Source organism: Serratia sp. JSRIV001 (assembly GCF_019968745.1).
GTDB lineage: Bacteria > Pseudomonadota > Gammaproteobacteria > Enterobacterales > Enterobacteriaceae > Chania > Chania fonticola_B.
This window is the reverse complement of sequence record NZ_CP074147.1, coordinates 864014-921684: the sequence shown is the minus strand read 5'-3', so window position 1 is coordinate 921684 and position 57671 is coordinate 864014. Positions and strand designations below refer to the sequence as shown.

The 57671-nt window shown below is 54.8% G+C and carries 54 protein-coding genes (1 of these 54 cut by a window edge); 9 read left to right on the top strand and 45 right to left on the bottom strand.

The features are described 5' to 3' along the window. Together erpA and clcA are read right to left on the bottom strand one after the other, a co-directional pair. Window positions 1–7: the 5' end (the start) of an iron-sulfur cluster insertion protein ErpA gene (gene erpA / locus KGP17_RS04110; protein ID WP_021179368.1), read on the bottom strand. Its footprint begins 338 nt before the window's first position; only the first 7 of its 345 coding nucleotides appear in the window; its start codon is at window positions 5–7; its stop codon lies off the left edge, out of view. Window positions 8–96: 89 nt separating this feature from the next. Further along, window positions 97–1524: a H(+)/Cl(-) exchange transporter ClcA gene (gene clcA / locus KGP17_RS04105; RefSeq protein ID WP_223498888.1), complete on the bottom strand. Its 1428-nt coding sequence runs from the start codon at window positions 1522–1524 to the stop codon at window positions 97–99. A gap of 177 nt (window positions 1525–1701) precedes the next feature. On the opposite strand from clcA, the gene hemL reads away from it, so the two are divergent. Then, entirely contained in the window at window positions 1702–2991 is a 1290-nt protein-coding gene (gene hemL, locus KGP17_RS04100) for a glutamate-1-semialdehyde 2,1-aminomutase (RefSeq protein WP_223498887.1), read from the top strand. Window positions 2992–3028: 37 nt separating this feature from the next. Here the strand turns inward: hemL and ampE are convergent, their stop codons facing one another. Then, window positions 3029–3883: a beta-lactamase regulator AmpE gene (gene ampE, locus KGP17_RS04095; RefSeq protein ID WP_059199766.1), complete on the bottom strand. Its 855-nt coding sequence runs from the start codon at window positions 3881–3883 to the stop codon at window positions 3029–3031. A gap of 355 nt (window positions 3884–4238) precedes the next feature. Beyond that, entirely contained in the window at window positions 4239–4607 is a 369-nt protein-coding gene (locus KGP17_RS04090; protein ID WP_223498886.1) for a hypothetical protein, read from the bottom strand. 398 nt (window positions 4608–5005) lie between these two features. On the opposite strand from KGP17_RS04090, the gene nadC reads away from it, so the two are divergent. Next, window positions 5006–5896: a carboxylating nicotinate-nucleotide diphosphorylase gene (gene nadC / locus KGP17_RS04085; RefSeq protein ID WP_223498885.1), complete on the top strand. Its 891-nt coding sequence runs from the start codon at window positions 5006–5008 to the stop codon at window positions 5894–5896. 109 nt (window positions 5897–6005) lie between these two features. Here the strand turns inward: nadC and KGP17_RS04080 are convergent, their stop codons facing one another. From KGP17_RS04080 to KGP17_RS03980, 21 genes are all read right to left on the bottom strand, one after another. Next, window positions 6006–6665 carry a helix-turn-helix transcriptional regulator gene (locus KGP17_RS04080; protein ID WP_166734100.1) on the bottom strand — a complete coding sequence of 220 codons (660 nt, stop codon included), beginning with the start codon at window positions 6663–6665 and terminating at the stop codon, window positions 6006–6008. Window positions 6666–6685: 20 nt separating this feature from the next. Continuing rightward, the gene (locus KGP17_RS04075) at window positions 6686–7387 is read right to left on the bottom strand and encodes a response regulator transcription factor (protein WP_059199762.1); all 702 of its coding nucleotides are present in this window, start codon (window positions 7385–7387) and stop codon (window positions 6686–6688) included. A 9-nt stretch (window positions 7388–7396) separates the two neighbouring features. Beyond that, on the bottom strand, window positions 7397–8089 hold the full coding sequence (locus KGP17_RS04070; protein WP_080661042.1) for a response regulator transcription factor: 693 nt from the start codon (window positions 8087–8089) through the stop codon (window positions 7397–7399). A gap of 175 nt (window positions 8090–8264) precedes the next feature. Beyond that, a complete protein-coding gene (locus KGP17_RS04065; protein WP_179252281.1) occupies window positions 8265–8792 on the bottom strand; it encodes a fimbrial protein in 528 nt (175 codons plus the stop codon). 71 nt (window positions 8793–8863) lie between these two features. Continuing rightward, the gene (locus KGP17_RS04060) at window positions 8864–9892 is read right to left on the bottom strand and encodes a fimbrial protein (protein WP_223498884.1); all 1029 of its coding nucleotides are present in this window, start codon (window positions 9890–9892) and stop codon (window positions 8864–8866) included. 6 nt (window positions 9893–9898) lie between these two features. After that, a complete protein-coding gene (locus KGP17_RS04055; RefSeq protein WP_223498883.1) occupies window positions 9899–12466 on the bottom strand; it encodes a fimbria/pilus outer membrane usher protein in 2568 nt (855 codons plus the stop codon). Window positions 12467–12549: 83 nt separating this feature from the next. After that, the gene (locus KGP17_RS04050) at window positions 12550–13227 is read right to left on the bottom strand and encodes a molecular chaperone (protein WP_021179357.1); all 678 of its coding nucleotides are present in this window, start codon (window positions 13225–13227) and stop codon (window positions 12550–12552) included. 93 nt (window positions 13228–13320) lie between these two features. Beyond that, window positions 13321–13854, bottom strand: a complete 534-nt coding sequence (locus KGP17_RS04045) for a fimbrial protein (RefSeq protein WP_059199759.1) — start codon at window positions 13852–13854, stop codon at window positions 13321–13323. A 498-nt stretch (window positions 13855–14352) separates the two neighbouring features. Continuing rightward, a complete protein-coding gene (locus KGP17_RS04040; protein ID WP_115159080.1) occupies window positions 14353–14901 on the bottom strand; it encodes a tyrosine-type DNA invertase in 549 nt (182 codons plus the stop codon). A 464-nt stretch (window positions 14902–15365) separates the two neighbouring features. Beyond that, entirely contained in the window at window positions 15366–15926 is a 561-nt protein-coding gene (locus KGP17_RS04035) for a tyrosine-type DNA invertase (protein ID WP_094982140.1), read from the bottom strand. A 352-nt stretch (window positions 15927–16278) separates the two neighbouring features. Next, on the bottom strand, window positions 16279–17013 hold the full coding sequence (locus tag KGP17_RS04030; protein WP_094982141.1) for an SDR family NAD(P)-dependent oxidoreductase: 735 nt from the start codon (window positions 17011–17013) through the stop codon (window positions 16279–16281). Window positions 17014–17017: 4 nt separating this feature from the next. Continuing rightward, on the bottom strand, window positions 17018–17266 hold the full coding sequence (locus tag KGP17_RS04025) for an acyl carrier protein (RefSeq protein WP_021179352.1): 249 nt from the start codon (window positions 17264–17266) through the stop codon (window positions 17018–17020). Between the two features lie 16 nt (window positions 17267–17282). Next, entirely contained in the window at window positions 17283–18092 is an 810-nt protein-coding gene (locus tag KGP17_RS04020; RefSeq protein ID WP_071926038.1) for a MaoC/PaaZ C-terminal domain-containing protein, read from the bottom strand. Continuing rightward, the gene (locus tag KGP17_RS04015; RefSeq protein ID WP_094982142.1) at window positions 18089–19339 is read right to left on the bottom strand and encodes a beta-ketoacyl-[acyl-carrier-protein] synthase family protein; all 1251 of its coding nucleotides are present in this window, start codon (window positions 19337–19339) and stop codon (window positions 18089–18091) included. The genes KGP17_RS04020 and KGP17_RS04015 overlap by 4 nt, the downstream gene beginning before the upstream one ends. Window positions 19340–19351: 12 nt before the next feature. Beyond that, on the bottom strand, window positions 19352–20647 hold the full coding sequence (locus KGP17_RS04010; RefSeq protein ID WP_371822175.1) for an efflux transporter outer membrane subunit: 1296 nt from the start codon (window positions 20645–20647) through the stop codon (window positions 19352–19354). Between the two features lie 86 nt (window positions 20648–20733). Beyond that, entirely contained in the window at window positions 20734–22689 is a 1956-nt protein-coding gene (locus KGP17_RS04005; protein WP_059199754.1) for an ABC transporter permease, read from the bottom strand. Next, the gene (locus KGP17_RS04000; RefSeq protein ID WP_371822173.1) at window positions 22682–23773 is read right to left on the bottom strand and encodes an efflux RND transporter periplasmic adaptor subunit; all 1092 of its coding nucleotides are present in this window, start codon (window positions 23771–23773) and stop codon (window positions 22682–22684) included. Before KGP17_RS04000 ends, KGP17_RS04005 begins: the two co-directional genes overlap by 8 nt. A 68-nt stretch (window positions 23774–23841) precedes the next feature. After that, window positions 23842–25977: a peptidase domain-containing ABC transporter gene (locus KGP17_RS03995; RefSeq protein WP_115159075.1), complete on the bottom strand. Its 2136-nt coding sequence runs from the start codon at window positions 25975–25977 to the stop codon at window positions 23842–23844. Window positions 25978–26001: 24 nt separating this feature from the next. Beyond that, a complete protein-coding gene (locus KGP17_RS03990) occupies window positions 26002–26949 on the bottom strand; it encodes an ABC transporter (RefSeq protein ID WP_115159074.1) in 948 nt (315 codons plus the stop codon). Continuing rightward, window positions 26949–27623 (bottom strand): DsbA family protein, encoded by a 675-nt coding sequence (locus KGP17_RS03985; protein WP_059199750.1) that lies wholly within the window; start codon window positions 27621–27623, stop codon window positions 26949–26951. The genes KGP17_RS03990 and KGP17_RS03985 overlap by 1 nt, the downstream gene beginning before the upstream one ends. 265 nt (window positions 27624–27888) lie before the next feature. Next, window positions 27889–28077, bottom strand: a complete 189-nt coding sequence (locus KGP17_RS03980) for a DUF4762 family protein (protein WP_071926037.1) — start codon at window positions 28075–28077, stop codon at window positions 27889–27891. A 611-nt stretch (window positions 28078–28688) separates the two neighbouring features. On the opposite strand from KGP17_RS03980, the gene ppdD reads away from it, so the two are divergent. The 3 genes from ppdD to hofC are packed head-to-tail and all read left to right on the top strand — an operon-like array spanning window position 28689 to window position 31774. Beyond that, window positions 28689–29126: a prepilin peptidase-dependent pilin gene (gene ppdD / locus KGP17_RS03975; protein ID WP_059199749.1), complete on the top strand. Its 438-nt coding sequence runs from the start codon at window positions 28689–28691 to the stop codon at window positions 29124–29126. Window positions 29127–29141: 15 nt separating this feature from the next. Next, window positions 29142–30578: a type II secretion system protein GspE gene (gene gspE, locus KGP17_RS03970; RefSeq protein WP_223498882.1), complete on the top strand. Its 1437-nt coding sequence runs from the start codon at window positions 29142–29144 to the stop codon at window positions 30576–30578. Continuing rightward, window positions 30575–31774 carry a protein transport protein HofC gene (hofC, locus tag KGP17_RS03965; RefSeq protein ID WP_059199747.1) on the top strand — a complete coding sequence of 400 codons (1200 nt, stop codon included), beginning with the start codon at window positions 30575–30577 and terminating at the stop codon, window positions 31772–31774. The genes gspE and hofC overlap by 4 nt, the downstream gene beginning before the upstream one ends. A 65-nt stretch (window positions 31775–31839) precedes the next feature. On the opposite strand, the gene KGP17_RS03960 is transcribed toward hofC, so the two are convergent. Further along, window positions 31840–32883: a GMP reductase gene (locus KGP17_RS03960; protein WP_021179338.1), complete on the bottom strand. Its 1044-nt coding sequence runs from the start codon at window positions 32881–32883 to the stop codon at window positions 31840–31842. Window positions 32884–33248: 365 nt separating this feature from the next. Here KGP17_RS03960 and coaE point away from each other — a divergent pair, with 365 nt between their 5' ends. The 3 genes from coaE to yacG are packed head-to-tail and all read left to right on the top strand — an operon-like array spanning window position 33249 to window position 34855. Next, the gene (gene coaE / locus KGP17_RS03955) at window positions 33249–33872 is read left to right on the top strand and encodes a dephospho-CoA kinase (protein WP_071682183.1); all 624 of its coding nucleotides are present in this window, start codon (window positions 33249–33251) and stop codon (window positions 33870–33872) included. Then, window positions 33869–34621, top strand: a complete 753-nt coding sequence (gene zapD, locus KGP17_RS03950) for a cell division protein ZapD (protein WP_059199745.1) — start codon at window positions 33869–33871, stop codon at window positions 34619–34621. The genes coaE and zapD overlap by 4 nt, the downstream gene beginning before the upstream one ends. 30 nt (window positions 34622–34651) lie before the next feature. Continuing rightward, a complete protein-coding gene (yacG, locus tag KGP17_RS03945; RefSeq protein ID WP_223498881.1) occupies window positions 34652–34855 on the top strand; it encodes a DNA gyrase inhibitor YacG in 204 nt (67 codons plus the stop codon). 40 nt (window positions 34856–34895) lie between these two features. Here the strand turns inward: yacG and mutT are convergent, their stop codons facing one another. The 3 genes from mutT to secM form a co-directional block, all read right to left on the bottom strand. Further along, window positions 34896–35297, bottom strand: coding sequence for an 8-oxo-dGTP diphosphatase MutT (gene mutT / locus KGP17_RS03940; RefSeq protein ID WP_059199744.1), 402 nt, complete (start codon window positions 35295–35297; stop codon window positions 34896–34898). A gap of 79 nt (window positions 35298–35376) precedes the next feature. Then, window positions 35377–38088 (bottom strand): preprotein translocase subunit SecA, encoded by a 2712-nt coding sequence (secA, locus tag KGP17_RS03935; protein WP_021179333.1) that lies wholly within the window; start codon window positions 38086–38088, stop codon window positions 35377–35379. 89 nt (window positions 38089–38177) lie between these two features. After that, on the bottom strand, window positions 38178–38711 hold the full coding sequence (gene secM / locus KGP17_RS03930; RefSeq protein ID WP_059199743.1) for a secA translation cis-regulator SecM: 534 nt from the start codon (window positions 38709–38711) through the stop codon (window positions 38178–38180). Between the two features lie 26 nt (window positions 38712–38737). On the opposite strand from secM, the gene KGP17_RS03925 reads away from it, so the two are divergent. Then, window positions 38738–39265 (top strand): DUF721 domain-containing protein, encoded by a 528-nt coding sequence (locus KGP17_RS03925; protein ID WP_059199742.1) that lies wholly within the window; start codon window positions 38738–38740, stop codon window positions 39263–39265. Window positions 39266–39281: 16 nt separating this feature from the next. Here the strand turns inward: KGP17_RS03925 and lpxC are convergent, their stop codons facing one another. From lpxC to mraZ, 16 genes are all read right to left on the bottom strand, one after another. Continuing rightward, window positions 39282–40199 (bottom strand): UDP-3-O-acyl-N-acetylglucosamine deacetylase, encoded by a 918-nt coding sequence (gene lpxC, locus KGP17_RS03920; RefSeq protein ID WP_021179330.1) that lies wholly within the window; start codon window positions 40197–40199, stop codon window positions 39282–39284. Between the two features lie 103 nt (window positions 40200–40302). Beyond that, window positions 40303–41457, bottom strand: coding sequence for a cell division protein FtsZ (ftsZ, locus tag KGP17_RS03915; RefSeq protein ID WP_024483522.1), 1155 nt, complete (start codon window positions 41455–41457; stop codon window positions 40303–40305). A gap of 74 nt (window positions 41458–41531) precedes the next feature. Then, window positions 41532–42788, bottom strand: a complete 1257-nt coding sequence (ftsA, locus tag KGP17_RS03910; RefSeq protein ID WP_004950148.1) for a cell division protein FtsA — start codon at window positions 42786–42788, stop codon at window positions 41532–41534. Further along, window positions 42785–43639, bottom strand: coding sequence for a cell division protein FtsQ (ftsQ, locus tag KGP17_RS03905; protein WP_059199741.1), 855 nt, complete (start codon window positions 43637–43639; stop codon window positions 42785–42787). Before ftsQ ends, ftsA begins: the two co-directional genes overlap by 4 nt. A gap of 1 nt (window position 43640) precedes the next feature. After that, a complete protein-coding gene (locus KGP17_RS03900; RefSeq protein WP_094982150.1) occupies window positions 43641–44561 on the bottom strand; it encodes a D-alanine--D-alanine ligase in 921 nt (306 codons plus the stop codon). Further along, on the bottom strand, window positions 44554–46029 hold the full coding sequence (gene murC / locus KGP17_RS03895; RefSeq protein ID WP_024527168.1) for a UDP-N-acetylmuramate--L-alanine ligase: 1476 nt from the start codon (window positions 46027–46029) through the stop codon (window positions 44554–44556). Before murC ends, KGP17_RS03900 begins: the two co-directional genes overlap by 8 nt. A gap of 54 nt (window positions 46030–46083) precedes the next feature. Beyond that, the gene (murG, locus tag KGP17_RS03890; protein WP_059199739.1) at window positions 46084–47148 is read right to left on the bottom strand and encodes an undecaprenyldiphospho-muramoylpentapeptide beta-N-acetylglucosaminyltransferase; all 1065 of its coding nucleotides are present in this window, start codon (window positions 47146–47148) and stop codon (window positions 46084–46086) included. Window positions 47149–47151: 3 nt separating this feature from the next. Continuing rightward, a complete protein-coding gene (gene ftsW, locus KGP17_RS03885) occupies window positions 47152–48354 on the bottom strand; it encodes a cell division protein FtsW (RefSeq protein WP_021179324.1) in 1203 nt (400 codons plus the stop codon). Continuing rightward, on the bottom strand, window positions 48351–49670 hold the full coding sequence (gene murD, locus KGP17_RS03880; protein ID WP_223498880.1) for a UDP-N-acetylmuramoyl-L-alanine--D-glutamate ligase: 1320 nt from the start codon (window positions 49668–49670) through the stop codon (window positions 48351–48353). Before murD ends, ftsW begins: the two co-directional genes overlap by 4 nt. A 2-nt stretch (window positions 49671–49672) precedes the next feature. Next, on the bottom strand, window positions 49673–50755 hold the full coding sequence (mraY, locus tag KGP17_RS03875; protein WP_021179322.1) for a phospho-N-acetylmuramoyl-pentapeptide-transferase: 1083 nt from the start codon (window positions 50753–50755) through the stop codon (window positions 49673–49675). Further along, window positions 50749–52110, bottom strand: a complete 1362-nt coding sequence (gene murF / locus KGP17_RS03870) for a UDP-N-acetylmuramoyl-tripeptide--D-alanyl-D-alanine ligase (RefSeq protein ID WP_059199737.1) — start codon at window positions 52108–52110, stop codon at window positions 50749–50751. The genes mraY and murF overlap by 7 nt, the downstream gene beginning before the upstream one ends. Beyond that, entirely contained in the window at window positions 52107–53594 is a 1488-nt protein-coding gene (gene murE, locus KGP17_RS03865; protein ID WP_059199736.1) for a UDP-N-acetylmuramoyl-L-alanyl-D-glutamate--2,6-diaminopimelate ligase, read from the bottom strand. Before murE ends, murF begins: the two co-directional genes overlap by 4 nt. Then, window positions 53581–55347, bottom strand: coding sequence for a peptidoglycan glycosyltransferase FtsI (locus tag KGP17_RS03860; RefSeq protein ID WP_059199735.1), 1767 nt, complete (start codon window positions 55345–55347; stop codon window positions 53581–53583). Before KGP17_RS03860 ends, murE begins: the two co-directional genes overlap by 14 nt. Window positions 55348–55389: 42 nt before the next feature. After that, the gene (gene ftsL, locus KGP17_RS03855) at window positions 55390–55710 is read right to left on the bottom strand and encodes a cell division protein FtsL (protein ID WP_021179318.1); all 321 of its coding nucleotides are present in this window, start codon (window positions 55708–55710) and stop codon (window positions 55390–55392) included. Beyond that, complete coding sequence (gene rsmH, locus KGP17_RS03850) at window positions 55707–56648, bottom strand: 16S rRNA (cytosine(1402)-N(4))-methyltransferase RsmH (protein ID WP_021179317.1); 942 nt, start codon at window positions 56646–56648, stop codon at window positions 55707–55709. The genes ftsL and rsmH overlap by 4 nt, the downstream gene beginning before the upstream one ends. 2 nt (window positions 56649–56650) lie before the next feature. Next, the gene (mraZ, locus tag KGP17_RS03845) at window positions 56651–57109 is read right to left on the bottom strand and encodes a division/cell wall cluster transcriptional repressor MraZ (protein ID WP_025120486.1); all 459 of its coding nucleotides are present in this window, start codon (window positions 57107–57109) and stop codon (window positions 56651–56653) included. Window positions 57110–57671: the final 562 nt, after the last annotated feature.

The following is a 57671-nucleotide window of genomic DNA, read 5'->3' as shown; positions in this document are numbered from 1 at the left end:
CACTCATACTCGTTACTCCCAACAGTGTTTCACATCAGGCGACGACGACGGTAACCTGATTAATGGTGCTGATTATCTAATACCTGAGTGTTGCGTTCAAGTATTCACCGCATTTGTTGTATTTTCTTTACCTGTTTTCTCGGCCAATGCCTGCTGCTGCCTTTGTAAGGTGCGGGCTAAAATGGCGGAATACAATGGCTTACCGCCCAGGAACTGCGCCACCAGGGTCGCGCCGAGGCAGGTAATAATCATCGGCAAAATCAGCTGATAGTTATCGGTCATTTCCAATACCAGCACAATACCGGTTAACGGGGCACGCACGGTAGCGGCAAACAGCGCCCCCATGCCCGCAATAGCAAAGGTGCCAGCCTCAAGCCCGTATTCAGGGAACAGGTGATTGCCGAAAAGACCAAAAGCGGTGCCTAGCAACGTTCCCAGGGCGAGCATCGGTGCAAAAATACCGCCCGGTGCGCCTGAACCGAAGCAGAGCACCGTGGTGATCACCCGTGCGATAAAGATAAACAACAGCATGCCGACGCTGTAATTACCCGCCGCCGCGATCGGGATCAAAGCCGAACCGCCACCCGCGGCTGCTGGCTCGATCAGCCCAAGCACGCCACAAGCGCCCCCTAGCAGAGCACCAATCAGCAGGAACTTGCTCATCTTGCCACCATGAAAACGGGCAAACATATCCTGGGTACGAAACACCAGTGCGTTAAACATCACCCCCACCGCACCAAACACCGTCCCCAGCACCAGGTACAACCACAGCGTATTGAGCGGTGCCGAAGCGAGTTTACCCACCTCGATCAGCGGACTTTCACCATTAAAAATGCGAAAGACAATGCTCGACATAATCACGCCGATAAACACCGCCTTGATGGAGATCAGGTTGTAACGAAACTGCGGCCGCATCTCTTCGATCACGAACAAGATCCCCGCCAGAGGCGCGTTGAACGCGGCGGAGAGACCCGCTGCGGCACCGGTGGCCAGCATGGAGTGGCGCGCTTCCGCACTGCGCATACGGAAAATATCCAACACCATTCGCCCGGCATTGGCCCCCATCTGTACCGTCGGCCCTTCACGCCCTAGTACCATGCCTGCACCGAGCGTCCCCATACCACCGATAAATTTCACCGGGATCACCCGCCACCAGCGCACCGGGCGTAACTCTTCCAGTGCCCCTTCGATCTCTGGGATCCCTGATCCCCCGGCCTCTGGCGCAAAACGTTTGACCAGATAAAAGCCAAAAGCGGCCAGCATGGCTGACAATATAAACGCCAGCGGCCACACCAGGAACCAGGAGTTGGCAACAGAGGCCAGGCCCGACAGCCGCTGCTGCTGTACCCATTCCACCGCTTTATCAAAAGCGACGCCCAACAATCCCGCCAACGTCCCTACCACCGCCGCCATGATCAGGATGACAACCGGCGTTTTATCCTGGCGAATAAACTGACGGACCCTATAGTTGCGAGTCAGGCGCGCGCCTGAAGCCGCAGGAGGCTGTTGCTGTAATTCAGTCATAGTGGGTTCATTATTGAATTGAAAAATCAGACTAATAGCGATGTAAGCTATTCTAGCTCAGTCGTTGTCCTACCGCCCCCACAAAATAGGTATCGGTCTATGATCGTTTCATAACTCCGTACTCTCCACTAGAATAGCGCGGTCAAATCATTCAACAGCAAACCCAGGAGCCGGTTTATGAGCTTACACAGTAAGTCCGAAAGTCTGTACGCCCAGGCGCAACAGCTGATCCCAGGCGGAGTCAACTCCCCAGTGCGTGCATTCACCGGTGTAGGCGGTACCCCGCTGTTTATCGAACGTGCCGACGGTGCCTATCTGTTTGATGCCGATGGTAAAGCCTATATCGATTATGTCGGTTCCTGGGGCCCGATGGTGCTGGGCCATAACCATCCGGCGATCCGCAATGCGGTGATCGAGGCGGCACAGCGCGGCCTGAGCTTCGGCGCACCTACCGAGATGGAAGTGAAAATGGCCGAGTTGGTGACCACCCTGGTGCCAACCATGGATATGGTACGTATGGTGAACTCCGGTACCGAAGCCACCATGAGCGCCATTCGTCTGGCTCGGGGTTACACCAACCGCGACAAGATCATCAAGTTTGAAGGCTGCTACCACGGCCACGCCGACTGCCTGCTGGTGAAAGCCGGTTCCGGCGCACTGACGCTGGGCCAGCCTAACTCACCGGGCGTGCCGGCAGACTTCGCCAAGCACACGCTGACCTGTACCTATAACGATCTCGACTCCGTGCGTACCGCATTCGAGCAGTACCCTTCAGAGATCGCCTGCATCATCGTTGAGCCAGTGGCGGGCAACATGAACTGCATTCCACCGCTGCCAGACTTCCTTCCGGGCCTGCGCGCCCTGTGCGACAAGTATGGTGCGCTGTTGATCATCGACGAAGTGATGACCGGTTTCCGCGTCGCGCTGGCCGGTGCTCAGTCTTATTACGATGTGGTACCAGATCTGACCTGCCTGGGCAAAATTATCGGTGGTGGCATGCCAGTGGGGGCCTTCGGTGGCCGCCGTGAAGTGATGGCCGCTCTGGCACCTACCGGGCCGGTGTATCAGGCTGGTACGCTGTCCGGCAACCCGATTGCCATGGCCGCCGGTTTCGCCTGCCTGACCGAGGTTTCCCAGGTTGGCATTCACCAGACCTTGACCGAACTGACCAACAAGCTGGCAGAAGGCCTGTTGGCGGCGGCCAAGGCAGAGAATATTCCGTTTGTCGTCAACCATGTAGGCGGCATGTTCGGGCTGTTCTTTACCGATGCGCCAACGGTCACCTGCTATCAGGACGTGATGGGTTGCGATGTCGAGCGCTTCAAGCGCTTCTTCCATCTGATGTTGGATGAGGGGGTTTATCTGGCCCCGTCGGCGTTCGAGGCTGGCTTTATGTCTGTCGCACACAGCGAGGAAGATATTCAGCGCACCGTCGATGCCGCGCGCCGCTGCTTCGCCAAGCTGTAATCTGCTGGCGGGCGCCACTCTGCGCCCGCCGTTATCTTCAGAGCAAGGTACCGTAAATCGTCAATATCGCCACGACGACCACCACAATCAGGGTCACTTTACGCGCTAACGTTACCGCGGCGCGCGGCGTCTGAACCGGGTCCATATGCGGTTCACGTGCCAGAGAGAACTGCGCCAAACGCGTCAATACCTGATACTGCGAAGTATGACGATCCCCCAGCGAAGCAAACCACGCGGGCAGCGCCCTTTCGCCATGTCCAATCAGCGCATACGCTACCCCTGCCAGACGAACCGGGATCCAGTCCAACACATGCAGCAGGAAGTCGATCCCCGTTTGCGAGCGTTGCAGCGGTGTATGATGCCGTGCCAGCCAGGTTTGGTAGGCCCGCAGAAAAGCATAGCCCGCCAGAGCGAGCGGCCCGTATGGCCCGCACACCGCAAACCAGAACAGCGGTGCCAAATAGTAGCGATAGTTAATCCACAACAGGGCATTTTGCAGTTCACGCAGGCGCTCTGCCTCGCTGCACTGCACCGGTAAACCGTGGATCAGCGCCAGCTCTTCCGCCATCTGATCGCTGGCGTGGGTATCGCCCTGCCGCGCGGCCTGCAAATAGGCCCGATAATGTTTGCGTGTGATCCCGGCCCCAACGCACAGCAGACCCATCACAATCCACAGCAGTAGCGCCACAACGCCGAAGAACAGGCCCTGGGCCAACCACAGAATGCCCCAGACGATAAACATCCAGACCAGGGTCATTGCCAACGTTTGTGCCAAAGAAAACCGATGCAGCCGCTGAAACACCACTTCTAAACGATGGTCCAACTGCCAATGCTCACCCAGTTTAAACAGGCGTTCCCACGCCAAAACCAGTAACAGCGTAAACAGCGTCATTAGCTAATCCTCTCCTTCTGTCTGTTCCCCAGCATAGTGCTTTCGATGGGACGAGTGCCAGCAGCAGAGTAGCATGTTTCCGCGAAGTGAATTTAATGCGTTGATAATAAATGGATTAGTTTCCTGCGCTGCCACATCAAGCACTGTCCCCGGCACTCGCGGCCTGTTGATGTCAGTCAGTACAAAAAATCATCTTGACGGACACTATTTTCAGTTGCCCAAACGTAGTCCTAAAATAACGCGGTGAATGGCCTATATCCAGTATCTTATTAATACTGAATATAGGCCTGATTATCCTATGATGAAAACGTTATAGGTTAAAAAACACGTTCGTCACCATTGGCCTTCAATAATATTAAGGCTGCAACGCTTCCGTATATTCAGCCATGCTCACTCTAGTTGCTGAGTATTGGCAAGTATACACGGTATGAGGGTAATTCGAGCGATCACTGAATGGCTCTTTATACCTTACCACAGAGAAACCGTTGGAATCGGGAACGATCATTTCTGTGGCAGCTTGACTTGCCTGATAGTATTGCCCATCGGATAAATCCTTAAATGCGAACTGGTAGATAGTACTTCTCTGGAGCAACCCTTTATCATCGACATCACGCCGATCGTCGGTCATCCAACCGCCAGTTAGACGAACATAAGTGTTATCAATGGTATCGCCAGCCTCTGCTTTATACAGTCGATAGAGAACATTTAACGGTAGCTTTTTCATAGTAAATCCTCGTAATACACCTGTGGTGTAAGTTATAAGTTATTGCAAAATTCTATTGATGATTTTATTAACCCAGCAGAATACTGTCTGGATAAACAGTATGTCAAATAAGGGAAGGTTGAGATATTCAATGCGGTTGTGCTGTTGGTAGAACAACTTGCAGCATGGCTAATGTGGTACGCCGTAGGGGCGCTACATTGTCGCGCCCGTGTTAAGGTCAGATGTGGGAGTAAAATTGTGGCACATTCAGTCCCCTCTCCCTGTGGGAGAGGGTTAGGGTGAGGGGGATTACAGCATCACTAACCTATTGATATTACGTAGAACTCGCGGCTGGCGCGGGGCTGTAAAACAGAGTAGCATGTGCACTCACCGCTTATAGCCCATTTCCGGAGTTTGCCATGCCGACCCGTCGCTACAGTGCCGACAGCCGCCGTACCGCGCTTCTCGAACGTATTGCCAATGATGTCCCTGCCACCGTCGCCCAGGCGCTGAGCGAAGATCTGGGGGGCACCGTGGATGCCGAGCGCGATATCACCGCACAACTGCTACCCGCAGATAAGCAGGCCAATGCCACGGTGATCACCCGTGAACCCGGCGTTTTCTGTGGCCGCCGCTGGTTGGAAGAGGTGTTTATCCAACTGGGTGGACAGGTGAAGATCGAGTGGTTGGTGGAAGATGGCGATAAGCTGGTGCCCAACCAGCCGCTATGCCGCCTGAGCGGCCCAGCGCGTATCCTGCTGACGGGCGAACGTACCGCGCTGAACTTTGTGCAAACGCTGTCCGGCGTAGCCACGGCGGTAAGCCGCTATGTTGCGTTGCTGCAAGGCACACAAACCCGGCTGCTGGACACCCGCAAGACACTGCCTGGCCTACGCACCGCGCTGAAATATGCCGTGCTGTGCGGCGGTGGCAGCAATCACCGTCTCGGCCTCTCGGATGCTTTCCTGATCAAGGAAAACCACATCATTGCTTCTGGCTCGATCAAAAACGCGGTAGAGAAAGCCTTCTGGCTGCACGCCGACGTGCCGGTAGAGGTGGAAGTAGAATCGCTGGATGAGCTGCAACAGGCGCTGGATGCCGGTGCCGATATTGTGATGCTGGATAATTTCAGCGTCGAGATGATGCGTGATGCCGTTGCCCTGGTCCAGGGACGCACGCAGTTGGAAGTTTCCGGCAACGTCACCGATCAAACCCTGCGCGAGTTTGCCGAAACCGGGGTGGATTATATCTCTGTCGGGGCGCTGACCAAACACATTACCGCGCTCGATCTGTCAATGCGTTTTAACTGAGCCTGTTATTGGCAACGCCTCTTCCTGGGGCGTTGTACCTTATGTGAGAGCCACTCACACTGCATCTCCCTATCTACCAATGCGGATTCAAGCGAACACGTTGATAAGCTCAGCAATAGTACCAAAGGCTTGGGGTCAGTTCCCCGACCATCTGGACTCCGTCATGGGGCAGCCAACTGTCGGTAAAGACGCGTTGTATCGCGATAAGCTGGGCATAGTGGCGGATCCCCAGCTTGTGCATGGCTATGCCCTTCTGTGTGGAGATGGTTTTGATACTGCGCCTCGTCAGCGCGGCAATTTCAGCGGGAGTCATGCCCTGTATCAGGTACTCGACCACCTGCCGCTCTCCCATAGACAACGTTTCCTCATCACACCCCGGTAAAGTGCAGCCAGCCCGGCTATCCTCACCCAACAGAATCTGACGTAAATGCGTATGCCACAAGACTAACGGTTGTCCCAGATCCACGATATGTCTCACCCCCAGACGGCGCAACCGAGTCACCAGATAAGGAATGGGGTCATCCAGAATAGCCATCAGCGCAACGCCGGGAAAAGAGATCCGCACCTGCTGAATAAAACGCAAGGCTGACAATAAGTCTGCCTGTTGCCCAACGTGCAATGACATAACCAGCACATCCACCGGCTGTTCATCCAGATACCATTGCGCTTCAGCGGCTTTCTGGCAGTGCCAGACCCGCGATAGCGAGTGGGTATTGAGCAACGGCCAGATCCCAGCCTGAAAGAAACGGCACGGTGAAACGACTGCCACCCGGTACCGCTTCTGGCTAATCATGTCGCGACATACCAGGGGGAATTCGGCGTGTTGTAGGGCGCATCGGTGACCTGACTGCGTAAATGCTGGAACAGTTCCGCATCATTGCGAACCCCCAACTTGCGCATGCTATTGCACTTATGTGCGCTGATGGTTTTGACACTGCGATGCAGTAAATCAGCCACGTCAGAAACGCTCATTCCTTGCTGCAAGTACTCCAGTACCTTATGTTCCGCCTGCGTCAACACCACCAAGCTGTCCTGCACTTGCGCAGGAGTGGCACTGTGCAGCAGGTACATGGCCATACTGGGGCTACAAACCTTGGCACCGGTCAGCGCCTGTGCCATATCACGGCGAGTCTGCTCCTGCGACTCCTGGCGGGCAAGCAGGCTGATGTGCGGCCGGAGATTCAATCGCGTCAACAACGCAATGTCCCGGCAATAGGTGCACACCACAATACGCAGCGCGGGCGCACGTTCAGAGAGCATCAGCAACTGTTGCGTGTCGCGGGCAATCTCCTGCGGTGAGCCACTGAGCACCACCGCCAACAGGTCAATCTGTGGCGGCGCCCATTGCGCCAGCAATTGCTCCAGCGAAGAGACCATCACCACCAGATGCATAGGGGGATCAAGGTTCTGAATAAAATGTGCCATCCCTGCCTGAAGCAAGGGGATAGGGGCAACAACGGCTAATTTGACAACCGATAAAGGCGTATTCATGAGCGACTCCTAGATCAGTAATCCATTACGCGCCAGATAATCTCCACGGGTATAGAGATCGCTATCACTATGGAAACCGAGCTTAATCATGGCACGGCGTTTATGGGTGCTGATGGTGCGTACATCCCGAGCTAGCACCCGCGCCGTGTCGGTCACGGTTCTGCCAGCAAACAGGCACTCCAGTACGTCCATCTCACGTCCGGTGAGCGATAATGACGGCGCGCCATTGCCAATCAGGTTCACCGCTGACGGGCTAAGACTGGACAACCCCGCCATCGCGCAGAGAACGCCTTGTGTCAGTGATGACAGGGGATCCTGTTTAAGGTAGATACCGCTGACCCTCAACGTTCTCAACTGTGCAAGCAGGTGCGGTTCCTGCAAAGAGGTGGCGACGATAAGCGGCACCCGTGCCCAGTACTGGCGTAAATGGCTAATCATTCGCAGCCCCTCCAATACCGACTCACCTTCGCCACAGAGTTCGGTGATCACCACATCCACCTTGCCTTGCTGCATCGCCACTGGCAGATCGCACACCTTTTCTACGTGCACACAATCCATGATCTGAAACTGTGGTGGCTGGAATGCAGAGCAGATCCCGGCACGCGTTATCGGGCAAGCATCCATGAGCAATACCCGGTCGATGCGGCATGCCGTCTGCATTTTCGGTAGGGGTGTGTTGTTCCATACGGTTGATGTCATCATGATAATAGTTCCGTTATTAATGACTCAGCTTGTCCTGATAGGTGCTGGCACCCAAAATAGACTTGGGTGCCGATGTTAAAGCTTGCTACGCCAATACACACAGCGGCCAGGGAAACCAACGCTGGCCGTCTAAACTTGACCGTGTTTTACCCGCCGCGATAACTGACTTGGCTTATCAGTTATAGGAAAAGTCGACTGACATTACCGAAGCAATATTACCCGGCGTAACCACCCCTTTAGCATAAGCACTGGCTCTCAATGCGAATGTTGCCGTGTTTCCTACCACTGTCGTTTCCATGGTAGACCCCGGATTTTGCAAGGTATACGGGGACACATCTTGCGCCACTTCTACCGCCACGTTATCTGCCATCCCCGTACCGCTAGTCGTCGCGTAACGCCCGCCAGCTGCGGTATCCGCCGTACCGCTAAACGAGGCGGTAACCTTGGTGGTTGCAGTTGGACAGTCCTTCACTATCAGCTTGAATGGCACCGCCGTGGAGGTGTTTCCTGCCGTCGCCAGGTCCTTCGCCTGAATACTGGTCCCCAGATTGACGTTCAAATCTGAGTTGGTGGTATCTACCGTGCAGGGCGAAGCGACCACAACGCCGGTAATATTGACCTGAGTTGGAGCTGCCACTGCCTGATTAACACCGGCTCCCAAAACCAATAAGGCCAGCAGCGTACGTTGAGTTTGTTTTTTCATGAGGTTTCCTTACTGTTCCCGTCTGTATTCAGGCAGGGAATTCCTGCCTGATTTCCTTGAGTTAAAAAAACTTAATTAATTTCTGCATTAATGGTGGCCACGGCATTAAACTGCCCTATTGCCGGGGGATTGCCAGTCACGTTCATCGGTGCCAGGCTCATAGAGCTGGTGCCAGTTTGTGAAGAATAGTCGAAGGTGACAGGCAGATTTCCATTGACCGGCGGCACAATATTACCGTTCGCATCACGTACCCGAACCCCGATATCATTATTGTCCGTCTTCAATGCGGTTGGGTCCCCCCCCGATGGCTCACCACTAAAGGATAAGCTGACGACAACACCGTTAGAAATATTATTACAGGCCAGCGTCATATCAACGACTTTGGGGGTAAACCCATTGGCAATGGCACCGTTGGTTTTGATGTCATTTGACATGATATTGCCAAACTTGACATTAATGACCTGCCCGGCATTAATTTCACAAGATTGTGGTACCGTTACCGATCCGCTCATATAGACAGACGACATCGGCACCCCGCCATAGGATCCAGTGACTTTTGAGCCATAAAGGTCCAGGATCTTAGTACTTGGGATGACGACTTGCCCCACAAATGGCCGGGTAAAGTATAAAGACACATAGCCATTAGCACCGGATATCCAGTTCGTCACGCCCGTACAGGCGCTGGGAAATAGATTGTCCACGTTAGGGAATGGGGTGGCAATCCATTCCCTCTTGTTCCCTCCAACATATAATTCAGTTGCCACTTCCAGATATTTATTTATTGAATAAAAATGTAATCCATCAAAGTCCCGCGTAGCTGTCAGATTGCCCGGTACCACAGCCTTATAGAAGGTGTTGGCCGAGCCGGTACAATCACAGTTGGCAGCGTAATTCGCCGCTAAATTCCACTCGTAGGTTCGATTAAAATACATGCCAGCCTTGTTGTCCGCTGGATTGTCGTACTGTTTGACAAAGGGGAAGTTATATATCTTCGTGCCGGCTACCGTGGTACACCACCCGGTTGCCGCAAAGCTTGATACGGAAGACAGGCACAGCAGGCCGCCCAATGTTAATTTAACTAACCTGATTAACTTCATCATCGTTCCTTACCGGCACTGCGCATTCAGCATCTGAATGCCAGCACTTTCCGTTGTCTGTTTTGTCAGTGAGTAACTCACCTGACACTGTTGGTCTGAAGCGCTGCCCCACTTCACATTCAGGCTGCCGCTGTCTGCCATCCCGGTCAGATAAACCTGGCCACCGTCCCCGACGATAAAGCCCTGTGCCGTTTTCTGTGCCGGATCGCTCACCGTGGCACCGAACGGTACCGGTGCGCCGCCCTGGCGTAACAGCGTCATCAGTATTCGCTGGCCCACGTTGGCCTGGAAGTTGGCTCGAACTACAGCACCACGGGTTGGCACCACGTTCTGAGAGGTCAACTCCACCTCAACGTCATCCGCCAAAGTCTCGGTATTCAACTGCACCTGATTCTTGCGATAAGGGCTGACGTACGGCACGATGGCATAACCACGCCAGTCGGTTTTAACCCCGGTCTGGTTGTTAACCCCCGTGCCACCGGCTCCTGGTGCTTTCACCAGCGCAATGGTTTCCCCCAACGGCTGGCCGAAGGTCACCCCGTCCTGATGCGCTATAATGCCGCCCTGCAGGCCGTAGTTGAGTCGTTGACTGTTGCGATCGTAGGCATAGCCCGCCAACACTTCCCCATAGGTACCGCGATAGTCGGCATTCAGGTTGCCGCCGTTGCCGATGCCCTTGTTGCCATAGCTTTGCTGTACGCCCCAACTCAGGTTGTTGTCCGCTAACGCCGTGCCGTTCAGGCCGACGGCGTTGTTAGTGGAACCCTTCTGGCTGGTGTTCAGGTTGTAGCTGGCATAAGTCCTGCTCAACCAACGATCCAGCGGCATGCTGACGTTAAGCGCAAAGATCTGATCGCGGTCATAAATGGCGCCACTGCTGTTGCCACTGGCCGTCGAGTTTTCGTTATAGCTGTAGCTCAACCCGTAGCTGATACCGTTCCAGCTGTTGTTATAGCCGACACCGATCGAGCGTAAGGTACGATCGCTGTTCCAGTAATCTTCGCTGACCCAGTTTAATGACAGGGTTCCCGCCGCATCTCCCAGGTTCTGGCTGATGGTCAACTCGCTGCGGTTGCGCTTGCGGTCGGTGAGCCGGTAACTACTACCGTCACGGTAGGTGTCCAATACTTCCTGCAAACTGTAGTAGCCCGCCGTTGAGTAACGGTATCCGGCAATCGAGAAGTTGGTACCAGTCTGTACGAGGTTCTTGCTGTAACGAACTCGCCATGATTGGCCATCGGTTTTAGGTTGGTCTTGCATCGTAGACCATGCCTGGGTCACGTCTGCCGATATGGCACCGATGTCACCCATGTTCTTGCCCAGCCCCAAGGCCACAGACTGGTACTTACTGGCAAACTGGCCACCGCCGTAGGCGGTAAAGCCATTGGGTAAACCATAAATCGCTGTACCCTGGCTAAACAGGGTCTTGTCTATGCTGTTGTCATAAGAACGGTACTGCCCGCTGGTGAGCGAGTACTTCAAACGACCTTGACGCTGCAGCACGGGCAGCGAGGCAAACGGCACCACCATCTGCTGTTGGCTACCGTCGGCTTCCTTAATGGTCACCAGCAGGTCACCGCTGCCCCCGGTAGGGAACATATCGTTGATTTCAAACGCACCTGGCGCCACGTAGGTCTGGTAAATCACATAACCGTTCTGGCGGATAGTCACCTGCGCATTGGTTCGTGCAATACCCCGTACCATTGGCGCATAGCCCTTCAGGCTGTCCGGTATCATTTCGTCGTCCGAGGCCAACTGCCCACCACGGAACGGTACGCTGTCGAACACGTCCGAAGGCGAACTGCTATCCCCCAGCGTCATCTGACTTTTCAGCGCGATAATGTCACGCTGGGCATAGGTATAGATGGTGTCCCATTTATCCTGGCCGTCACTGCTTCGGCTCCAGGTCGTGTAGTTACGCAACCGCCACGCCCCGAGGTTGACACCCGGCCGCAGGTTGACGAACTGGCTGTTGCTGTCTTGGTTATTCCCATTACGTGCATAAGTGTTGGCTCCGCTCATGCTGTAGTTGAGCAGCAATGCCGGGATACCTTGATCCCATTGGCTTTCAGGAACGTAACCACGCGCTTTCTGTGAGAGGGCTGCCTGAGGAATACTGATCAGTAATTGCTGTTCGCTGAAACGGAACTTGGCGCTGGCCTGGGGAATGGCACTGATGTTGGCGCATTGTGACTTGGCATCACCGAGCCCTGGGAATAAATCGGTTTTCACCCCCAAGGCATTAAGTTGCTCTACGCTCAGACAAGGTTGCAGATGCTCTTTGCCATCAGCCCCTTTTTGCATACTGAACGTCACATCCCGTGTGTCCTGCTGTTCGTTATTGAGATAGATATCGACCCGATAGGTGCCCGGTGCCTGACCTATGCCTTCTTCAAAAACCGTTAAATCTGTCGCGCCCTGGTTTGGGTTATCCATTTGCAGCAGTGCAGGGTTAAAATAGTCACGCGCCTGTACGCTAAAAGATAGGGTTCCCATCAATGCCAGCTGGGTAGCGATCAAATACGCCAACCGACTGACGCGCGGCGAGTGCCCGGCCTGGCTTTTATAATTATTCATCCGTTTGACTCCATTGCCTACAGGGTGAAACTACCCCTGTGTCCTGTGCCCCACGGCCTGTGGGGATCCCTGCTCTCTGAAGGCTATAACGACGCGAGTTGCTCTTTGCTTACCGCCCCGTAATCATTGATAATTTTCCAACTGAGCGGGCCGCCACTCACTCCGGTTGGCAGTGCAAAGCTTGCTGTACTCATCGGAGCCACATAGGTCACATCGCTCAATTTCTTGCCTGCAACCTTCACCTCATAGAAGTTCATATAAAACGGCGTCGGGTTGTTCACCTGCAAGTGATTACCACTGCGTTGCCAGGTCAGTTTCTCTGTGACTTGCTCCGGCGTGCCTTTGATGCCCTCCGGGCGGTAAATCAGCTTGATGCGCGTCTTCACTGCAATTTGCAGCGTATTGCGGACTTCAGCTTTGCTGGCTGCGGGGATGGACTTGATGTTCATCCAATACAACGATTCTTTATCTGAGGGCAGATTGCCCCCGGCACGCACCACGCGCAGGACGTTTTTCTGGTCGCCATCCAGGCGGAACAGCGGCGGGGTCACCACAAAGGGGGCTTTCTCAGCGCCACCTGCGGTGGTCTCTACCCAGGTCTGGATGAGGTATGGCCCCTTGTCCGGGTTACTGACGCTCAGTGAAGACTCCTTTTTACCGCCTTCATAAATCAGGCGCGTACCGCCCACAACCACACCGGCCTGAGCAGCACAGCTCATCATCAGCAAGCTCGTCAGCACCGTGGCAGGAATAAATTTCATACAAACACCCCGTGAAATGAGACATAAAGGCCAGCTCAACTACCGCCGGCCTGAAATCAGAACAACTAATCTCTACGTCGAATTGGTAAAGTCTTAGTTGTAGTTAAGGGTGAAGCTAGCGGTGGAGTTCGCGACACCAGAAGTGATGGTGGCGGAGGTAGAGATATAGCGTGCAACGAAGTTCAGATCGTTGTTACCCACAACCAGTGGATATGATTTAGATGCGGTAAACAATGGAACCACAGCGTTAGCGTCATCGCTCAGCTGAATACCAACACCCGTTGCGCCACCAGCAGTCAGTGCCAGAACGGTGTTGTCACCAGATACAGCGATACCGTCAAATTTGACTGAAGCTTGAGTTGCCGCAGCCGGGCAACCTGTCAATTTGATGGTGAAATTGGTTGCAGAAGATTTAACACCCGCAGTCGGAACGCCGCCCACGTTGAAGGAAGTGGTAGCGACTTCACCCAGATTCACCTGCAGTGGGCTGCTTGGGTTGTTAGTCACAACACAAGCGTCATCGGTGATTTTACCAACGAAATCGACTTGACCATCAGCAGCGGCAGCAGCGGTAACGGCAAACACAGAGGAGGCCAATACGGCAACAGCAATCAGATTCTTTTTCATACAACACTTTCCTTTAATGTAATGCACCCATGTGCATAGCAAAATTATTTGACATAGCCTTATGTCGTTCCCTGTTTATTTAGCTCCAAGCGAGAACCTCTCCCGTTAAATAACCCATCAAGCCGTTAAGCCTTATCGCACCGACGAGTCATTTTGAACTAAAGTGTACCGTCCAATTATTTATGCTAAATATCACACTTAAACAGCATTAAATTCCAATGGGTGATCAATTAATAAACAATAGTAAAAAATTAAAGCTATGCTTGGTATCGAGGGGGGATTTTATAGAACCATCAGAAGTGGGCTTGAACAGCCACTATTGGGGAAGGTCAATAATGAATAACTGGCTAGAAATAAACACAAATCATTGATATGTATTGTTATTTTAAAATTAAGAATGTACCTACAACAAATTTGTTGACTCGCGAAAAGATAATCCCTAGAGTGCGTGACAGTTTAGTTCAAAGTGTACCGGGTGAATTAAATCATTACATTTGTTTACCAGACTTCTTTAAATCTCCGCGCGTTGCTGGCCGTATAAAGTACGGTGTGCTGAATATTCTTATGCCCAAGAAAATCCTGAATCAACCGAGTATCTATCCCGCGGTCGGCCAGCGCGAATCCACAACCATGTCGCAGCATGTGAGGATGGGCGTTAACCTCCAGACCAGCCAACTCACTGTAATTACGCATTAACCAATAGATACGCTGGCGGGATAGATGATTCCCTTTCTCGGAAAGGAATAACCAGTCGCTGTCGGCGCCTCGATAAGTACGTCTGACATTTAACCAGGCGCGTAACGCTTTATGTTCTTGGGCATATAAAGGATGAATGGTGGAAAAGCCGTTTTTCAGGCGATGGATATAAATGCTTTTACCCTCCAAATCGATATCGGAAAGGCGCCAGCGGTTGATCTCACTGACGCGACATCCGTGGATAAAACACATCCAAATCAAACAGTAATCGCGTTCGGCATGTTTACCATGCTGAGTAGCTCCTAGCAGACGCGCAACTTCGGAAGGAGTCAGATGCTTGCGATTATTCATAGTGCCTCACTGTGACTTTACTAAAAAATGTGCAGGGCTATTCATCCTTTTACATACCTACAAGATTCATAGGATCGCTGATGCAAGGGTTGCTACAGCTTCAACCTATCCCAGAATCAGTATAGCGGAGAGGAAAAAAGACAACAGCCATGGAATTGCTAAGGATATCCGACAAAAAAAAAGAAACGCCATAGAAAAGCCAATGATCTATGATTTAAAGGGTTATTCTTTCTTAAGTGTGAGATAAATCCGAAAAAACTCATTCTCAATGTAATGAAATGCTCTATCAATAATGAGTGCAGAAGCCAACGCTGGATTGATATATTATATCTTCATAACATTCTTATCCATGACTGCATAATAGGTTAGAGGTGGCTATATATACGATAGTAGACTCAACCTAGATTGGATGAGTCTAACTATTATAGATGAATTAAATAAACTGCTTTTCAAACAGATTTGAATTATATTCTGATCGAACGAAAACGCCCCGCGTTACTGGCTGTATAAATTACCGTATTCTGTATATTTTTATGGCCCAGATAATCCTGGATTAAGCGAGTATCGATGCCGCCATCAGCCAGCGCATAGCCACAGGCGTGGCGTAACATATGCGGATGCACGGGGACATTCAGTCCAGCAAGTTCACCATACTCGCGAAACAGGCGATGCATCTGCTGGCGAGAAAGCCGCCCCCCCTGGCGTGAAAGAAACAGAAAATCACTGTCTGCTTCAAGATATTGCGGGCGCAGGGCCAGCCAACTGACCAGAGCGGAGTGCTCACGCGGCTGGATCGGATGTTGGACAGAAAAGCCATTTTTCAGGCGATTAACGTACAATTTTTTGCTAAGTAGATCCAAATCTTGCAGGCGCAGATTACAGAGTTCGGAGACGCGCAATCCATGAATGAAGCAAACCAGCAACATACATTTATCGCGGACGGTATTCTTATGCTCAGGAATTGCATCAAGTAAACGCTGTACTTCATCCATGCTCAAAAACTTACGATTGGTGTTAGCCGACATGCGGTATTTCCCTATACACATTTTTCCAGATATTGGATTTAACGACATAAGAAAATTCTGGTCAAGCTACAACCTGATGCTCATCATAACTTTGTGGAATAAATCGAATTTCAGCGGGTTTAGTGCCATTAATTCATTTCACATCGTAGTAATAACGTGTGGGACAGTCTGTTTTTTCAACAGGCAATTCTAACATCGGTGCTTTATTTAACCACGCAAACCGTAAGCTAGACTCACCATTTGATAGAAGGAGGGGGTGATCGTAGATGCTCTGAAGTAAGGAAATAGGGAGTTATCGAAAACGCTTGGGGTATGCAGAGATACCCCAATAGAAGAGTTAATCAGGCTTACCTTAGACGGTCAAACCCCCGTCAAGGATCAGGCTTTGGCCTGTCATATAACGGCTATCATCTCCGATGAGAAACGCGGTGGTACGCGCTACTTCGCTGGCTTTGCCCAGGCGGCGTAGAGGGATTTGCTTACGCAGCGCCTTCAGCGCCTCCGGCGGAATGGCCTGCGTCATCTCGCTTTCGATAATCCCGGGCAGCAGACAGTTCACCCGGATACCAAAACGGGCCACTTCCAGCGCCAGAGATTTCCCCAGGCCGATCATCGCCGCCTTACTGGCCCCATAGGCCGTTTGCCCGATGTTGCCCTTGATGCCCGTCACCGAAGACATCAGCACCATCGCCCCTTCCCCCTGCGCCATCATGGCGGGCAACAGGTGCCGATTCCAGTAGAAGATGGCGTTGAGGTTGGTGTCGATCACCTGCCGCCAGCGCTCCCCGGTTTGCTGGATATGCAAACCATCCTGCGTGATCCCGGCGTTATGGATCACCGCAAAAGGCGCGCCAAGGCGAGCCAGCAGTTGTGGAGCCACAACATCCACTGCCTGCTCATCGCTGCCGTCACAGACACAGCTCTCCACCAACCCCGGCAAACCCGCGCAAGCTTCTATAACTGCCGACTCCGCCTCAGAGCCACTACGGCAGGTGAACACCACGTTCCACTGCCTGGCCAACTCCTCCACCAACGCCCGACCAATCCCCCGGCTACCGCCAGTCACTAACACCCATTGTTTAGTCATAGGATCACTGTTGCGCGTCGACCAGGCTTTGACACAGTTCACCCAGCGTCATATTCGGCTTGTCGATGAACATTTCGGCAGTCAGCGTGGCCCCAAACTCACGTTTGGCCAACACCATCAACTCCACATAGTCCAGGCTGTCCAGCTTCAACTGATGCAGCGGCATCTCTGGCGACAGATCGCTCATTTCGAGATCTTTGGCATCGCAAATCATTTCAGTGACGGTGTCATAAACCTGTTGATACTTTTCCATGATGAAATCCCTGTAGTTAATTGTCGGCCAATGGCCATGTTTTTAAGGTCACCGAGGTGACGAGCAACGGATACTGCTGCGTTCTGGCCTCGATCACCGCACGTAGCACAAACCCGTTGCTTCTATCCCCAATAATCAGCATCGGCTGGATGTGGTAATACAACCGATCTTCGGATTCAAACAGCGCCGTGGGGGTAAACAAACGGGCGCTGAAGTGAGTTTCATGGTGCGTTTGCACCACCGGGATCTGGGCAAACACGTCGATCAACGTGGCGGCCCGGAGTTCAGGTAATGCGGTGGCTAGCGCCGCCAACGTTTCCGGAGACTTGACCAACAGTTGGAACAGCAGGGCATCGAAAAAACTCCACGCCTGCGTGGCTTCCAATGCCTGCCCCGGGAAGGGCTGGCAAAGCGCCATCACCTCGGCCACGGTCAGCGCATGTTCGTGATTGCAAGCCGCCAGTTCCAACGGGCGGCCCGCAGCCAGCTTGCTGTTGAAGCAGTTTTTCTGCGTCGCGCAATCCAACAACTCGCCGGTGATCTGTTTGCCGTTAGCCCCAATCAGCAAGTCATACGGCGTCTGGCACAGCACCGGCCGACGCATGCGGGTACTGAATACATAAAAGTCATGTTCCGGCGGGCTTGCAAGCAGCGCCGCACTCAACTGACGTTTCATATCCAGCATTGCCCGCATCCCGTGAACGCTCAATTGATCGGCCCCCATTTTGCGGACGTGTTGCAGATCAAAGTGGATCGGGTTGTAGTCACCGGAAAAGGCGGCCCACTCCTCGGCATCGCGCAGGGTGTAGTTGAGGATCATGCTCATGCCTGCCCAATGACCAGCGCCGCGTTGGCACCACCGAAGCCGAAGCTCAGATTCAGGATGTTCTGCAATTTGGCCGGGCGGTGCCCTTCACTGATGTAATCCAGATCGCACTCCGGATCGGCATTTTTCAGGTTACAGGTGGCTGGCATCAACTGATGCTGCAACGCCTGCAGGCAGATAATGGACTCAAAACTGCCCGCCGCCGCAATCAGGTGTCCAGAGTAAGACTTGGTGCTGGAAAGCGGCGTGCGGTAGGCCGCCTCGCCAAAGGCCAGCTTGATTGCCTGGGTCTCATTCAGATCGTTGAGCGGCGTGGACGTGCCATGGGCATTGATATAATCGATATCTTCCGCCGTCACCCCAGCCTGGTACAGCGCGTGCTGGATGGTTTTCACCCGGGCAATCTTGTCTTCTGCTGGCGCGGTAAAATCAAAGGCATCGGAGTAGTTGCCGTAGCCTTTGATCTCCCCAAAGATCGTTGCCCCACGCGCCAGTGCGGCTTCGCGCTCTTCAAGACACAGTACGGCAGCTCCCTCAGACAGCACAAAGCCGTTACGATCGAGGCTAAAGGGGCAGCAGGCCTTGCTAGCATCCTCCTGTTCACTTGCCAGGGCGCGCAGAATATCGATGTTCCACACGGCTGCATCGGTACGCAACGACTCACCGGCACCGGCCAACATCATCGACGCACGGCCGCTGCGGATCACCTCGGCCGCATCACCAATGGCGATCGTTCCGGTGGCGCAGGCGGCAATCGGGCTATTTTGATAACCACGCAGGCCCCAGAACAGGCTGCACGCTGCCGTAGCCGCATTCGGCATGGACAGGAAGCAGCCAAACGGTGAGCCCAACCCCGTACGCAGATAGCCTTCGTAGTTAAGATGGGTTTCATCCTGACCCGCCCAGCCGCTGCCGATGATAGTGCCGCAGTCCAGCAGATCGTAATACGCCGCCGGGCTCTCACCGTGGAAGGCCATCTCCATCGCTTCGCGGGCCGCCCCCAGCGCAAGACGGGCAAAACGTGGCAGACGACGGCGGATCGCCGCCGGGACGCCCTTCAGGCTGGGTTCATCGTCGATCACGCCGAAGAAACGTGACTGGATCCCCTTGGCAGACATATCGACATGGCGATAGCCCAGTTGATAATCCATGATCGCTGCCCAGCTTTGCTCGGCATTCATCCCTAATGGTGTGACCGCACCGAAACCTGTAACCACCACGCGACGTGGCAAAGCATCTTTATTCATGACTTCATCCTGTTATATCACCGTTTTTTCCACACCGCCGCCCAACGCCAGCCACAGTTTCATGGTGGCATTGAGGTAGTTGTACTGTAGATCTGACAAATTGGTTTCGATGGTCAGCAAATCGTCCTCGGCATCCAGCAAGCTCTGGAAAGAGACCGCCCCCGCCTGGTACTGGCTTCTAGCCAATACCAGCCGCTGCTGGCTAAGCTGCAGATTCTGTTGCTGATTGATTTTTTGCTGTTGATAGCTGAGCCGTTGCGACATGGCGTTATCCACGTCGGAAAGCGCGCTATAAACCTTGCTGCGGAAGACGATCGCCGCCTGTTTGACGTCCAGATTGGATTTCTCAATGGTCAATTGCACCGTGTTCCACTGCACAAACGGCAGCGCAGCGTTGGCTCCCAGCGTCCTGACAGGATTGCTGAACCATTGAGAGAAAATGCTGCTGGCAGAGCCGAGTGACGCAGCCAGTGACAGCGATGGATAGAAGCTTAAACGCTCCACATCCGAACCTGCCAGGGCTGCTCGCAAACGCCCTTCCGCCGCCTTCACGTCTGGACGGCGGGCAATGACCTCAACCGGCAGCACTTTGGCAATTGGCACATCCTGATTGATGTCCAGCGAGCTGCGCTCTGCCTGGCGATCGGTGGGCGAACGGTTAAACAGGATCGCCAGCGCATTACGGTTCTCTTCCCGCTGCTGTTGCAACGTGCGATAGGTGTTCTCGCGATTAAGCAACGACTGTTTCGCCTGTAACAGATCGAGCTGTCCGGCAGCACCGGAAGCATAACGTGACTGCACCAGAGCCAGCGTCTGCTGGCTGATTTCCAGGCCCGCTTGCTGCTGTTTTATCTTCTGGTTAAGGTTGGCGATCTGCCAATAATACTGCGCCGTATTGCCGATCAGCGTTAGCGCGGTGTTTTGCCGATCCTGCTCCGTGGCTTCAGCCTGCCACTGCGCCTGTTCTCTGGCACGTGCCAATTTCCCCCACAGATCCAGCTCATAGCTCAGCGACAACGTCGTGCTGTAAGACTCCGTCGGGGTGGTATTGCTACGCAGGTTTTTACTGTTGTTGGCGTTACCCTTAACTGAAACATCAGGCGTTAAGTTGGTATCGGTTAACCCGGCCGCCAATCGGGCCTGCTGGAGCTGTATGCCCGCGATGGCCAGATCGTTGTTGCTGGTCAGCGCGCGTCCGATCAGCATCGAGAGCTGTGGATCCGCGAAGTTATCCCACCAGTGGTCAGTGTGTTGCAGATAGCCAGAACCGGTATCCTGCACTCGCCACTCAGCGGGCACCGACAACATTGGCCGCTGATAGTCGCTTTTCGTCAACGAGCCACAACCGCTCAGCAGCAGGGGCAACAGCATCACCAGAGAAAGTTTGTTGTTCGTCATTCGCGTGCCAGCGCCTCCGTGGGATGAAGACGTGCCGCATTGCGCGCCGGGAAGAAGCCAAAACCCAGGCCGATCAGTGCAGAGAACCCGCAGGCAAGTACCAACGGTGGCCAGGTAAAGATCATGGTGAACTCTTTGGTTACCCACGAGAAGATCATCCCGGCCAACCCGGAGCCAATAATGCCGATCAGCCCGCCAAGCGAGCAGATCACCATTGCCTCAATCAGGAACTGGCGCATAATGTCCGCTGGCCGCGCACCGACCGAAAGACGAATGCCAATCTCGTGGGTACGCTCGGTGACCGACACCAGCATGATGTTCATCACACCAACGCCTCCCACCAGCAGTGAAATCCCGGCAATAGCGGTGATCAACAGATTCATCGAATCCGACGCCTTGCGGATGGCCTGCGTCATCTGATCGTTGGTCTGGGTGTAAAAGTCACGCTGGCCATGAGCCTGTTCTACTAGTTTTTCCACGCGTCCCTGAACCTCATTCGGTGAAAGCCCGTCACGTACACGCAAGGTCATGGACTCGATCGGCATATCACCGGACATACGCTCCAGCAGCGCGGTATAGGGCATCCAGGCGCCCAGCATCATGCCGCTGAATTTGCCGCCTTTACGTTCGGCAACGCCGATCACCCGGTAAGGCGTACCGCCAAGCTGGATGATTTCCCCTTCTGGTGTTTCATCCGTTTCAAACAGCGTATCGCGTAATTCCGGATCAATAATCACCACCGGTTCCCGCTCGTCCAGATCGCGCTGGGTAAAACCGTTACCAGAGATAAAATGCAGGCCCTGCACGCGGAAATAGGCATTGCTGATGCCAGAAATCGCCACCGTAACCTCTTTGCCACCGCGCACCGCGGTAACCGCTGTGCTGACCACTGGCGATACACTGTCGACATAAGGCTGGCGAGCCAACAGTTCTACATCGGAAACCTTCAATGCGCGCGCAAAGTCAGGGCGCACTTTCCCTCTCCCTTCACCAGGGCGGATTTCCAACGTACTGTTGCCCAGTTGGCCGATCTCCCTGAGAATATTTTGCCTTGCACCCTCACCCACCGCCATCGACGACACCACGGAGGAGACGCCGATAATGATGCCCAGCATCGACAGGAAGGCTCTGGCACGGTGCCCCATCAGCGCACGCCAGGCCATCTTGATCGCCTCTTGCACGCTCTGCCAGAACGGGTTACGCCCAGTAGCAGCAACCACCGGCAATACGGGACGGGTTTCCAGTGGTGCAACCGCTTCATTGCGCCTATCGGCAATAATTTCACCGTCGCTGATTTCGATAATACGCTGCGCCTGATTGGCGACATCCCGATCGTGAGTGACGATAATGATGGTGTGCCCCGAGCGATGCAGAGAGTGCAGAATCTCCATTAACTCCTGCCCACTGGCGCGATCGAGCGCCCCCGTCGGTTCATCGGCCAGAATGATTTCGGCCCCGTTCATCAACGCTCGGGCAATACTGACGCGCTGCTGTTGCCCGCCGGAGAGCTGCGCCGGTTTGTAGTTCATCCGCTGTTGCAACCCAAGCCGGGTAAGCAGGTATTCAGCCCTTGTCTGACGCTCCGCCGCTGGCATGGCGGTATACAGGGCAGGAATGGCGACGTTTTCGCTGGCGCTCAGGTACGGCATCAGGTGATAGCGTTGGAAAATAAACCCGATGTACTGGCTGCGTAACTGGGCCAACTGCTCACTGCTGGCGAGTTGGGTGGAGATCCCCTTGATCTGCATCTCCCCCTCGGTTGGCTTATCCAGGCAGCCGATGATATTCATCAGCGTGGATTTCCCCGAGCCGGACGCCCCCACGATCGCCACCATCTCGCCAGGCTGGATGGATAGGGAGACATTTTTCAGCACCGCTACCGTCTGCAACCCGGAGACAAAATGACGTGAGATCCCGCTCAGTGAAATCAGCGCAGGGGTTGGCTTAACCATTGCTAGCGCTCCCCATCAACACCACGCGGTCGCCCTCTTTCAGTCCTTCTTTCACTTCGGCAAACTGGCGGTCGTTCAAGCCGATGCGAACCCATCGTGATTCAAGCTGTTTGCCGTTCATCACCTGCACCTGATAACGATCTTTACCCTGTTGTTCACCAAAGGCGGCCACCGGGACACGCAGGGCGTTCTTCGCCTGCTCGGTAATGATAAATACCTGAGCGGTCATAGAGGTACGCAGCAGACGTTTGCTGTTGGCAATGGCAAATACCCCACTGTAATACACCGCCGAGGCTTGCTGATTAGAGGAACTGGACGGGTTATCTTCCCGCAAAGCGTCGCTTGGCGCTTCCTGGATCGAGCCCATCACGCTTTCGTAACGCTGCTTGGGATCGGCCACCACGTAGAACCACAGCGGTTGCCCCACGCGTACCTTCAGGATATCGGTCTCTGAAATACGGGTGTGTACCGTCATGGTATCCACATCCGCCAGCACCAGAATGGTCGGGACGGTCTGTGACGATACGATGGTCTGCCCTTCCTTGGTGACGATCCCCAGCACTTCACCGTCGATCGGCGCAACGATGCGGGTAAAGCCCAGATTGGCCTTGGCGGTTTCCAGCTCCATCTGCGCCTGGACGATCTGCGCATCGTTGACCTTCAACTGGGCAACCTGGGTTTGGAACTGCGCCTGCGCCTTTTCCAATTCGCTTTTCACCCCAGAACCATCACGATCCAGCTTTTGCTGACGCTTCAGTTCCTGTTGATACTGTTTGAGCGTTGCCTGGGTGACTTGTTTTTGTGCTTCGGCACTTTGCAGGGCTGCCTCAGATTTACGCAGTGCGTTTTGTTGCAAGGTCGGGTCGATTTCCGCCAGCAGTTGCCCGCGGGTGACACGATCGCCCTGCTTCACATACAGCTTTTGCAATTGTCCGTTAACCTGGGCACCAACGCTGACCTGCAGTGCAGGTTTAAGAATGCCAGTGGCAAGCACGGTTTTTTCAATATCGCCACGGGTGATCTCTTCGGTGTCATAGGCATTTTCCTGCGTGGGTACACTGGCGTACCAGACGATCGCCCCCATCGCCACCAAACACAGCAAGGCCATCGGCACCAGCCAGCGTTTGGTTATGCCAACCCGTTTCAGCTTCATCAGCACACCGCCGTAGTCAGTGTCGGTGATGTTTCGACGCTGGCCACATGGCCATTGCTCACGCGGAACACCCGATCAAACATCGGTAATACGCTCTCGCTGTGCGTCACGGTGATCAACGTTTTATGCCGTTCGCGACAATGCGCCAGCAAGGTGGCCATCACCTGATGCGCCGTTTCTTCATCCAGATTGGCCGTAGGTTCATCAAGCACCAGCACCGGGCGATCGCTGTACATGGCCCGAGCCAACAGTAGACGTTGGCGTTGCCCCTGAGACAGCCCAGCATGGCTTTCACGGATCAGGGCATTCAGGCCGCCCGGCAATTTCTCGATCACCGGGGCAAGATTCAGCCCCTCCAGCGAGCGCTCAATCTGCCGATGCTTTTGCTCATTAAAGTTCTCATCAAACAGCGTGATGTTTTCCAACACCGTGGCATTGAACAAGATGTCCTCCTGGCTTTGCAGGAAGAACAGCGCATGCACCTGCTGATAATCGAGCGGCTGACCATCCACCATGACGTCCCCTTGCTGTGGTGGCATCAGGCCGGTCATCACCTTCAGCAAGGTGCTTTTACCCGCGCCAGATTCACCGACAATGGCAATGCTTTGGCCCGGCGTGAGCGACAGCGAAAGATCGTGCAGCACCGGTTGCTGGGCGTCATAGGCAAAGGCGATATGGTGATAACGCAGCAGCGAGGTGAACGACGGGATGGGCGCAGGGACCGCATCATTGCCTGACTCCGGTGCAGAACGTGACGGAAACAGATCCCGCGCGCGGGTATCAATCACGTTCAGCTGATTCTTTTGCAGGATGGAATAGAAAATTTTGGTGATGTAAGAGGTGAAAATTTCACGCACAAAGCTATAGGCAAAGAACTCCCCGAGCGTGATAGTTTCGTTTTTCAACAACGGCAGCGCCAGGAACATAAACAGCACCATCTCCAGGCTGCCGATCAGCTGATACAGGCTGCTTTTGACCTGCTCGTACATTCTCTGTTGCTGGCGGCAGGTAAACAGCGCCAGGGCATATTTGGCAAACAGGCCCTTGCGTTGACTATCGAGCCCAGCAGACTTGATGGTGGCGAACCCTTGAATGCTCTCCAGGATAAAGTCGCTCTGATCGGCCGTTTTGACCTGCATTTGCTGGGTAAAATAGCGGTCACGATAGATGGCCCAGATGCTAACCAGCCCCATCAGGGTGACACTGATACCAGACACCATGGCCAGCAGTGGACTCATGTAGCACATCACCGCTAGCGCGATGGCACCGATGATCCAGTCGGTACGCAGGCCGTTATCCAGCTCGATTTTAATGCCCGAGGCCATCTGCCAACTGGCAAAGCGGCTAAACACGTCACCTGGTGCACGTTTATCAAAGAAGTTCAGCGAGTTACTCAGCAAGCGCGAGAAGCCCGCCACGCTGTTGACCACCACAAAGCGTTTAATAAATCGCTCGGTGATCCAGCGCACGCCGAAGGCCAACGTGGTCGAAACGACAAACGCCAGCAGGAAGTAAAAATAGGGGAAATCTGTTTTTCCCGCAGAGGAAAAGACCTGGTTGATGGCGCTACTGACCATCGTCGGCATGATAAACAGGGTTAACGAGATCAGAAACGCCAGTATCATCAACCGGTAAATGCCGGGGATACGTGCCGTTTCTTTCAGACTCATGGTGTCGAACATGCGAAAGCGTTTACTGCGCTGCACGTTGGCCAGCGCCTGCGGATCGGGCTGGGTTTCATTGTCCAGCACCAGCGCAAAACCGCTGATGTCCAGCTTTAACGCATCGATAGGCAGCAGTTGTTGGCCGATGCCCGGATTCATGACGCAGACATGGTTGCCTTTACGGTAGGCCAGCACCACGTAATGGCTGGCGCCATAATGCAAAATGGCGGGCAGCGGCAGTTCCGCCAGTTCGTCATGCTCAAAAGCCACGGGATAAGCGGGCATCGCCAATTCGCCCATGATATCGCACAGCCTGGCCAGCGAGGTGCCATGCTGCGAGGCCGGATAGCGTTCACGCAGGCTTTCCAGCGAGACATCAATCCCCTGGGTTTCCGCCATCATGGCGATGCAGGCCAGCCCACATTCGTTAGTTTCGCCTTGAAAGACCAGCGTCGGGATTATCTTTTCCATGATCTGACTTCTTCAATTTCCGGTTTATTCATTGATAAAAAATAACGAATGTGCGTGCCATAACAGCCAGTCCTCGGGGTGGCGGACGATCGAACTCTCAACAATTTCCGGCAGCCTGGCCTTCACACTGCGCGCCGGCATCGGCGGGTCAATGTGGATTTTTATCTCTTTGTCGTAATACAGGTAATAAAACACCACCTGCGCCGACAGCGCTCGGGCAATGCGGATCACGCCGCTGTGCAAATTGGCCGGGCGATCAAACAGACGACAACTGAGCTTTGCCGTTTGCGCCTTATTGGTATTGACGGTGTAATCCGGCGAGATATCCGGAAAAATCATGATATTGCGTTGATGATCGGCCGCTTCCATAATCGCTCCCATCAGATTGCCAGCAATTTCCCGGTTATCATCATGGATCGAGCAATAGGACAGGTTAACGCCCCCTAATTCCCGCGCCCTGGCGTGATACACCTCCACGCTCACGGAGACAATGGCCGTCGCCTTTCCCGGAAATACCCCCGCACCGACCATACCGGCCAGCACGTCAGAGAGCATATGCAGCGGTGCCAGCACCACTGGGTGCCCAGCCTGATGCAAAGGCTCGACGACCGCATTAAGTTCTGCCTGGCAGCGAGCCAGTTGGGCTGCGACCTGAGGATTCTGGCCGTAGGTTGCGGCCAGCTCCAGTAAACGGCGGCGCTGACTGGTGCGGGCAAAATTCCCTTGGTAGTCAGCCCCGAGCAGAGATTGCTTGTTCGCCTCGGCCACAAAGGCGCGCCGACGATCGCCCCGGTTACCTAATCGCAGCCAGCGGCCCAGTGCCGCCAGCCCAAGGAACCAACGGTAGCTGCCATGGCGCAGCAGCCAACAAACCGTCTTGCCGTATGCCCTGCGCAAGGGCAACAAACCGCGAGCAATGCCTGTGAGCGCCTCTCTCCACGTCAGATATATCCATACGGCAAATAAACGCATTATTTCTCCAGCGGTTTATCATTCTGCAACAATGACAGCAGATGATCGGCAAACTCAGGGAAATCGCGATCCTGCACGGCCATCCACTTTTTGTTGACGATAAACGTTGGGGTCGCCCTGATTTTGTAATGCCCGGATACTTTGGTCATATAGTCCAGTAGCTCTGCTACCTGCGGTGTCTGGCTTGCCTTGTTATAGGCATCAAGATCGATACCGTTTTTCGTTAACCATTTATCGCGATTGACCGGGTTACTTAAATCAATTTTACCTTTGATAATGGCGTTATAAGCGCTCTCACGGTGCTGTGGTTCAATGCCCATCACCGTCAGCGTGGCAAACAACGGGGCAAAGCTCGCCAGGCCATCATTGTTTTGGTTGGCGATATGCACACGGACCAGTTGAGTCCCAGCGGGCATCCGCGCTTCCATCTTGGCAACATTCTCTTCGTTCAAGGCGCAATAGTGGCAGCCGTAAGAGAAGATCTCGATAATCGTATTATCCGTATTTATCGGGCTGGTTTTAACGTCGCTCTCGCTGACCATGGTCAGAGCCTGTTGTTCAGGACCGGCATTCTGATTCAGCACAAAATAGTGGAAATAAGCCGTGGTGATCAGCGAAGATATAATAATAACCAAAAGGGTATAGGCGAAAAGATAAAAGGGCTTCTTGAACATGAGCGCTACGTCCTAAATTACATATACCCAATATCTTTCAAGGCTGCGTGTGAATAATCACAAACCTTAATGTATAAGGGTAAATCGATTAGCACTTAATAACGGAGGGATATTGATTGTTTTAGTCAGGCAGGCTGCAATAATCCTTGCAGCAGTCACATCCCTGTCCATTAAAAATGCACGAGAATCAAACAGGCTGATGCGATAAACCTCACCGCACCAGCACTGGCATCAGTCCCTGTCAGACAGGGAACCAATGTTTACATTATGGCTGGGCAGGGCAGCTGCTCAGTGGAACTGGCTTGCTGTCAACGCTAACAACCTTGCCATCTTTGTCTACACAAGTGGTAACCGCATTACAAGTAGTTGGGGTAATGTTTACATACTCAACGCTACAGGTTTTGCAAGTGCCGCCAACGATTGTGCTAGCTTCAGAAACGTTTAATTTTTTCACAACATCATCCTTATATAAAAGTGAAATAAATAGCCCTAGTTATGTCTATCATCAACGATAGAACAAATCTACGCTCAATATAAAGGCACGATAACCCATGCCTTTATTAAAGCGCAGAATAGATGATATTTATTAACTTCTCTGTTACGGCGAGGGCAAAGATACCGTGATCTCCAAAGCAGATCAATGGTATTTTTATTGATAAATATTATATAAGAATTATATTACGGAATTATTGATAAAGGAGTATTCTTAGAAAAAAACAGGTGCCACACTCTAAAAAAAAGGGTTAAACCCTATCGTTATCGCATTAATTAAAAAAAGCCAAATACAGGATCATTCTTACCTCATAAGAATAATCATACCTTGTGAGTGGAAAATTTTAGATAAAAAACGGACGCTTTCCAGCTTAGTCAACGGCTCTGGCGGATGAGGTAATACGCAAACAGGCATCATTTCCTCCCGGTTGTGATGCACTACGCATTATTTTTCAACGCCGCGTAACACGGACGTATTGTGGTGGAACAGCCACGCATAATCCGCATTCCTCCCTCGCTACCTGCCGTTGGCCATTTTAACGTTACCTCCTGATGACACGGAGGAAACAACAGATGGAAACACAACGCGGTTTTAGCCTAATCGAATTGATGGTGGTGATTGCCATCGTCGCCATCCTCAGCGCCATTGGCATCCCCGCCTATCAGCGCTATATCCAGAAGGCCGCCATGACCGATATGTTGCAGGCCATGGTGCCGTACAAAATGGCGGTTGAATTGTGCGCATTGGAAGGCGGTGGCCCGTCTGGCTGCGATGCTGGCAGCAAAGGGATCCCTGCAGGAGCGACAACACGTTACGTCAGCAGTATCAAAGTCACCGGGGGAACCATCAGCCTGGTCGGCACACAGAGCCTGCAAGGCCTGACGGTGACCCTGGCTCCCACAATGGACTCCACCGGCCCGATGCGCTGGACGCGCCAATGCAGCAGTAGTAACTCCAGCCTGCAGGAAACCTGCCAGGAAGTTTTCCGTTTTGATGATGCAGCGCAGTAGTAAAGGAGGGACGGCATGGAAATCAGCGATGAAATCCACACGCTGTGCCAACGCTATCAGGCACTGGCACTCAGCGAAGACGAGCAGCGGCTGACTATCGCCCTGCATGGTGAAATCCCTGCGGCACTGGTGAGCGCTTTGCGTTTCGCCACCGGCAAAAGCGTGGGGATTGAGCAATGGCCCGTTGCGCGGCTGGAACAGGCACAGAATCAGCGGCAATCCCTCGCCCTGGTTCCACCGCCGGAAAATACCGAGGAGCTGCCCCCTTCGCTAAACGACGACAGCGACACGCCGGTGGTGCAATTTATTAACCAAACGCTGCGTAGCGCCATTCAACGGCGTGCCTCTGACGTGCATTTTGAACCTTATCAGCAGCGATTCCGCGTCAGACTCAGGATCGACGGTGTGCTACAGGCGATCGCCTCTCCGCCCTTTTCTCTGGCGGCCAGGATCACTGCCAGGCTGAAGATCATGGGGCAACTGGATATCGCCGAGCGCCGCCTGCCACAGGACGGCCAACTCAGCGTGCAGCTGGATAATGCCAGTTTCTCAATGCGGATCTCCACCTTACCCACGCTGTATGGCGAAAAGGTGGTACTGAGGATCCTGCAAACCGATCGCCAGGAGCTGCCGCTCGAGCAGCTTGGTATGAGTCTGGAAGCACTTGGGTGGTATGCCAATGCCCTCTGCAACCCGCAAGGCATGATCCTGGTAACCGGCCCGACTGGCAGCGGTAAAACCGTGACGCTGTACAGCGGGTTACGCCAACTGAACGATGCGCAGAGCAACCTGTGCAGCGTTGAAGATCCCATCGAGATCCCGGTGTTCGGTATTAACCAGACACAGATCAACAGCAAAACCGATCTGGACTTCGCTCGCGTGTTACGGGCCCTGCTGCGCCAGGATCCGGATGTCATCATGATCGGCGAGATCCGCGATAAAGAAACGGCAGAAATTGCCGTCAAGGCGGCACAAACCGGGCATTTGGTGCTATCGACCCTGCACACCAACTCCACCTGCGAAACGTTGACCCGCCTGACCCAAATGGGCATTCCCGGTTACCTGCTGGCGGCCTGCCTGAAACTGGTGATCGCCCAGCGCCTGGTGCGACGTTTGTGCCCCCATTGCCGCTATCCACAAGTTGAGATCCTGAACTTCCCGGCTACCCTTTGGCCGGAACCCCTGATCCCGTGGCGTGCAGCTGGCTGTGAGCATTGCTTTGGCGGTTATTACGGCCGGATCGGCGTTTACGAACTGCTGAAGATCACACCCGAAATCCAAAATGCCCTGATGCAAAATGCCTCGGTGATCCAGTTGGCCGATATCGCACAGCAGCAGGGCCAAACAACGCTGCTACAAGCGGGCCTGGAGCTGGTCGCCCAGGGAATAACCTCGCTGGAGGAACTGTACCGCGTAGTCGGGGTGAACACTCAAGGTGAGAGTACAGCATGAAAACTCGCCGTCTGTTTGTTTGGCAAGCCATCGATAGCCAAGGTGGAATTCGCAGTGGCGAACTGCTGGCGGAGGAGAAAAATCAGGTCTATCAGCATTTGCTGGAGCAAGGATTGCAGCCTTACCAACTGGGGGCGGGGAAACGGGTCTCCGCACGTCAATGGCGTGGCGAGCCGATGATCCAATTCACCCGTCAGTTGGCAACTCTGCTGCAAGCCGGGTTACCGTTGGTCAATAGCCTACAGTTGCTGGCTCAGGAGCATCAGTCGGCGGCCTGGCGCTGTCTGTTGCTGGAAATCAGCAATAGCGTGGCGATGGGGCAACCCTTTTCCGAGGTGATCGCAGACCAACATCGCGTATTCCCGCTAATCTACCGCCAACTGATCGCCATCGGCGAATTGACGGGTAATCTGGATCGCTGCTGCCTACAGTTGGCACAGCAACAGGAAGCTCAGCAAAGGCTACAGAAAAAAGTGCTGAAGGCGCTGCGCTACCCGCTGTTTATCTGCCTGGTGGCCATTTCAGTCACCATACTGATGTTGGTGATGGTGCTGCCAGAGTTTGCCAAGATTTATCAGTCATTTGACGCCCCGTTGCCCTGGTTTACTCAAAGGCTGCTGGCACTGTCCGGCGCATTGATTGCTACCGGGCCTTATCTGTTGCTCACGGTGGCTGGGCTGGCAGGATTTTATTGGCGTAGGTTGCATCCGTTAGCCGATTGGCAACAACGTGAGCAGGCAATGTTGCTACGCATTCCGTTGATTGCCTCGTTGGTCAAGGGCAATTGCCTGAGCCAGGTGTTCCGTATTCTGGCCATGACGCAGCAGGCCGGATTGACGCTGGTGGCAGGGCTAAGCGCCGCGAAACTTTCGGTGAATATTGTGTTTTATTGCCAAGCGCTGACGGCGATCGAACAGCAGCTCTCTCAAGGGTATCCTTTCCATAGCGCACTAGCTCAACAGCCGCTGTTTCCTTCGCTATGCCAGCAATTAGTGCGGGTGGGGGAAGAATCCGGCACGCTCGATGTCCTGTTGGACAAGCTGGCGCTTTGGCACGAACAACAGACCTATGAACTCGCCGATACGCTGGCGCAAACGCTGGAACCTTTGTTGATGATAGTGGTTGGCGGGATTGTGGGTACGTTGGTGATCGCGATGTATTTGCCGATATTCCAACTGGGGAATGTACTGGGGTAATGCTTTCAATTTTTGCCCTGTTTGTTACGGGCGCAGCATTGCTGCGCCCGTACCGGGTCAGGCAATTATTTGCTGCCGAAAACGCGGTTTTCCTGCTCCGCTACGCGGATAAAGGTGGTGCGTTTGGTCAGCTCTTTCAGACGTTCTGCGCCCACATAAGTACAGGCAGAACGCAGGCCACCGAGGATATCACGCACGGTAAACTCGACTTCACCACGCAGCGGCAGCTTGACGGTTTTACCTTCCGCAGCACGGTAGCCAGCTACACCGCCCACATGGCGTTTCATGGCAGACTCTGAGCTCATACCGTAGAACAGCATGAACTTCTCACCGTTTTCTTCCACCACGGTGCCTTCACATTCGTCGTGCCCGGCCAACATCCCGCCCAGCATGACAAAGTCTGCGCCGCCGCCGAAGGCTTTCGCCACGTCACCCGGTACGGAACAACCGCCATCGCTGACAATCTGTCCACCCAGACCGTGTGCAGCATCGGCACATTCGATCACCGCGGAAAGCTGCGGATAGCCCACACCGGTTTTCACACGGGTGGTACAGACCGAACCAGGACCAATCCCGACCTTGACGATGTCGGCACCGGACAGCACCAGCTCTTCCACCATTTCACCGGTAACCACGTTACCCGCGCAGATCACATGGCTAGGGCAAGCTTCACGGGCTTTTTTCAGGAAGGCAACAAAGTGTTCGGAATAACCGTTGGCCACGTCGATGCAGATAAATTTCAACGCTGGGGAAAGGGCCAGGATCTGCTTCATCTTGACGAAGTCGGCTTCAGAAGTGCCGGTAGACACCATCACATGACGCAACACGGAGTCGGAAGAGCGCTGAACAAACTCGGCCCATTGCTCAACGGTGTAGTGTTTATGAACGGCGGTAAGAACGTCGAAGGTTGCCAGGGCCTCGGCCATGCGGAAGGTGCCAACCGTATCCATATTGGCGGCAATAATCGGCACACCGGACCAGTTGTAACCTGAATGTTTGAAGGTAAACTGGCGCTCCAGTTCAACTTCCGAGCGGCTTTTCAGCGTGGAACGCTTTGGGCGGATCAACACATCTTTAAAGCCTAACTTCAAATCTTCTTCAATACGCATGACTTATGATTTCCTGGTTTTTGGCGACGGATCGCAAGGGGATTTCGAACCACTACCCGATGAATTTCAAGTTTCAGCTTGAAAGGCGGCGGGTATTGTTCTTGCCAGTTCCAGTGGTGTTATCATACGCACTAATAATCGCTCGGCAAGACTGCGATTTCGCCTTTATTTACGGTACAATCCCATAAATTTACCTGCGACATCCCAATGTGATTGCCGCCTCATTTTCCCAATGCCGCGGCTCAAATTATCCCCCTCACAAAACACCAAGCGCAGGGCAAGTCACACGCACCCGCTTGCACTTCTGCACGATCGCTTTATGATTCGTTTATTATTTTTGGCGAATATCAGGATCCCCTTTGACCATGGCCTACCTAGTGGCATTAACCGGCGGTATCGGCAGCGGTAAGTCCACCGTTGCCAACGCCTTTGCACGTTTTGGCGTGGCCATTGTGGATGCGGATATCATTGCTCGCCAGGTTGTTGAGCCTGGAACCCCGGCATTGGACGCCATTGCGGCACATTTTGGTAATGAAATGTTGCTGAAGGACGGATCCCTCAACCGTGCGGCTTTGCGTCAGAGGATCTTCAGCGATCCCGACGAAAAGCGCTGGCTAAACCAGTTGCTGCACCCGCAGATACAGCGGGAAACGCAACGCCAACTAGCCAACGCCCAGAGTTGTTACGTACTATGGGTTGTCCCCTTGCTGGTAGAAAACGGCCTGCAGGATCGTGCCGACCGCGTTTTAGTGGTGGATGTCGACAGCGAAACACAATTAGCCAGAACCATGGCCCGCGACGGCATCAGCCGTCAGCAGGCGCTGAATATTCTGTCTGCACAGGCCACGCGCGAACAACGTCTGGCCGTAGCGGATGACGTAATTGACAATAGCGGTAGCGCACAAGGAATTGAATCCCATGTCGCCGCATTGCATCAACACTATATTGAGCTGGCAACCTCAGCGACCCGACAGGATCACACCGAATGAGTGACGCTTCCCCGACTGTTCTCTTTGAACACCCGTTAAATGAAAAAATGCGCACCTGGCTGCGGATCGAGTTTTTATTACAACAACTGCATGGCCAAAGAGCACTGAGCGAAACCGCTATCGCCCTGACCTTTTTCCGTACCGTTGCGGACCTGCTGGACGTATTGGAACGTGGCGAAGTGCGCACCGAACTGCTCAAAGAGCTGGAACGCCAGCAGCAAAAATTACTGCAGTGGGCAGAATTGCCCGGTGTCGATATCTCGGTGGTCAATCAGCTACGCAGCCAGTTGAAAGGCTGTGCATCTGCACTGATGTCTGCTCCGCGTATGGGCCAGGCGCTGCGTGAAGACCGGCTGATTAGCCTGGTTCGCCAACGTCTGAGCATCCCCGGTGGCTGTTGCAGCTTTGATTTGCCTACACTGCATATGTGGATGCATGTGGCACAAAATGAGCGTGATGCCGACGTGGCAGAGTGGTTGCAAACCCTCGAACCCTTGAATCAGGCGCTGACCATCGTGTTGGATCTGGTGCGCCAGGCCGGGCCGTTCCGCAATCAGATCAGCCTCAACGGCTTCTTCCAGGATAACGCCGAAGGGGCCGATCTGTTACGCTTGCGTATTAATCTGGCTTACCAGCTTTACCCGCAGATTTCCGGCCACAAGACGCGCTATGCCATCCGTTTCCTGCCGCTAGACAGCGAAAACGGCACAGTGCCAGAGCGTCTTACCTTTGAGCTGGCCTGTTGTTAATCACCCCTTGGGTTTAAGAGGGAGAAAGGAATGAATATGACCGTAGTAAAATGTCCAACCTGTGGCAAAGGCGTGGTATGGGGTGAAGTGAGCCCATATCGTCCATTCTGCTGCAAGCGCTGCCAGCTGATCGATCTGGGTGAATGGGCCGATGAAGAGAAGCGCATTCCGAGCAACGAAGATCTGAACGAAAGTGAAGATTGGAGTGAAGACAGAGACAGCAACAACCATTAAAACGGTATTATTGGCCTGGCCTTGCCAGGCCGAAAACTAACTACACGGCACTGGCCTGCGCCACCAACAGCTTGATGATACTGACGTTGGCTTCGGGGAACTCTTCCTCACGCAGGTCGGCCTGCTTTACCCAACGCATCGGCTGCCCTTCACGGCCATAGGGTTCGCCCTTCCAATCCTCCACCAGATAGAAATTCAGCGTTACGATCCGATCGGTGAAGCGGTGTTCCAGCACCTCCAGTAACCGTGCCTGATTGGCGCGGATCCCGGTCTCTTCCAACAATTCGCGGCCTAATGCCTGCTCCGGCGTTTCGCCCTGCTCAATCTTGCCGCCAGGGAATTCCCAAAAGCCAGCCATGTGCGAATCCGCAGCGCGGCGTGTGATGAAGATTTCCTGCTGTGGGTTACGGATAATCCCTACGGCGATGTTCAGGTGCTTCATCGCATCCTCCAGAAGTTACTACTTAAAAAAAGGGCTCAGCATGCTGAGCCCTTACCGTTAACCGTTCACTACATCCGGCTTACTTTTGCAGGCGGCCGTGGCACTGCTTGTATTTCTTACCGGAACCGCATGGGCAAGGATCGTTACGCCCTACTTTACGTTCGGCAACAGCAGGAGCGTTCGGATCGGTGACCGCCAGGGCATTTTCTTCCTGGTGGCTCAGCTGTTGCTGGCGTGCCAGACGCTCTGCTTCTTCGCGGCGTTGCAGCTCCAGAGCTTCAACCTCTTCCGGCATGCGTACCTGAACCTTGCTCAACACGCTGATCACTTCATATTTCAGCGATTCCAGCATGGTGGCAAACATGTTGAAGGACTCACGCTTATATTCCTGCTTCGGATCTTTTTGCGCATAGCCACGCAGGTGGATACCCTGACGCAGGTAATCCATTGCCGCCAGGTGCTCTTTCCACAGGGAATCCAGCGTCTGCAGCATCACGCCTTTTTCGAAGTTGCGCATCATTTCGGCGCCAACAACCTCTTCTTTGCGCAGGTAATCTTCCTTCGCCTTCGCCATGATACGTTCACGCAGCGTTTCTTCGTGCAGCTCAGGCTCTTTATCCAACCACTCGGCGATCGGCATATCCAGATCGAAGTCGTTTTTCAGGCGTTCTTCCAGCCCTTTCACGTCCCACATTTCTTCCAGCGACTGCGGCGGAATGTAGCTGTCGATGGTGGTTTTGAACACGTCTTCACGGATACTGTTGATGGTTTCACTCACGTCGGACACGTCGAGCAATTCGTTACGCTGGCTGTAGATCGCACGGCGCTGGTCGTTGGCCACGTCATCATATTCCAGCAGTTGCTTACGAATATCGAAGTTACGGCTTTCAACCTTGCGTTGCGCATTGGCAATGGCTTTGGTGACCCATGGGTGCTCGATGGCTTCGCCATCCTTCATACCCAGTTTACGCATCATGCCAGAAACACGATCCGAGGCGAAAATACGCATCAGCGCATCTTCCATTGACAGGTAGAAGCGGGAAGAACCGGCATCACCCTGACGGCCGGAACGGCCACGCAGCTGGTTGTCGATACGGCGTGATTCGTGACGTTCGGTACCGATAATGTGCAAGCCACCAGCGGCCAATACGGCGTCGTGGCGAATTTTCCAGGCCGCTTTGATTTCGGCAATCTGCTCTTCTGTCGGATCTTCCAGATGGGAGAGTTCGCTCTGCCAGCTGCCGCCCAACACGATATCGGTACCACGGCCGGCCATGTTGGTGGCGATAGTTACCGCAGCAGTCTGACCCGCATTGGCCACAATATCCGCTTCCATGGCGTGGAATTTGGCGTTCAGAACCTTGTGTTCGATCCCTGCTTTGGTCAGCTCACGGGAAACCACTTCGGATTTCTCGATCGAGATAGTCCCCACCAGCACCGGCTGGCCGTTGGCAGTACGCTCACGGATATCTTCAATGATCGCCGCGATCTTCTCTTTTTCGGTCATGTAGACCAGATCCGGCATATCTTTACGGATCATTGGGCGGTTGGTCGGCACCACGATGGTATCGAGCTTGTAGATGGAGCTGAATTCGAAGGCTTCGGTGTCCGCTGTACCGGTCATACCGGCCAGTTTCTCATAGAGACGGAAGTAGTTCTGGAAGGTGATCGAAGCCAGCGTCTGGTTTTCGTTCTGGATTTCTACGCCTTCTTTGGCTTCTACCGCCTGGTGCAGACCATCGGACCAGCGGCGGCCCTGCATGGTACGGCCAGTGTGTTCGTCAACGATAATGACTTCACCGTCTTTAACGATATAGTCAACGTCGCGGGTGAACAGCACGTGGGCACGCAGCGCGGCGGTGACGTGGTGCATCAGCATGATGTTGGTTGGTGAATACAGCGATTCGCCTTCATCCATGATGCCCGCTTCCATCAGCATCTCTTCGATCATGATCAGGCCGCGTTCGGTCAGGTGAACCTGACGCGCTTTTTCATCGACTGAGAAGTGCCCTTCACCCTGGAAGGTGTCGGAGTCTTCTTTTTCCTGGCGGATCAGCTGTGGGATCAGCTTATTAACACGCTTATACATTTCTGAGCTGTCTTCGGCCGGGCCGGAGATGATCAGCGGCGTACGCGCTTCGTCGATCAGGATGGAGTCAACCTCATCCACCAGCGCATAGTGCAGCTTACGCTGTACGCGCTCTTCCGGGCTGAACGCCATGTTGTCACGCAGGTAGTCAAAGCCGTATTCGTTGTTGGTACCGTAAGTGATATCTGCGGCATAGGCTTCACGCTTGGCCGGAGCAGGCATACCAGGCAGGTTGATACCCACGCTCAACCCCAGGAACTCGAACAGCGGACGGTTGTTTTCGGCGTCACGCTGGGCCAGGTAGTCGTTGACGGTAACCACGTGCACACCACGGCCACTCAGGGCGTTCAGATAGGCAGGCAGGGTTGCGGTCAGGGTTTTACCTTCACCGGTACGCATCTCGGCGATACAGCGGTCGTTGAGCACCATCCCGCCCAGCAACTGTACGTCGAAGTGACGCATACCGAAGACTCGCTTACTGGCCTCACGCACTACGGCGAAGGCTTCCGGGATCAGGCTTTCCAGCACTTCGCCCTTTTTCAGACGCGCGCGGAATTCGTCGGTCTTGGCCTGCAGTTCGCTATCAGACAGTTTTTCCATGTCTGGTTCCATACGGTTGATCATCTCAACCGCTTTGCGCATGCGGCGCAGGGTACGATCGTTACTGCTACCAAAAACTTTGGTCAATAGTTTGATTAACATGATTCTTTATATCTCTTACGCGACGACACCATAATGGCCGTCAACAAGCTGTTGTGTTGTTTGTTTTTTTGCTGCCCTGAGGGCAAAGATTAGCCGAGGGCTGCAGGCCCGGCGCGAATACCTTGCACCTGAGCGAGCCACAGCCCGGCCTGATGCTGCGCCAAAGAAGGAACGATGGGGTGATGGGTATCACGAATGATAGTCGGTGGTTTTGGCTCGTGCGTCAGTAGCGCATTGAGCGTGGAGAGCAGGGCAAGCTGAGCCACCTGTAATGGCGGTTCAACCGCAACGGCCTCCGCTTCCTGCACTCGGGCATAGACGGCCTGAGGTGCCAGAGCAAAAGAGAGGTGACGAATGACGGTTCGAAGCGCATGCTGGTGCCAGTAATCAACGTTAAACGTTGGGCGACGATGCACTTCTTGCAGTAACGCCAGGCTGTTAAAGGCGTGACTGACGGAATTTTGCCGGTTAAGGCTGGACGAGGTGCTCGGTAATGCGCTTTGATCGACGGTGCCGGACAGATTTTGCGGTACGCCAAGCGTAGCCGCTACCATCCCCAACAGGAGATGAGGCCAGAAATAACGTCTGCCAAATTGTCGCCAACGATTTAGAATACCGATCACGTGTTTATTATCCGCCGGAGCCCATTATGCGCGATAGCCGTCCACAATTATTAGATATCCTGTTTGACGACGCGTCTGCAACAGAGAAAGGACCGCTGCATAACGTTCAGCAACGCGCTACCGCGCTACTGAAACTCAATCGTGCCGTGAAGGGGTTATTGCCCGCTCAGTTGCACCCTTGGTGCCGTGTCGCCAACTTCAGACAGGGTATTTTAGTGCTGGAAACCGCCAATGCCAGTTGGATGATGCGCTTACGCTATGAACAACCCAGCCTGCTATCCGCACTACGAGCGCAAATTCTACCATCTTTGTCTTCAATCGACATCAGGATTAATCCCTCGTTGATGGCAAAAGGCAGCAGCCAGGTACAAAACCACGGCAAAAGCACGGAAAATGGCCAGCAAGCAGAGGTGCCTATGCGTCATTTGAGCCTGGAAAGTGCGGATGCATTACGGGGATTGGCGGCGCAGAGCCCGGAAAAATTGCGCAAGATATTAGAACGACTGGCCGCGTTGGCAGGAGAGAGAGCCAACGAGACCGGTCGTAATAAGTAATTGACGTCTTGGCCGCTTAGGCCAGTACGGTTGACGGAGCCTTGAATGCCAACGGCATTTCGGCTTCATCCTGGAATGTCACGAATTCCCAAGCTTCCTGTTTCGCCAGCACGGCTTGCAGCAGCTTGTTGTTCAGCGCATGGCCTGATTTGTACGCGGTGAACGCGCCAATGATGTTATGGCCGCACATGAACAGATCGCCGATGGCATCCAGCATTTTGTGGCGCACGAATTCGTCTTCGAAGCGCAGGCCGTCTTCGTTGAGGACACGATAGTCATCCACCACAATCGCGCAATCGAAGCTGCCGCCCAGGGCCAAGCCACGGGACTGCAGATACTCGATATCACGCATGAAACCGAAGGTACGCGCACGGCTGATTTGGCGTACGAACGAATCGGCTGAGAAATCCAGACGATAGCGTTGGGTACTGGCATCAATCGCCGGGTGGTTGAAGTCGATGGTGAAGTCCAGACGGAACCCGTTATGCGGGGACAGCTCTGCCCACTTGTCGCCATCTTCAACACGTACGGTGTCTTTCAGACGCAGGAATTTCTTCGCCGAGTTCAGCTCTTCGATGCCGGCATCCAGCAACAGATAGACAAACGGGCTGGCACTACCGTCCATGATCGGGATTTCGGCAGCGTCAACTTCAATAATGATGTTGTCGATACCCAAGCCCGCCAACGCAGCATTAAGATGCTCAACGGTGGAAATACGCACGTCTGACTCATTCACCAGGCAAGTACAGAGCATGGTATCACGCACGGATTTTGCATCAGCCGGGAAATCAACCGGTGGATTCAAGTCAGTGCGACGATAGATGACCCCGGTATTAGCCGACGCTGGGCGCATTGTCAGCGTGACTTTCTTGCCGGTATGTAAACCGACACCCGTCGCCTGAACAATACGTTTTAATGTCCTTTGTTTGATCATCGTTTTATCTCGCAATGTTATCAATCCAACCAGCCCAGCATACAGCAAGGCCGGCGGGACAGTTTAGCACAAAGAGCGGAGATTCCAAATTATCAGCTTATTCCTAATCTGCCTGCTTGCGCAGGAAGGCCGGAATATCCAGATAATCAGGCTCTTTGTTTGGTTGCGCGCTCTGATCGTTTACCACCTTGGCGGCAGGTTTCACTTCCTGCTGCAGCGGTGACATACCATGCTGCTGGTAACGGTGATCCATCACTGGCTGGCTGGCCTGTTTATTGGTTACCAGGGTGATTTCAGGACGTTTGTCCATACCGATACCGGTCGCAACTACGGTCACGCGCAGTTCGTCGTTCATTTCCGGATCCAGCGAGGTACCGATTACCACGGTCGCATTGTCGGAAGCGAAAGCACGGATGGTGTTACCCACGGTTTCGAACTCATCCAGACGCAGGTCGAAGCCAGCGGTGATGTTGACCAGCACGCCACGGGCGCCGGACAGGTCGATATCTTCCAGCAGTGGGCTGGAGATCGCCATTTCCGCCGCTTCTTCGGCACGGTCTTCGCCACAGGCAACGCCAGAGCCCATCATCGCGTAGCCCATTTCGGACATCACGGTGCGCACGTCAGCAAAGTCGACGTTCATCAGGCCCGGACGGGTGATCAGTTCGGCAATACCCTGCACCGCGCCTTTCAGCACGTCGTTGGCCGCGCCGAACGCGTCCAGCAGAGAGATGCCACGGCCCAGAACTTTCAGCAACTTGTCGTTCGGGATGGTGATCAGCGAGTCCACGTGCTTGGACAGCTCGGCGATACCCTGCTCCGCGAATGCCATGCGCTTCTTGCCTTCAAAGTTGAAAGGCTTGGTCACCACGGCCACGGTCAGAATACCCAGATCTTTTGCGACTTCTGCCACCACTGGCGCAGCACCGGTACCGGTACCGCCACCCATGCCGGCCGCGATGAAGACCATGTCTGCACCTTCCAGGGCGGCGCGCAGGGCTTCACGGTCTTCTTCCGCTGAATTACGACCCACTTCCGGGTTCGCGCCTGCACCCAGACCTTTGGTAATACCGCTACCAATCTGGATGGTTTGGCCAACTGCCGTTTTACGTAGCGCCTGAGCGTCTGTATTAACGGCGAAGAATTCAACACCTTCGATGCGCTCGCGCACCATGTGTTCAACGGCATTGCCACCGCCACCGCCGACGCCGATGACTTTAATCACCGCGTCATTGGTTAGTTCCATTGGTTCAAACATAGTTTCTCTCCGTTTTGTGCCTGTCGCTGCGAGATCATAAAAAGATTACTCAGCATGATCTCTTTGTCTAAACATTAAAACTCTTTTCTCAGCCAGCTATTGATGCGTTTAAACCAATTGCCCACTGAGGCGCGTTTTTCTACTTCTGCCTCACCGCTCAGGTGAGACTCTTTTCCATAGTGCAGTAGCCCGACCGCTGTAGAATAGTAAGGCTCTTGCGCGTAATCCGTCAGACCCGTGATGTTCAAGGGTTGGCCGATGCGTACCTGGGTATGGAATACCCGTTGCGCACAGGCTGCCAGGCCATCAATCTGGGCGGCACCGCCGGTCAGCACAATACCCGCTGCCAGATGATGCTTCACCCCTTGCTGACGCAGTTGCTCCTGCAATTGCAATATTTCATCGTTAACCAGATTCAACAGTTCGGTGTAGCGCGGCTCAATCACTTCAGCCAATGTCTGTCTTTGCAGACTCCGAGGAGGCCTTCCCCCCACGCTAGGAACCTCAACACTTTCATCCTTGCTAACAATCGACCCAAGTGCACAACCGTGTCGAACTTTAATCGCTTCCGCGTCGGTCGGCGGCGTGCCGAAGGCGTAAGCGATATCGCTGGTGACCACGTTCCCGGCGTAAGGGATCACTTTGGTGTGGCGCAGAGCACCGCCGGTATACACCGCCATATCCATGGTGCCCCCGCCGATATCTACCACACAGACGCCGAGTTCGCGCTCATCTTCGGTCAGCACCGCATAGCTGGCAGCCAGACCGGCGAAAATCAGTTGGTCCACTTTCAGACCACAACGTTCCACTGCTTTGACAATGTTCTTGGCCATATCGTTATGGCAGGTGATCAGGTGGACCTTGGCCTGCATACGCACGCCGGATAACCCAACCGGGTTTTTGATGCCTTCCTGATAGTCGATGGCGTATTCCTGAGGGATAACGTGCAGGATGCGGTGTTCGTCGCGCACACGCACCGACTTGGCGGTATGCACTACGTTCTCCACGTCTTCCTGCGTCACTTCCTCTTCGGAGATCGGCACCATCCCGATCTCGTTCTGACAGCTGATATGCTTACCCGACAAGGCCAGGTAAACCGAAGAAATCTGACAATCCGCCATCAGTTCGGCCTGGTCGATAGCGCGCTGTACGCACTTGACTACCGATTCCAGATCGTTAACGCCACCCTTATCCATACCGCGAGACGGGCAACTGCCCACCCCGATAATGTTGACCATGCCATCGGGCAAAACTTCCCCTACCAATGCGGAGACTTTTGCGGTACCGATCTCCAGTCCAACTACCAGTTTTCTGTCCGTCGACTTGATCATTGTTGTTTTGCCTGTGCCTGATTCTGTTGCTGATTACTGTTTGGTCGATCGCCCATGGCTGCCTGCGGGTCGATAAACGCCGGAGCCCAGCCGACTGAGGCACCGGAGTCATAGCGTAAATCGACATAGCTGACGCGCTTGTTTTCCGCCTGCGCCTGCTGCAACAGCACCGGATAAAGCCCGATGAAGCGTTGCAAGCGACCCATGCGATCGTCACGTCCCAGTTCCAGCCGAACATCGTTATCCAAAGCCAACTGCCACGAATGGCGGGCCGTCATGGACGCCATCTTAAGCTGGTACTTGCTGGCTGCCAGCACGCCGTTCATCGCGCGGTAACCTTCCAGAACATCCTGTTCGCTGCCTTCCGGACCATAGAGCAACGGTAATTTCTGATTGCCCAAACGCTGTGCCGGAATGCTGAACGACTTGCCCTCGGCATCAACCATGTGCAAATCATTCCAATGCGCCACCGGGACATACTCCACCAGGTGGATTTTCAGCTCATCCGGCCACTGTTTACGTACGCTGGCCTGCTTGACCCACGGCAGACGCTCGATCTGCTGCTGGATGATGTCCACATCCTGCGTCATAAAGGTGCCCGGTGCTCCCAAAGCCAAGATCGCCTGGCGAACATCGTCGTTAGTGGTGAAATGGCGTTCACCGGTCAATACCAGCCTTGAGAGCGGCAGACGGCTGGCATCTTGCATCCAACCCACCACTACCCAGCCGCACCACAGAATGGTGCCTAGCACCATCAGCAGGAAAATCATCCCTGCCAGTTGGGTGCCATTGCTGCGGCGTGGGCCGTTATCCGCCTCGCGCTCGCGTGCATTCAGAGCCGCTTGCGACATCTCAGTCAGCCAACGCCAGAATGCCCGCAACCAACTGCGAGAAAGTTAATCCGGACTGCCGGGCCGCCATCGGGACCAGACTGTGGCTGGTCATGCCCGGCGAGGTATTCGCCTCCAGCAGGTAGAAGCTGCCATCACTGTCTTGCATGACATCAACACGCCCCCAGCCGCTGCAATCCAGCCCACGGTAAGCCCGCAGTGCCAGCGCAGCCATAGCGGCTTCCTGCTGTGCATCCAGGCCGCTCGGGCAAAAATACTGCGTGTCGTCGGAAATATATTTGGCCTGGTAATCGTAAAACACGCCAGCGGGCTGAATACGGATGGAAGGCAGCACCTGATCGCCCAGGATCGCCACGGTGTATTCCGGGCCGCTGAGCCATTTCTCTACCAGCACATCCTCATCATGACGGAAAGCCTCTTCCAGCGCCCCTTCCAGGGCTGCGCGTTCGGTCACTTTGCTCATGCCAACGCTGGAGCCTTCGCGGCTTGGCTTCACAATCAGTGGCAATCCCAAAGCTTCAATGGCGGCCAGCTGGCTTTGCCGATCGTCGCCCAGATACTGACGGCGGCTCAGCGCCACGTAAGGTGCCACCGGCAGCCCCATCGACTGCCATACCATTTTGCTGCGCCATTTATCCATGGTCAGCGCCGAGGCCATCACGCCGCTGCCGGTATAAGGCAACTGCAAAAACTCCAGCAGACCTTGCAATGTACCATCTTCACCGCCACGCCCGTGCAGCGCAATGAACACTTTGGTGAACCCCTGCGCTTTCAGCTCGGTGACAGGGAAGTCACGGGTATCGATGCCATGAGCATCAATGCCCGCTTCTCGCAACCCGGCCAGCACGGCCGCGCCAGATTGCAGTGAAACTTCACGTTCTGCGGAGGTACCACCCAGCAATACGGCGACTTTATCAGCCATGATGATCCTCCTCTTTGATCTGTGGTTGCAGTTTTAGTTCAGCCAGCCGGCGCGCGATTTTACCGACATTGCCAGCCCCTTGCACCAGCACCAGGTCGTCGCCTTGCAACAGCTGCGCCAACAGCGTTGGCACGGTATCCGCATCGGACACCAGGATCGGATCCAGTTTGCCGCGATTGCGAATGGTGCGGCACAGGCTACGGCTATCAGCGCCAGGGATCGGAGCTTCACCCGCCGGATAGACATCCAGCATCAGCAACACGTCAACCTGCGACAATACGTTGGCGAAATCGTCATACAGATCGCGAGTACGGGTATAGCGGTGCGGCTGGAAGATCATCACCACCCGCTTGGTTGGCCAACCGGCACGCGCGGCCTTGATGGTCGCATCCACTTCCGTTGGGTGGTGGCCATAATCGTCCACCAACATGGCACTACCCTGTTTTTCGTTCACCGCCGCCAATGGGAACTCCCCCAGGAAATCGAAGCGACGCCCCGTCCCCTGGAAACCGGCCAGCGCACGCAGAATGGCTTCGTCGGCAATGCCTTCTTCCGTCGCCACGGCAACCGCCGCCGCCGCGTTCAAGGCGTTATGGCGGCCCGGTGCATTCAGGGTGACCGTCATCAACGGCTTATCCTGACGGCTCAGGGTAAAGTGCCCCTGCGGCCCGATCTGGCTATAGCTCTCGATACGCACATCCGCATCCTCGCTAAAGCCGTAAGTGGTGATATGGCGACCCACGCGCGGCAACAACTCACGCACGACCGGATCGTCAATGCACATTACCGCACGACCATAGAACGGCAGGTTATGCAGGAAGGTGATAAACGTCTGCTTCAAATTCTCGAAGTCGCCATGGTAGGTATCCATATGGTCGGCTTCGATGTTGGTGACAATCGCCACCATCGGTTGCAAATGCAGGAACGACGCGTCGCTCTCATCCGCTTCCGCAATCAGGTAACGGCTAGAGCCCAAACGCGCGTGGGTACCCGCCGCTTTCACCAGCCCACCGTTAACAAACGTTGGGTCAAGACCGGCTTCGGCGTAAATACTGGACACCATCGCCGTGGTAGTGGTTTTACCGTGCGTACCGGCGATGGCAATGCCATGGCGATAGCGCATCAGCTCGGCCAGCATTTCTGCCCGCTGGATCACCGGAATGCGCGCCTCGCGGGCTGCGACGATCTCCGGGTTGTCTGCCGGGATAGCGGTCGAAACCACTACCACGCTGGCATCCAGCACGTTTTCTGGGCGGTGATGGAAGTAAATCGTTGCCCCAAGCTCACTCAACTGCTGGGTGACCGGGTTCGGCGCCAGGTCGGAACCGCTGATCTGATAACCCTCGTTGGCCAACACCTCGGCGATACCACCCATGCCGGCACCACCGATGCCAACAAAGTGAATGTGCCGGACGCGTCGCATCTCGGGCACGAAAGTACGTAGTTTCGCCAATTGTTGTGTATTCATCACTTCTCTATCTATCAGGTTCGATTTAGCTCAACAGGGGTAACCCCGACGGCCTTACAGGGCTGCACGAATAATTTCTGCCGCCACGCGTTCTGTTGCATCCGGGATCGCTACCGCGCGGGCCTTTTCGGCCATCTTCAACAGCGTTGGGCGATCCCAGCTTGCCAGCAGTTCCGCCACGACATCGGCAGTAAACTGCGGTTGTTCGATAATTTTGGCCGCACCGGCCTCTTCCAGAGGGCGCGCGTTCCAGTATTGCTGACGATCTTTGTGCTGGAACGGCACAAAAATGGCCGGTAATCCCGCCGCCGCCACTTCGCTGACGGTCAGCGCGCCAGAACGGCACACCACCACATCCGCCCAGGCGTAGGCCTCTGCCATATCATCAATAAACTCGGTCACCTTGTGCCCGGTCTGCCCTACCCTCTCGTAGTCCTGCAGTACCGTTGGCAATGCGCCCTTACCTACCTGATGCCAGAGGACTATTCTATCGCCCAGCAGCGCGGCGACTTCAGGAACTGTCTGATTCAGCACGCGCGCACCTTGGCTACCGCCGATAATCAGCACACGGATTGGCCCTTCACGCCCGTTCAGACGCTCGGCAGGTAGCGGCAGCGCCAACACATCGGTACGTACCGGGTTACCCACGACGTCCGCATTCGGAAACGCCCCTGGGAACGCCTGTAACACTTTCTTGGCAATCCTTGAGAGCCAGCGGTTAGTCAGGCCCGCAATGCCGTTCTGCTCATGCAGCACTACCGGGATACCACACTGCCAGGCAGCCAAACCGCCAGGGCCGGAAACGTAACCGCCCATCCCCAGCACCACGTCCGGCTGATAACTACGCATGATCGCTTTCGCCTGGCGCACCGCCTGCCAGATACGCACCGGTGCGGTCAACTGAGCCTTTAGGCCTTTGCCACGCAGCCCGGAGATGCGGATAAAATCAATCTCGATCCCGTGCTTTGGCACCAGATCGGCTTCCATTCGGTCTGCGGTGCCGAGCCAGCGAACCTGCCAGCCCTGCGCCATCAGATGATGCGCGACCGCCAGCCCCGGAAACACGTGCCCGCCGGTACCGCCTGCCATCACCATTAAACGCTTAGCTTTACCGCTCATCCGCTACCTCTTCACAAACGCCTGCGCTTTGGTCAGGCGCGTTTCATAATCAATTCGCAGCAACAGCACGATCGCCGTCGACATAATGATCAGGCTCGAGCCGCCGTAACTTATCAGTGGCAAGGTCAAGCCTTTGGTTGGCAACATCCCCGCTGCCGCACCGACGTTCACCAACGCCTGGAAACTGAACCAGACACCGATCGAACATGCCAGAAAACCGGAAAATCGCTGGTCTATCTCCAACGCCCTGCGGCCTATCGACATCGCGCGAAAAGCGACGAAGAATACCATTAACAGGGCCAAAACCACACCGATATAGCCCAGTTCTTCGCCCAAAATGGAGAAGATAAAGTCGGTATGCGCCTCGGGTAAATACTCGAGTTTCTGTACCGAGTTGCCCAGCCCTTGCCCCCAGAACTCGCCGCGGCCAAACGCCATCAGCGACTGGGTTAGCTGGTAACCACTGCCAAACGGATCGGCCCATGGGTTCCAGAACGAAGTCACACGGCGCATACGGTAAGGTTCCGCGATAATCAGCAGCCCCACGGCAAACACGCCCGATCCGATGATCGCCAGGAACTGCCACATCTTTGCCCCGGCCAGAAACAGCATCGCCAGCGTGGTGATAAACAGCACCACCACCGTCCCCAAATCCGGCTGGGCCAGCAGCAGCACCGCTAGCACCACCATCACACCCATTGGCTTACAGAAGCCCCAAAAGTTGCTGCGGACTTCCTCTACCTTGCGCACCAGATAGCTCGCCAGGTAGCAAAACAGCGACAACTTGGATAATTCAGCGGGCTGGATACGCAACGGACCCAGTGAAATCCAGCGTGAAGCCCCGTTTACCGAGCTACCAACCACCAGCACCACCAGCAACAAGACTATCGATAACAGCAGCATGACGTTGCTATAACGCTGCCAAACGGCCATCGGGATACGCAGTGTTACCAACGACAGGCCGAACGCCAGGCCAAGGTAAAGTGCATCACGCTTGGCAAACAGGAACGGATCCTCTGCCAGGCGCTGGCCGATAGGCATCGAGGCCGACGTCACCATCACAAAACCAACAATCGCCAGGCCAAAGGTCAGCCACAGCAGGGTACGGTCATACAGCACCATGCTGCTCGTATCGCTTTCACGCGATCCCATCACCCAGTCTTTCAGCTTGTTGGTCAGGCCGAACGTCGGCACCCGTAGTCTCATCCGCCCAGCTCCTGTGCCAGACGGGCAAACTCGTTGCCACGCACTTCAAAATTACGGAACTGATCCAGGCTGGCACAGGCCGGTGACAACAGCACCATATCGCCTGATGTCACCTGGCGGGCAATGGCCTGCATCGCCTGCTCCATCGTTTCTGTCTGCGTGGCTACTTCCGGACGCAGCTGTGCCAGCTGTGCGCCATCGCGGCCAAAGCAGTACAAGCGCACGTTGTCACCTTGCAGATAGCGCGCCAGCGGCGAGAAGTCCGCAGACTTGCCATCACCGCCCAACAGCAGATGCAGCATGCCCTTAACCTGCAGGCCGTTCAGCGCCGCCTCGGTGCTGCCGACGTTGGTGGCTTTGGAATCGTTAATCCAGCGCACGCCATTGTGTTCCCACACCAGTTGGAAACGGTGCTCCAGGCCGGTAAAGGTCGTCAGCGCTTTCAGGCTGGACGCACGCGGCAGCTTGACGGCATCGGCCAGGGCCAGGGCCGCCAACGCATTGGTAAAGTTATGGCGACCGGTGAGCTTCATCTCGCTGGTATTGAGGACTTTCTCACCATTCACCCGCAGCCAGATTTCGCCCTGCTGGCGGTTGAGGTGGTAGTCCCCTACGTCGGCACCAAAGCTGACACAGCGCTCATCAGCACCGCGCACCGGCATGGTCAGCGCGTCGTCCGCATTCACTACACAGACTTGGGCATTTTCATAGACGCGCAATTTGGCGGCACGGTATTGCTGCAGGCCAAATGGATAGCGATCCATATGATCTTCGGTCACGTTCAAAATGGTTGCCGCTGCGGCATGCAGGCTGTGAGTGGTTTCCAATTGGAAGCTCGACAGCTCCAGCACGTACAGTTGGCACTCCTGACGCAGCAGGCTCAGCGCTGGCAGGCCGATATTGCCCCCAACGCCCACGGCCCAACCAGCGGCCTTGGCCATTTCGCCCACCAGCGTGGTGACGGTGCTCTTGCCGTTGGAACCGGTGATCGCCACAATTGGCGCCTGGGCTTCACGGCAGAACAGCTCAACGTCACCGACGATCTCAACCCCGGCATCGGCGGCAGCGCTCAAAGCCGGAGTCGCTAATGCCATGCCTGGGCTAGCCACAATCAAATCCGCAGACAACAACCATTCCTGGTTCAGAGAACCCAGATGACGTTCAACGCTCTCGGGCAGTTGATCCAGGCCCGGTGGCGAAATACGGGTATCCATAACCCGCGGCGTCACGCCACGGATCATAAAGAAATCAACGCAGGAAAGGCCGGTAAGGCCCAACCCGATGATGACCACTTTTTTACCCTGATAATCCACCATAATCAGCGCACCTTCAGCGTCGCCAGGCCAATCAGCACCAGCATCAGCGAAATAATCCAGAAGCGCACGATCACCCGTGGTTCTGGCCAGCCTTTCAATTCATAGTGATGGTGGATCGGCGCCATGCGGAAAATACGTTGCCCGCGCAGCTTGAACGATCCCACCTGCAGGATCACCGACAGCGTTTCAACCACGAACACGCCGCCCATGATCAGCAACAAGAACTCCTGGCGCAGCAGCACGGCGATGGTACCCAACGCTCCGCCCAGTGCCAGTGAACCCACGTCACCCATAAACACCTGAGCCGGGTAGGTGTTAAACCATAAGAAACCTAACCCTGCCCCGACGATCGCGGTGCAGACGATGACCAACTCACCGGCATGACGCAGATACGGAATATGCAGGTAGTTGGCGAAGTTCATGTTACCGGTCGCCCAGGCCACCAGCGCAAAGCCCGCCGCTACAAACACGGTTGGCATGATCGCCAGGCCATCCAGCCCATCGGTCAGGTTGACCGCGTTGCTGGTGCCGACAATCACGAAGTAGGCCAACGCCACGTACAGCAAGCCCAACTGCGGCATGATGTCCTTAAAGAACGGCACAACCAGCTCGGTGGCTGGCGTGTCTTTTCCTACGGCATACATGGCAAAGGCCACGACCAGGGCAATCACCGACTGCCAGAAATATTTCCAGCGGGCAATCAACCCCCGAGTATCTTTGCGCACCACTTTGCGATAGTCATCGACAAAGCCGACGATGCCATAACCCACCAGCACGAACAGCACGCACCACACGTAAGGGTTGGACGGATAGGCCCACATCAGCACCGAAATGGTGATGGAGGTCAGGATCATGATGCCGCCCATGGTCGGCGTGCCGCGCTTGCTAAAGTGCGATTCTGGCCCATCGTTACGCACTACCTGACCAAAGGACATTTCCTGCAGGCGTTTGATCACCTTCGGCCCCATCCACAGGGAAAGGAACAGCGCGGTCAGCAGGCTGACAATGGCCCGGAACGTCAGATAAGAAAAGACGTTGAAGCCTGAGTAATATTTGACCAAATGTTCGGCCAGCCAAACTAACATGGTGCTTTCTCCTGTAACGCGCGTACTACCTGCTCCATTGCGGCACTACGTGAACCTTTGATTAACACGGTAATTACCGCATGTGCTGAGAGTAGTTCCGCTACGCGCGCGGTCACTGCTGTTTTATCCTGATAATGTTCACCGTTACCGGCGGCAGAGCTCAATACCTGGCTCAGCCCACCCACGCTGATGACTTTATCAATACCGGCCAGACGGGCAGCTTCACCCACCTGGCGATGACACTCTTCGGCCTCTGCACCCAACTCGGCCATATCGCCAACGACCATCACGCGATAACCTGGCATTTCTGCCAACACCTGCGCCGCTGCCGTCATGGAGCCGACGTTGGCGTTGTAGCTGTCATCGAGCAACAGCTTGCCTTGCGCCAAGGCGATCGGGAACAAGCGCCCAGGCACCGCCTGAAGCTGTTGCAAACCTGCACTCACGGCGGCCAGCGTAGCGCCAACCGACATCGCCAGTGCTGCTGCCGCCAACGCATTCGCCACGTTATGGCGGCCCGGCAATGGCAACTCAATCGCCACCGTGCCGAACGGGCTGTGCAGGGTGAAGTGAGTCACGCTCCCTTTCACCTGGATATCGCTGGCAAAGAAATCCACAGATTCCGCAGCCTGGGGAGAGAAACGCCAGACTGTCTTACCCTGTAACTGCGCCTGCCAATGCGGCCAGTCGTTGCTATCGGCGTTGAGGATCGCCACGCCATCCGCCGGCAAACCGGCAAAGATTTCGCCCTTGGCCTGCGCAACGCCTGCCAGTGAGCCAAAACCTTCCAGATGGGCAGCGGCCAGATTATTCACCAGCGCGCTCTGCGGTTGCGCCAAAGCGGTGGTATAGGCAATCTCACCGATATGGTTGGCACCCAGTTCAACCACCGCAAAATCATGCTGCGGCTCTAAACGCAGCAGCGTTAGCGGCACGCCGATCTCGTTATTGTAATTCCCGGCGGTATGCAGCACTTCGCCACATTCACGTAAAATGGCCGCGGTCATCTCTTTCACCGAGGTCTTGCCCGATGAACCGGTCAGCGCCACCACTTTGGCTGGCACCTGCTGACGTACCCAGGCGGCAAACTGCCCCAGTGCCAGACTGGTATCTTTCACCACCAGTTGCGGAGCCTCCACCAATAAGCGCTTACTTACCAGCAAAGCGCCTGCGCCAGCGGCGACAGCATCGGCGGCAAAGTCGTGAGCATCGAAACGCTCGCCTTTCAGGGCCACAAACAGGCAACCTGCAGTGACCTGACGAGTATCCCTCGTCACTTCGGTAATGATGCAGTCGGTGCCGATCAGCTCGGCATCCAATACCGCCGCCAGCGTCTGAAGCGAGACCGGGATCATGCCAGCACCCCCAGCAAACGTGCGACGGTGGTGCGATCGGAGTAATCCAGACGACGGTTACCCACCAGTTGGTAATCCTCGTGACCTTTACCCGCCACCAGTACCACATCCTGCTCTTTGGCTTGCATGATGGCGCTGGTCACGGCTTCGGCGCGCCCGTGGATCACCTGTACATGCCCGGCATCCAGCAGCCCGGCCAGAATATCCTTGATGATGGCCTGCGGTTCTTCGGTGCGCGGATTGTCATCCGTTATCACCACCCGGTCGGCAAACTGTTCGGCAATGCCACCCATAAGTGGGCGCTTACCTCTATCACGGTCGCCACCGCAGCCAAACACGCACCACAGTTGCCCTTGGCAATGCAGGCGAGCGGCTTCCAGCGCTTTTTCCAGCGCATCCGGAGTGTGGGCATAATCCACCACCACCGTCGGCTTGCCTGGCGCATTGAAGACTTCCATCCGGCCACAGACCGGCTGCAGCTGATTGGCCGTGTTAACCAGTTTCTCAAACGGGTAACCGAGTGACAGCAGCGTTGCCAATGCCAGGATCAGGTTACTGACGTTGAAGGCCCCCATCAGGCGGCTTTCGATCTCGCCGTTGCCCCAGCTTGAGCTGAAGTGGATGGTGGCACCGTTATCGTGATACTCCACCGCGGTGGTTTTCAGCCAGCGGCCATGACAGCCAGGCTGCAAATTGTCCTGCATGGTGACGGCCACCGCGTCTGGCAGTTTGGCCAGCCAACGCTGCCCGACTTCATCGTCGGCGTTGATGATCGCCTGACCAACGTCGTGGCCAGCAAACAGTGACCATTTGGCCGCTTCGTAGCTGGCCATATCACCGTGGTAATCCAGGTGATCGCGGCTCAGGTTGGTGAATACGGCTGCGGCAAAGGGTAAAGCCGCCACGCGGTGTTGCACCAGGCCATGAGAGGAGACTTCCATCGCGGCCAAGGTGGCCCCTTGCTGCGCCAGATCGTTAAGCACGTGCTGCACATCGACCGCAGAACCGGTGGTATTTTCCGTTGGGCAAACCTGGCCTAACAAACCGTTGCCCACGGTGCCCATCACGGCGGCAGTTTCGCCCAACAGTTGGCTCCACTGGGCTAACAGTTGGGTGGTGGTAGTTTTACCGTTGGTCCCCGTCACGCCAATCAAGCGCAGACGTTCGGCAGGCTGATGATAGAAACGCCCGGCTAACGCCGACAGGCGCTGGCCAAGTTGGCTCAGGTAAATCACCGGCACGCCGTGCATTTCGCAAATTTTACCGTCTTCAGCTTCGCCTTCCGCTTCGGCGATAACGGCGGCAACCCCTTGGGCGATGGCTTGCGGAATATAGCGGCGTCCATCCGTTTGATGGCCAACTACGGCGACAAACAGATCCCCGGCAGCCGCAATACGGCTGTCTAATATCATTTCCCGCAGCGCGCGCTCGGGTGCCGTTGGCACCCACGGAGCGAGTAAATCGCGCAAATTACGATCGGCCACCTGAACCCTCTTTGTTATTAATCACTAATTCGCTTTTGTCACCGGTGGGCAACGCATCTGGCTGAACGTTCATGATCCGCAGCGCGCCCCCCATGATGGCACCAAACACCGGCGCGGAAATTGCACCACCGTAGTATTTCCCACCCTGTGGGTCGTTGATGACCACCACCAGAGCAAAACGAGGCTGGCTAGCTGGCGCCACCCCCGCGGTATAAGCGATATATCGGTTGACGTATTTACCATCCGGCCCGACCTTTTTGGCGGTACCGGTTTTAATGGCAATACGATAACCCTTGATGGCGGCTTTCACCCCACCACCGCCCGGCAAGGCGACGCTTTCCATCATGTGCACTACCGTACGCACGGTAGCCTCAGGGAAGACGCGTTCACCGGCAACCGGAGGGTCAACCTTGGTGATCGACAATGGGCGATAAACGCCCAGGCTGCCGATCGTGGCATAGACTCGCGCTAACTGTAACGGGGTTACCATTAGCCCGTAGCCGAAAGAGAAGGTGGCCCTCTCTATGTCAGACCACCGTTGTTTTTTTGGGTATAAGCCACTGCTTTCTCCGACCAGCCCCAAATTGGTCGCTTTTCCCAGCCCAAAACGTGAGTAAGTATCTACTAACGCTGAGGACGGCATCGCTAACGCCAGCTTTGAAACACCGACGTTACTCGACTTCTGCAAGATCCCGGTCATGGTCAGTTCCGAATAACGCGCCACATCTTTGATTTCATGGCCGTTAATGCGGTAAGGAATGGTATTGAGCACGCTATTTTCTTTCACTACGCCGCGCTGCAACGCCGTCATTACCACCATCGGTTTCACGGTAGAACCAGGTTCAAAAATATCGGTAATGGCACGGTTACGCATGGTGTCTTTCGGCGTATCGGCCATATTGTTCGGGTTGTACGATGGGCTGTTGGCCATCGCCAATACTTCGCCGGTGTTCACGTCCACCAGCACTGCGGTACCAGACTCCGCCTTATTGAAGGCGACGGCGTTATTCAATTCACGATAGACCAACGCCTGCAGGCGTTCATCGATGCTCAATGCCAGATTGTGCGCCGCCTGGCTGTCTACCGAGGAGATGTCCTCGATCACTCGGCCATAGCGGTCTTTACGTACTGTTCTTTCGCCCGGTTGGCCGGTCAGCCAGCGATCAAAGCTCTTTTCGACTCCTTCGATCCCTTCGCCGTCAATGTTGGTCACGCCGATGATATGAGAAGTAACCTGGCCAGACGGGTAGTAGCGGCGCGATTCCTGGCGCAGGTAGATGCCAGGCAATTTCAGCTTGTGGATGTAATCACCAATCGCCGGGTTAACCTGCCGGGCCAGATAGACAAAACGCCCCTTCGGATTGGCATTGATACGATTGGAGAGCTGATCGAGCGGAATTTGCAACGCGTCGGACAGCGCTTTCCAGCGCGAATCCAGCGTAATACCCCCGCGTTCGTTCAACTCTTTCGGATCGGCCCACACGGCATTCACCGGCACGCTCACCGCCAGCGGTCGGCCATAGCGGTCGCTAATCATGCCGCGAGCGGTGGGAACCGACTGCACGCGTAACGAACGCATGTCGCCTTCTTTCACCAACCGATCCGGATTGATCACCTGCAAATAAGCCACACGCAGCATCAGCCCAACCAGCGCCAACAGAATACAGCCGCACAGCAACGCAAAACGCCAGCTGACAAAGCTGGCCTGATCTTCCTGGCGTTTCAACTTCTTACCGGGACGTACTGCTTTCATGCGTTAGCTAATTGCTCCGTATCGTGACTTCGGCTAAACCACTCATGGCTTGACAATAATAATTTCCTGCGATGGATCAACGTGTTGCATCTGCAGTTTTTCGGTGGCGATACGCTCTACGCGGCTGTGATCGCCAAGGGCATTCTCTTCCAGGATCAGGTTGCGCCATTCGATATCCAGCGCATCTCTCTCCAGCACCAACTGTTCGCGCTCGGCGGTCAGCAGGCGGGTACGGTGCGCGGTGGTCACCACAAACACGGCGGAAACCAGCGCGGCAATCATCAAAATCAGCGGGATCTTGGCGTTACGCAGCAGATCGCCTCCGATGACGCCAACTAAACCGTGGCGCTCATTACCAATCACGCAGGCATCCTCTCGGCAATACGCAGTACGGAACTGCGCGCCCGTGGGTTTTCCGCCACTTCAACATCACCTGGCTTCATTTTGCCCAAGGCTTTCAGCGTACGGCCGCCCATTTCACGCAACTGCGCTTCGGTTAGCGGAATTCCTGCCGGAACCTGGGCACCACGGCTGTGGTGGCGCATAAAGCTTTTGACGATACGGTCTTCCAACGAATGGAAGCTGATGATCGACAGGCGGCCTTCTGGTGCCAACACGGCTAATGCACCGTCCAGCGCACGCTCGATCTCTTCCAGCTCGCTGTTGATGTAGATACGGATCGCCTGGAAACTGCGGGTTGCCGGGTGTTTATGCTTATCACGGAACGGGCTGGCATGGGCGATCAGCTCGGCCAGTTCCTTGGTACGGGTCATCGGCTCTACGCGGTTTCTTTCTACGATGGCGCGGGCGATGCGTTTGGCGAAGCGCTCTTCACCGAAGGTTTTCAGCACCCAGGCAATATCGTCGGCTTCCGCTTTCATCAACCATTCGGCGGCGGATTGGCCGCTTGAAGGGTCCATACGCATATCCAGCGGGCCGTCACGCATAAAGGAAAATCCGCGTTCTGCGTCATCCAACTGAGGGGAAGAAACACCCAAGTCGAGCAATACGCCGTCGATCTTGCCCACCAGTTCCCGTTGCTGCACATAGTCAGCCAAATCGGAAAACGGTCCGTGGATGATAGTAAAACGTGGGTCTGCAATAGATTGAGCTGCGGCAATTGCCTGCGGATCGCGATCGATAGCCAACAAGCGTCCTTCCGGCCCCAGTTGGGACAAGATCAGACGAGAATGACCACCGCGACCAAAAGTACCGTCGATGTAGATGCCGTTACTGCGAATATTGAGACCCTTCACGGCCTCATCCAGCAATACGGTCGTATGTTTATAATTTTCCAGCATGCTTATAGTGACAAGTCCTGTAGCCGCTCAGACAACGGTTCCTGAGTGGATTGTTCCGCGTCAATATCATCCTTGACTTGTTGATACCAGGTCTGTTCATCCCACAGTTCAAACTTGTTGAACTGCCCGACCAGCATCACTTCTTTAGTAAGCCCGGCATGTTGGCGTAGCGTATTGGCTAACAGCAACCGGCCGGCATTATCCATCTGACACTCGCTGGCATGGCCCAACAGCAAGCGCTGGACGCGGCGCTCGGCGGGATTCATGCTCGACAGACGGGACAACTTTTGCTCGATGATTTCCCATTGAGGTAATGGATAAAGCAGCAGGCAGGGCTGATGGAGGTCAATGGTGCAAACCATTTGGCCTTGCGATTCCTCATTCAGTAAATCCCGATAACGGGTTGGTACGGCGAGCCGTCCTTTACTGTCGAGGTTGACCAGCGTTGCCCCACGAAACATACCTGAGCTACCCCCTCGTGACCCTTTTCACCACTTTACACCACAAATTCCCACATAAGGGAGTTTACGGAGGGTATGAAAACCTTGTCAAGCCAGAGCAAGAGCGGTTTGGCAATATTTATAGGCATATTCTGGAGGCTGGCTCACGAAAGGAACGCTATTTATTGCATGAATATAAATTAACATCATGATTAAAGAGGAGAATTTTCTAAGCGGAAAGAGTGTGATTAAAATAAACACAAATTGACGATTAAATAACTCATTATGTCCTTCTGCAATCCAGGTCTCACTTTTCAACATCGCTCTCGGCGGGGACAACCCCACCGCATCCCGCATCGGTCAAGGCTTGGCCGCAAGCCGCCTGCCAGCAGGGAAATGCGATAAGCCCTTGAGTTAATAACACTCAGCGAGTATTTCGCTGCCAACGGCGCGCTATTTTACTTCAATTATTCCGTCAAAGAACAACCCAAAGATAAAATAAATGGCGAAGCACTGGCTCAAGCCGCTAATTATGATTCAAATCAAAATGGTAAGATTATTCTCAAAACACCTATTTACAATT

Excerpts from the sequence above, each read along its gene's own strand:
- clcA (WP_223498888.1), bottom strand. The coding sequence starts at position 1,524 with ATGACTGAATTACAGCAACAGCCTCCTGCGGCTTCAGGCGCGCGCCTG.
- hemL (WP_223498887.1), top strand. The coding sequence starts at position 1,702 with ATGAGCTTACACAGTAAGTCCGAAAGTCTGTACGCCCAGGCGCAACAG.
- ampE (WP_059199766.1), bottom strand. The coding sequence starts at position 3,883 with ATGACGCTGTTTACGCTGTTACTGGTTTTGGCGTGGGAACGCCTGTTT.
- KGP17_RS04090 (WP_223498886.1), bottom strand. The coding sequence starts at position 4,607 with ATGAAAAAGCTACCGTTAAATGTTCTCTATCGACTGTATAAAGCAGAG.
- nadC (WP_223498885.1), top strand. The coding sequence starts at position 5,006 with ATGCCGACCCGTCGCTACAGTGCCGACAGCCGCCGTACCGCGCTTCTC.
- KGP17_RS04075 (WP_059199762.1), bottom strand. The coding sequence starts at position 7,387 with ATGAATACGCCTTTATCGGTTGTCAAATTAGCCGTTGTTGCCCCTATC.
- KGP17_RS04070 (WP_080661042.1), bottom strand. The coding sequence starts at position 8,089 with ATGATGACATCAACCGTATGGAACAACACACCCCTACCGAAAATGCAG.
- KGP17_RS04065 (WP_179252281.1), bottom strand. The coding sequence starts at position 8,792 with ATGAAAAAACAAACTCAACGTACGCTGCTGGCCTTATTGGTTTTGGGA.
- KGP17_RS04060 (WP_223498884.1), bottom strand. The coding sequence starts at position 9,892 with ATGATGAAGTTAATCAGGTTAGTTAAATTAACATTGGGCGGCCTGCTG.
- KGP17_RS04055 (WP_223498883.1), bottom strand. The coding sequence starts at position 12,466 with ATGAATAATTATAAAAGCCAGGCCGGGCACTCGCCGCGCGTCAGTCGG.
- KGP17_RS04050 (WP_021179357.1), bottom strand. The coding sequence starts at position 13,227 with ATGAAATTTATTCCTGCCACGGTGCTGACGAGCTTGCTGATGATGAGC.
- KGP17_RS04045 (WP_059199759.1), bottom strand. The coding sequence starts at position 13,854 with ATGAAAAAGAATCTGATTGCTGTTGCCGTATTGGCCTCCTCTGTGTTT.
- KGP17_RS04040 (WP_115159080.1), bottom strand. The coding sequence starts at position 14,901 with ATGAATAATCGCAAGCATCTGACTCCTTCCGAAGTTGCGCGTCTGCTA.
- KGP17_RS04035 (WP_094982140.1), bottom strand. The coding sequence starts at position 15,926 with ATGTCGGCTAACACCAATCGTAAGTTTTTGAGCATGGATGAAGTACAG.
- KGP17_RS04030 (WP_094982141.1), bottom strand. The coding sequence starts at position 17,013 with ATGACTAAACAATGGGTGTTAGTGACTGGCGGTAGCCGGGGGATTGGT.
- KGP17_RS04025 (WP_021179352.1), bottom strand. The coding sequence starts at position 17,266 with ATGGAAAAGTATCAACAGGTTTATGACACCGTCACTGAAATGATTTGC.
- KGP17_RS04020 (WP_071926038.1), bottom strand. The coding sequence starts at position 18,092 with ATGAGCATGATCCTCAACTACACCCTGCGCGATGCCGAGGAGTGGGCC.
- KGP17_RS04015 (WP_094982142.1), bottom strand. The coding sequence starts at position 19,339 with ATGAATAAAGATGCTTTGCCACGTCGCGTGGTGGTTACAGGTTTCGGT.
- KGP17_RS04010 (WP_371822175.1), bottom strand. The coding sequence starts at position 20,647 with ATGTTGTCGGTGCCCGCTGAGTGGCGAGTGCAGGATACCGGTTCTGGC.
- KGP17_RS04005 (WP_059199754.1), bottom strand. The coding sequence starts at position 22,689 with ATGGTTAAGCCAACCCCTGCGCTGATTTCACTGAGCGGGATCTCACGT.
- KGP17_RS04000 (WP_371822173.1), bottom strand. The coding sequence starts at position 23,773 with ATGGGGGCGATCGTCTGGTACGCCAGTGTACCCACGCAGGAAAATGCC.
- KGP17_RS03995 (WP_115159075.1), bottom strand. The coding sequence starts at position 25,977 with ATGGAAAAGATAATCCCGACGCTGGTCTTTCAAGGCGAAACTAACGAA.
- KGP17_RS03990 (WP_115159074.1), bottom strand. The coding sequence starts at position 26,949 with ATGCGTTTATTTGCCGTATGGATATATCTGACGTGGAGAGAGGCGCTC.
- KGP17_RS03985 (WP_059199750.1), bottom strand. The coding sequence starts at position 27,623 with ATGTTCAAGAAGCCCTTTTATCTTTTCGCCTATACCCTTTTGGTTATT.
- ppdD (WP_059199749.1), top strand. The coding sequence starts at position 28,689 with ATGGAAACACAACGCGGTTTTAGCCTAATCGAATTGATGGTGGTGATT.
- gspE (WP_223498882.1), top strand. The coding sequence starts at position 29,142 with ATGGAAATCAGCGATGAAATCCACACGCTGTGCCAACGCTATCAGGCA.
- hofC (WP_059199747.1), top strand. The coding sequence starts at position 30,575 with ATGAAAACTCGCCGTCTGTTTGTTTGGCAAGCCATCGATAGCCAAGGT.
- KGP17_RS03960 (WP_021179338.1), bottom strand. The coding sequence starts at position 32,883 with ATGCGTATTGAAGAAGATTTGAAGTTAGGCTTTAAAGATGTGTTGATC.
- coaE (WP_071682183.1), top strand. The coding sequence starts at position 33,249 with ATGGCCTACCTAGTGGCATTAACCGGCGGTATCGGCAGCGGTAAGTCC.
- zapD (WP_059199745.1), top strand. The coding sequence starts at position 33,869 with ATGAGTGACGCTTCCCCGACTGTTCTCTTTGAACACCCGTTAAATGAA.
- yacG (WP_223498881.1), top strand. The coding sequence starts at position 34,652 with ATGAATATGACCGTAGTAAAATGTCCAACCTGTGGCAAAGGCGTGGTA.
- mutT (WP_059199744.1), bottom strand. The coding sequence starts at position 35,297 with ATGAAGCACCTGAACATCGCCGTAGGGATTATCCGTAACCCACAGCAG.
- secA (WP_021179333.1), bottom strand. The coding sequence starts at position 38,088 with ATGTTAATCAAACTATTGACCAAAGTTTTTGGTAGCAGTAACGATCGT.
- KGP17_RS03925 (WP_059199742.1), top strand. The coding sequence starts at position 38,738 with ATGCGCGATAGCCGTCCACAATTATTAGATATCCTGTTTGACGACGCG.
- lpxC (WP_021179330.1), bottom strand. The coding sequence starts at position 40,199 with ATGATCAAACAAAGGACATTAAAACGTATTGTTCAGGCGACGGGTGTC.
- ftsZ (WP_024483522.1), bottom strand. The coding sequence starts at position 41,457 with ATGTTTGAACCAATGGAACTAACCAATGACGCGGTGATTAAAGTCATC.
- ftsA (WP_004950148.1), bottom strand. The coding sequence starts at position 42,788 with ATGATCAAGTCGACGGACAGAAAACTGGTAGTTGGACTGGAGATCGGT.
- ftsQ (WP_059199741.1), bottom strand. The coding sequence starts at position 43,639 with ATGTCGCAAGCGGCTCTGAATGCACGCGAGCGCGAGGCGGATAACGGC.
- KGP17_RS03900 (WP_094982150.1), bottom strand. The coding sequence starts at position 44,561 with ATGGCTGATAAAGTCGCCGTATTGCTGGGTGGTACCTCCGCAGAACGT.
- murC (WP_024527168.1), bottom strand. The coding sequence starts at position 46,029 with ATGAATACACAACAATTGGCGAAACTACGTACTTTCGTGCCCGAGATG.
- murG (WP_059199739.1), bottom strand. The coding sequence starts at position 47,148 with ATGAGCGGTAAAGCTAAGCGTTTAATGGTGATGGCAGGCGGTACCGGC.
- ftsW (WP_021179324.1), bottom strand. The coding sequence starts at position 48,354 with ATGAGACTACGGGTGCCGACGTTCGGCCTGACCAACAAGCTGAAAGAC.
- murD (WP_223498880.1), bottom strand. The coding sequence starts at position 49,670 with ATGGTGGATTATCAGGGTAAAAAAGTGGTCATCATCGGGTTGGGCCTT.
- mraY (WP_021179322.1), bottom strand. The coding sequence starts at position 50,755 with ATGTTAGTTTGGCTGGCCGAACATTTGGTCAAATATTACTCAGGCTTC.
- murF (WP_059199737.1), bottom strand. The coding sequence starts at position 52,110 with ATGATCCCGGTCTCGCTTCAGACGCTGGCGGCGGTATTGGATGCCGAG.
- KGP17_RS03860 (WP_059199735.1), bottom strand. The coding sequence starts at position 55,347 with ATGAAAGCAGTACGTCCCGGTAAGAAGTTGAAACGCCAGGAAGATCAG.
- rsmH (WP_021179317.1), bottom strand. The coding sequence starts at position 56,648 with ATGCTGGAAAATTATAAACATACGACCGTATTGCTGGATGAGGCCGTG.
- mraZ (WP_025120486.1), bottom strand. The coding sequence starts at position 57,109 with ATGTTTCGTGGGGCAACGCTGGTCAACCTCGACAGTAAAGGACGGCTC.